Below are 55,947 nucleotides of genomic sequence, written 5' to 3' on the forward strand. Positions count from 1 at the left end.
TAGCCGGTGAGCGTTTTTTCATCGCGAGCTTCCAAAGCTTTTTTGATCTGTTGATCAAACTCTAACCCCCACGAATAAACGCCGTTAGGTTCTTTCCAATTGATGGCGCGTAGGTTGTGCACGATATTCCCAGAACCCAAAATCAAAACACCTTCTTCGCGCAAAGTGCGAAGCTTTCTGCCGGTTTCTAAATGTTCTTGCGGCGATTTTTTTGCATCTAGGCTGAGCTGATATACAGGGATGTCAGCCTTCGGATACATGTGAACTAAGACGGACCACGTGCCGTGGTCTAAGCCCCATTTTTCACTTAAAATCGCGTCGCCCAAAAGTTCTTGAGTGCGTTTCGCCAGAGCAGGCGCCCCGGCTGCGGGATATTCAATATCGAAAAGAGATTTTGGGAATCCATAAAAATCATGAATTGTCGGTGGTTGGGTATTTGCGAGCACTTGCGTGCCTTCGGTTTCCCAATGCGCAGACACGGCTAAAATAGCTTTTGGACGAGGAAGATCTTTTCCCAGTTTTTGGAAACTTTCCGTCACCGTATTTTGTTCTAAGGCATTCATCGGTGACCCATGGCCAACAAAAAGAGCAGGCATTTTAGACATAAAGACCCCTTCCACTGTCATAAGTATGCCGTGGTTTTGATCGTTGCGAAAGATAACAAAGACAGGATACACTGTTTTATATATGGAACAATTTGATCTTAACCAAATTCGCAATTATGTCCGATTAGTTCAAGCTGGCAGCTTTACTAAAGCCGCGGAAATTTTAAAGCAGCCCAAGTCGCGCGTCAGTCGGCATTTGGCCGCTTTAGAAAAAGAATTGGGATTGCAGCTGGTGTATCGCACCACCAGACAGTTTCAGCTCACAGAGGTGGGACGCGTTTTTTACGAAAGAGCCCGCGGTTTGGTCGAAGGCCTTGAAGCCCTGTCTTCGGAAGTGGTGGAAAACACCAGTGAGGTTTCAGGTTTGATTAAAATCACGGCGGCCGATGATGTGGGCGTTCGCCAATTGCCAGCGGTGTTGGATGAGTTTTCAAAACTTTATCCGCAAGTCCGCTTTGAACTTTTGCTTTCACAGAGCTATGTGGACTTGGTGAAAGAATCCGTGGACGTGGCTATTCGCATTGGCGCGCTTAAAGACAGCAGTTTGCGGGTTCGTCGCATTGGAACAGTGAAAAGCATTTTTGTGGCAACGCCCGGTTTGCTTGAGCGCTATCGACAGTGGGAAGATTTAAACAGTTTAGAATCTTTGCCATTTATAGGAATGACCAGTTATCCAAAGATTGAATTCTGGCGCAGCGGGGATTCCAAAAAATTTTCGATCAGACCTAAGATGGCCTTCATGGCGAACAACCCAAGTTTTCAGGTGCAGATGGCGCTTCTGGGAAAAGGTGTCGCGTTCGTACCTGAATTTTTATGTCAGGAACATATTCAGTCGGGTCGGTTGGTGCATATTCATAAGAACATGCGTGGCAATGAAGTTCCGATAAGTCTTGTGATGCCTGAACAAAAAGAAGTTTCTCTCAAGGTAAAAAAATTCACCGAATTTGCGAGTAAGAAATTAAAGGATCTGTATTCCTAATTATTTAAGTATGTCTAAAAGCATTTTGTAAATGCCGGAATAATCGTGGCGGAAGAGATTTGAAAGAGTCCATCCCCACATTGTTCCAAAGACGACCATGCCGAAAAGTTTCGGCCAGCCTTCAGCTGTCATGGGTTTAGATTTACGATTAAGTAGATCGTCGATGTGCCCGCGATCTTGCGCTTCTTTAAACTTGCGCGCTAAGCCTTGAGCGAGAACAATTCGTTGGGACATTTCCAGTTTATAAAAATGAACACCCACCAGCATTTCGCTGGAGGTGATGTTTTCTAAACGAGTCACGATTCCGTAACACGCCATCTGGCGCGAACCGGGAGGCGTGAATTGGATTTTAATGACTTCGCCTAAAAGCGGGCACAGATCTTCCGGAGCGGTGAAGGCTAGTCCAGTCAAAGAGACATTTTTAATCTCCGTGCCTTCCTCCCACGGTGTTTGTTTGGGCCCGGCAACACGCACTAAGCTGTCGTCTTCCGTATTCAGAATATATCGAGGTGATCTACCGTGATAGCGAGCTAGACTGGTCATGATATTCTTCTCGGATTTTTTACAAGTCACCTGAAGGTGGAAAAGACCTTGGTCTCACTTTGGGACACAAAAACCAGAGGTCAAGACAAGATTGCGTTATGCCAAGAACCAGGGCCAAAGTTTTTGCAATCCGCCGAGTTTAAGAAGGCTTTGCCATAGGAATGCGTTTATTGTGAAATAAAGACTCCTTAAGGAGGAGTCCTTGAATTCAGTCAAAGCGACCGCACCCAAACGCACTTCAAAAAAGAAGTCTACGCGGGCCCGTAAGGTCCAAGAACATCCTTTGTCTTCTGAAAGCCTTTTTACCAATCGGGAGATTGGGTGGCTTAATTTTAATCGCCGGGTTTTGGCGGAGGCTGAAGATGCGCGCAATCCGCTTTTGGAACGAGTTCGCTTTTTAAGCATTTCAGGTTCTAATCTAGACGAATTTTTTATGAAGCGCGTGGGGGGACTTAAGCGCCATGTGGCCTATGGAGTTTCCCCCAAATCCGCGGATGGGAAAACGCCATTATTTCAGTTAAACGAAATCCGTCAGCTGGTAAATCCCATGTTAAAAGACCAGGCGAATTGTTATCTTAAAAATTTAAAACCTTCTTTAGAAAAAGAAGGAGTTTTTTTACTTTCTTGGGCAGAATTGTCAGATAAAGAAAAAGACTCGGTAAAAAAATACTACAACCGCAATGTCTTTCCAGTGCTAACGCCCTTGTCCGTGGATCCGGGACATCCGTTCCCGTTTATTTCAAATCTTTCAATCTCTTTAGGGGTGACGCTAAAACACCCTAATAGTGAAGAAAAACTTTTTGCGCGCGTAAAAGTTCCTAAGGTTTTAGCTCCATGGATTTGTGTTGATCCTGAACAAACAGCCTTGCGCTTTATTAGTTTGTTAGAGGTGATTAAAGAAAATTTGTCGGATCTTTTTCCATCGATGCAAGTCTTAGGGGTGATGCCTTTCCGTTTGACCCGCAATGCAGATTCCGATCAAGACCAAGAAGATGCCGAAGATTTATTAGAGGCGATCGAAGAAGAGCTTCGGCAGCGTCGCTTTGCCGAAGTCGTGCGCTTAGAGCATGGCCCTAAGCCGGATCCTTGGATGCTTAAGTTCTTAATGGAAGAGCTTGAAATCACCGAAGAGGATGTTTACGAGCTTCCGGCGATGATGGATTTTACCGATCTTGGCTTTATCGCGGATGTGAATTTACCTAAACTCAAATTTGAACCGTACACGCCCGTGGTCTCACCGGCCTTTGCCGAAGATGGTGTCGGTATTTTTAATGCCATTAAGCTTGCGGATCAGTTGATCCATAATCCGTATGAAAGTTTTGCCGCCTCGGTTGAGAAATTTATTCGCACGGCCTCGGAAGATCCTAAAGTCTTAGCCATTAAAATGACTTTGTATCGCACGGGGGACAACAGTCCCTTTATTCGCTCTTTGATTCGGGCCGCGGAACAAGGGAAGCAAGTGGTTTGTTTGGTGGAGCTTAAGGCGCGCTTTGATGAAGAACGAAATATTTATTGGGCCAGTGAACTTGAAAATGCGGGCGTGCATGTGGTGTACGGGGTGGTGGGGTTAAAGACTCATGCCAAAACCGCCTTAGTTGTGCGTCAAGAGCAAGAAGGCTTGCGCTGTTACGCGCACATCGGAACCGGAAACTATAATGTCGCGACCTCAAGATTTTATACGGATTTAGGATTGCTTACGGCTAAAGAAGAAATCACGAGTGACGTGGTCGAGTTCTTTCATTACTTGACGGGAAGATCTTTAAAGACGAACTATCAAAACTTATTAGTGGCCCCCGTGAACATGATTTCTCGCTTTAAAACCATGGTTGAAAGAGAGGCCGAACATGCCCAGGCCGGTCGTCCTTCGCAAATTATAGCGAAATTTAATAACTTTGAAGAAAACGACATTGCCGTAGCTCTTTATGCTGCCTCACAAAAAGGGGTGGATGTTGATATGATCGTGCGTGGGTTTTGTTGTTTAAAGCCCGGTGTTCCGGGGATGAGTGACCGCATCCGTGTGCGTTCGATCATTGGTCGTTTCTTAGAGCATTCACGCCTTTTTTACTTTCGCAATGGTGCCAAAGACCCGGTGGACGGAGAGTTTTATATCGGCTCTGCGGATTGGATGTACCGCAATCTTCATGCACGCGTGGAAGCCATCGTTCCGATCTTGGATCGCAATTTAAAGGAAAAGTGCTGGGAAATCTTGCAACTGTTCTTAAAGGAAAAGCGCCAGGCTTGGATGATGAATTCCGACGGCAGTTACAATCGCGAAGAATCAAATGATATTGGTATTCATCAAACAATGATGCAAATGGCGAAATCTCGGGTTAGCCTTGTGGAAGAACCACATCAAGAAGGGGAACACTGATCCGTGGAACTGATCATCATTCGTCACGCCGTCGCGGAAGAACGTGAAGATTTCAAAAAAAAGGGCCTTGAAGACAATCTTCGCCCGTTGACCTTAAAAGGTCGTAAAAAAATGCAGAAGGTCTGTGTTTATTTGCGCGATTTTGTCGAAGAATTGGATGTGATCGTCACCAGTCCTTTGGTTAGAGCCCGGCAGACGGCCGAAATCATTTCGCAAATTTATTATGACACCAAGGTGATTGAGACACCGGAGCTTGTTCCCCAAAGCCCGCCGCAGGCTTTTCTAAAATGGTTGCGTGTGCAGGGGCGTAACTATCGCCGCGTGGCCGTGGTGGGGCATGAGCCGCATATCAGCAGTTTTGCTAGCTATATGCTTTCCGGAAAGTTAGAAAGCTTTATTGATTTCAAAAAAAGTGGTGTGATCGGTCTTGAGCTGGAATCTTTCGCGCAGGCCGAAGCAGGCAGTGCGCAGTTGATGTACTATCTTCCACCTAAATTTATCGTTGATTAGAAATCATTGAATACACCAAACCATCGCGCAATCCGACGCTAGGGATAAGAATCTTTTCCGTTTCTGACTGGCGCATGATGGTTTGTACTAAGACCGCCGCTGGCACGATCACGTCGGCGCGATCGGGGCGCATATTTAGTTTTTCAATACGATCTTTGATTTTAACGGGTCGGAGGCGATCGATGATTTCCGTTAACTCGGCCAAAGTTAAAAAAGTGTGCGGGCTTTTTTGTAAAAGCTGAACTTTTAATTTTCCTAAGGCCTCAAGATTTCCGCCGGTACCGATCGCAAAATCCACCGTGTCGTGATCACTGTTTTGATAAATATGAGGACCTAAATCTTTGAGGAACTCACCCATTAAAATATTCAGGTGGGATTCGTTGAGATTGCGTTTTGCCAAGGTTTCAAGCATTCGGACCGTTCCCATGGGGAAAGACTTGGTGGCGATCATCTTGTTGCCTTCCGAAAAAGTGACCTCCACACTGCCACCACCCACATCAATCAACATCGTTTTGCGATTGTCGAGTTCCAGCTCCCGAGTGACGGCCAGGTGAATCAAGCGTCCTTCCTCGGTGCCGTCAATAATTTCGATGTCGATGCCCGAGCTCTTTTTAATCTCTTTTACAAACTGATCGCGGTTTTTGGCCTCGCGGCAAGCACTGGTGGCTACCGCGCGGCAGACAGGCACATTGAACTCTTTGTTTGTTTGGGAGTAACGATGAAAGGTGGCTTTTGCGAATTCTATTGATTCCGCGGTGATCACGCCTTGCATGAAAACGTCGTGCCCCAGGCGGACGGCCGCTCGGTAGCGCTTGATGACTTCGATTTTTTTGGTCTCTGGATGGATATCGGCAATCATCATGCGGATGGCATTGGATCCGATATCAATCGCCGATACACGACGAGCCATTAAATCTCCCTTTGGCAACAGTATATAAAAATGGCAGCATGAGGGACATGAAAAAACACAGTCTGTTCATTTTATTTTGTATCTTAGTGGGATCTTCCGCTCACGCTTTGTCAGAAATTGAAATCGGTGGTGAGCTGGACGCAAATTTTACTTTATGGAATCTCCCGACGGGGCAGCGCGGGGACTCGGCCTTTGAAATGCCATCCCTGTTTTTGGATTTAGATGCGCCCTTGAAAGATGACAATCTTTTGGTTTTCCGTCTTGAGGGCTCTGAAGAACAAAAGACAACAAATGAGCGTTTCACGGTCAAAATGCGTGAGGCCTACTTGGATCTGGTCAGTATTTTTCAAGGAATGCATGCCCTTCGCCTGGGGTTGATCCCTCAAGTTTGGCAGGAAGCGCAGTATGAATCCTATTCGTATCGATTTTTGGGGCGTGAAGCTTGGTCCATCACGGAAAAATGGAATTACCTGAGTCCTTCAGATTTAGGGGTTTCTTTTATGTCGCAAATGCCGGCGGATTTAGGGGAATACGCGATCACTTTGGCCAATGGCGAAGGTGTTAAAGAAAAAGAACAAGGCCCCCATAAAGAGGTGTCCTTGTTTGGGCGATTTGTCTTTAATGAAAACTGGGGTTTGAACCTGGGGTATGTCCGTGGAAATTATGAAAAGTATGGCGAGGATGAAGGTTTAAAAGAGCGTGTTCAGGCTTTGATTTCGTATCAATCTGAAAATGCGGGTGCGGGTTTAGAGCTTTTGTATGCTCAAGATGCGGCCGATGCGTTTGCGGATTACAACCTGGCAGAAGGTGTCGATCTTTCGGGTCTGGCGGGAAGTTCTGTCCGCGGACAAGGTGCCAGTCTGTTCACCACATTTAAAACGGGACCCTTGGCGGAATTGATGTTGCGGTATGACTATTTAAATGCGGCGATAGGTGAATCTGGTAAAGATATGCAAACGGCTTTGATCTCTTTAAGCTACTTAGTTAGCTCAGATATCCGCATGGCCTTGATGACAGATTACACATGGTACGCGGCGGAGTATGGCCCTGGGGTCCGGGATCAATCTAAAATAGCCTTAGCGTCACAGGTTCTTTTTTAGCATTCCCTTTTAAACTGTTAGGATTCTGTTAGAATCCTAAGAGATGCCGTGTTAAGCGGTGTTTTTCTTTAATTAATAATTATAACAAGGCAAGCCCTGAGGATGAAACCATGGAAAGAGCGATCGATAACCGCATTGAAGACTTAAAGAAAATGATTCTTCTTATGGGTGGTCACGTGGAGAAATCTTTGGCTCAAGCCATTGCGGCTCTTTTATCACGGGATCTTTCCGCCTTTGAACAAGTTCACGCGATTGAAAAGCTGATCAATGAAGATCACATCCGCGTGGATAATGCTTGTATGAACATCCTGGCTAAACAGGGGCCTGTGGCTAAAGATCTTCGTTTGGTTTTGTCGGTGATTAAGATCAATAACGATCTTGAGCGCATGGGCGATCAGGCCGTGAATATATCTCACTCTGGTAAAGATTATTTGTCTCGTAAACCGATTCAAGCTCAGCTCAGCGACATTCAAAGAATGTCGGAAGTGGCGGGCAAGATGGTGAAGGGTTCTTTAGACTGCTTCGTGCGTGAAGAGTGCGAACAGGCTAAAAAAATACTTTCGATGGATGACGAGTTGGACGCTTTGAAAAATAAAGTTTTCAAAGACGCGATCGCTCACATGAAGGCGCATTCCGACGATGTCGAAGCTTGTATGGATTTGATTTTAATTGCAAGAAATCTTGAGCGCTTGGGGGATCACGCCACCAATATCGCGGAAGATGTGATCTTTGCCTTTACCGGCAAGGATGTTAGACACGGAGGAAAGTTTGGCTGACAATTCAGTTCACGTATTGGTGGTTGAAGACGAACAGGAAATTCGCGAACTCATGGCTTTGCATCTTTTAAGACAAGGCTATAAAGTGACGGAGTGTCCTTCGGCGGAAGAGGCTATCAATGAACTGAATCGCGACAGCGGTTACCAAGTCTTTGTCTTAGATTGGATGCTACCGGGAATGAGTGGCGTCGACATTATCGGAAAAATCAAAGCAAAAAATCCGGAAAGTTCTGTCTTGATGGTGACGGCCAAAACCGAGCCTCAAGACGTGGTCGAAGGTCTGGAGAAAGGGGCTGATGATTACATCGCGAAACCTTTTCATCCGTCGGTGTTTATTGCCCGAGTAAAGTCCCTTTTGCGTCGTGCGCAACATAAAAATTCGAAAGCTCCGGACGAATCAGAATACTCCATGGGCGGATTGCGTATGAACTTTAAAACATATGAAATCAGCTTTAAAAATGAACCTCTTCATTTAACCCCTTCGGAATTCAAACTTTTGGGCTCTTTGGTGCAAAACGAGGGTTGCGTTTTGACCCGTGAACAATTGATTGAAAATATCCAAGGTGAGGGGATCAATGTGGTCGGTCGGACGATTGACACGCATGTTTTTGGATTACGCAAGAAGTTAGGCGAGTGGGGAGATCGAATTGAGACTATCCGTGGAGTAGGATATCGGGTTAAAGTAGATCTCGCATGAAGCGATTTGTACGATTCCCATGGCGATTTTTCTGGAAGTTCTTCTTTTACCAGTTGGTGATTTTTAATCTTCTATTTATCGCCGTTATTTCGACGATCGACGTTCGTTATCGTGTTCGTCCGTGGGTTTATAACGAAGCTTTATTAAACTTCTTTGTTTTCAGTATCATGATGGCCGCGTTCACTTCGTACCGTTTTACGCGTCCGATTCAGCGTCTGACCTTAAAGGCTTTGCGTATTTCTTCAAAACGCATCTACGGAAGCTTGGTAGACCCTCAAGATGATGACCTTTTAGAAGACGAGCTGGGCGACGTGTCTGAATTGGATGTGGCGCTCAATCACATCCACCGCAAAATGAAAAAGCGCAAGTCGCAGTATCTGCAGGCCCAAGAAGAATCCCAAGCCTTTATGAGTGCCGTGGCGGAAGGCCTTATCAGCGTCAGCATGGATGAAAAGATTCTTTATTTTAACTCGCAGTTTGCCGCTCAGTTTTTAACAAGTGATCAACTGCAAGTGCCGGTTTTACGTTTAAGTGAAGCCATTCGCTCTTCGGATGTTTTAGAAGGCTTTAGTCGCGCGATCAATGACGGCAAAGGAAATCGTTTCACCGTGCGGTTAGCGACTTTGGTGGACAATGCTCCAAGGTATTTTGCGGTGTCGGTAAATCCGATTCGTAATGCCAAAACCAAAGAGATTTATGGCGTCGTAGGTATTTTCCATGACATCACGGATCTTAAAAAAGTGGAACAAGTGCGCATTGATTTTGTCGGCAATGCCTCTCATGAGTTACGCACGCCACTGACTTCGATCAAGGGTTACGTTGAAACTTTGAAAGAAGATGTTAAGACCGGGCACATGGATCAAGCCGGGAAGTTCTTAGATATTGTTTCCCGCAACATTGATCGTTTGATGGATTTAGTGAATGACCTACTGTCCTTGAGCACTTTGGAGTCTCACCCTGAGTTGCGTATGGAAATGATTCATCCGTTACAAATTTCTGAACATATTGTTTCTGAAATGGCTGTGTTGGCCGCAGAAAAAAATATCGCCATTCGGGTGATCGGGGAAGTGCCGCCGTTTATGGCTGATGCCGGTAAGGTGGAACAGGTTCTTCGTAATCTTGTTTCGAATGCGATCAAGTTTATTCCGGCAGGAAAAACTGTGCAAATTCGTTGGGAAAGCGATGGTCCCAAAGCTGTCTTGTTGAAGGTGATCGACAACGGCCAAGGGATTCCCGAAGAACACTTGGATCGTCTGTTTGAAAGATTTTACCGTATCGATAAAGGGCGCACTCGTGATGCGGGCGGTACGGGCCTGGGATTGGCTATTGTGAAGCATATTATGCAAAGCCATGGCGGTTCGGTAGCGGTTAAAAGCAAGCTAGAACAAGGCAGCGAATTCATCTGTACCTTCCCAATAAAATAGCGTAATGATGGGGTGCATGATTTCGGAATCGCACCCTTTCTATCTTTATTTTCAAAAAATTTATGGTGAGCGTTGGCCTGCTTTGTTTACGGCTTTATCTAAGCCAGAACAACAGGTGGCGCGCGAAAATATTTTAAGTCCGGTACCCGCGGGGGCTTTGCGAAAATGGCAAAGTCTACCAGTGAAACCAGAGCTTTCTGGCTGTTATTGGTTGTCACCGGGTTCGGGTTTTTCCCCAGAGCGCAATGAAGACGAATTATTAGATGTCTATGTCATGGATCCGGCTTCGGTGATGGTGGCTCGCGCTTTAGATGTCCAACCTGGTGATCGGATTTTAGATATGTGTGCGGCGCCCGGTGGAAAAAGCTTGGTGATGATTGAAGCTTTGCGAGAGGACGGAGAGATCTTTTGCAATGATCTTTCGCCAGAGCGCCGCGAGCGTTTAAAAAAAGTCATTCAACAATATGTTCCGCGAAATATCCGTGATCGCGTGTGGGTGACCGGAAAAGATGGCGTGCAGTTTGGATTAAAAGAACCAGGTTCTTTTGATCGTGTTTTGCTCGATGCGCCTTGTTCGGGGGAGCGACATATTTTAGAAAACACGACGGCTCAAGAAGAGTGGAGTCCCCGTCGCACGGAACACTTGGCATCGCGGCAGTATTCGTTGCTGGCTGGAGCGTTGCTGGCCACGAAAGTCGGCGGCAGAATTGTTTATTCGACGTGTTCCATCAGTCCGGCTGAAAATGATGATGTCATTCGCAAGCTTTTGAAAAAGAAAAAGTCTGCGGTGCGCTTGTTGGAAGCACCGTTAGGTGTAGGCGGTGAGCGCACGGAGTTTGGCGTTGCTTATATGCCAGACACTTGTGGATTTGGTCCGCTGTATTTTTCCGTGATTGAAAAAGTGGAAGAGTAGTGTCCGAAATTCGATAGTAGGGATAGTTCTGTAATTTCTGTATTCGTTCTAAGCTAAGAACCAACATTGCAAAAAGAAAAAGCGGCCTCAATGACCGCTTCTTATGGATAAGAGTCCCTTCTGACAAAGGAGACTCCTATGGATAGTAATCACAACCACAGTTGTGTTACTCTTCGGCTTTCTTGGGAATTTCTTAAGTTGGTTTTGTTAGTAATTTTATTATTGCTAACATCCTGCGGATAGAATCCTAAAAGACACCATGGGCTTAACAACTGAATTAATTTGATAAGTTTTGACGAGTGGGCGCGTCGGGCTGAAAACCCGGGATAAAACTCACGGAGGATAAAGCGGTTTTTGAGGCCACCTGTGGGTGGCTCATTGGTGACTAGTTGTCGTCTAATTGACGGAATTTGTGACGGCGGTATTCTTCTAAAGTCAAAAAGCCGTAGGTTTTTTTGCGATAAATCTCGATCGCTTCTTCTTCGATATCGGTTAAAACGTCGTCCAAAAATCCCAATGGAATTGTTCCGGTTTTTGTCAGTTGCAAGGCATAAAGATGCACAACCTTGCGGATAAAATCCGGTGTCTTTTCCTTAAGATTGGAAGTTTCACGTAGCTGGGTTTCGACGATTTTTATTAATATCTCTGTCATACCTAATTCATATCGGTGATTCTTCGGTCATTTTGAGGATCTTGATAGAAATTTGGACCCAAGGATGCCAGAATAGGACCCATGAAAGCCCTGACCCAGCAAGAGCTGCAACATTTTATAGCCTATTTTGCGCCGATTTTAGACGGCGCCCAGTTGCAGGATGTGCAAGCCAATGACCGAGGTCTGGCTTTAGGCTTTCAAGGGGACCGTCGCTATTGGATGATCCTGGACCTTCTGCCGAACACCCCGATGATGCTCGTTTTTGAAGAAGAATGTCCTTTTCAAAAAGGCCTTAAGGGAAAACCTGTCGGCTTATTTTTAAACTCCCACGCCAAAAATCTTTATCTGACCGAAATGACCGTGCTGGAAGAATATGGCCGCGTGGTGCGCCTGATGTTGCGTAATTCTTCGTTGGATTGTGAACTTGAGATCCGGCTGATTCCTAAACAGGCCAACTTTATTGTGCGTGCTAATGGAAAACAAATTTCTTGGGATAAAGTTTTAGAGTTAGGGGCGGCTCCGCCAGTGGAAAACCCACCAGCACCTCGCACGCTTGAAGAAATTCATGAAGAATGGTTGGGCGAACAAAAGGGCGGAAAAAAGCCAGCACAAGATCCCGTCGCGCAGTGGGAAAAACAAAAGGCTAAAGACTTAGAAAAAAAACGCAAAGCGCTTGCTGAAATTCAAAAGCAAATCGACAGTGATGAAGATCAGAAGTGGGCTTCTGCGGGAAATTATTTGAAAGAAAATGTGATGGAGGGAGCGGCTTTATTAAAGCGTCTTCCGCCCGAGCTTACAGCTTATGTAAATTTAAAAGAATCTTTAAGTTGGAATATCGAAACTGCTTTTGCGAAAGCTAAACAGTTAGCGGGAAAACGCGATGGCGCACGCGAGCGGTTGGTAGAATTGGCTGCTGAGATTTCTAAGTTGGAAAACAGCCGGTATTCCGCCAAAGCCGTGACGGCAAAGTCTTCATTGCCGGATTTGATGAAAAAAGCCGAAGCTCGGGGCCGAAAACTGCATTTAGATTCAGGGGCCCTCGCTTATTGTGGAAAATCTGCCGCTGACAACTTAGCTTTACTAAGACAGGCCAAAGCCTGGGACTATTGGCTGCATCTAAAAGATTATCCGGGGGCGCATGCGATTATTCATCGACAACGTGATCAATTGATCCCGGACCTAGAAATTCAAGAGGTCGCCGAATGGTTGGCTAAGGAATCTTTGTCGTCAAAATCCTTAAATCTTGGTCAAAAAGTTGCCGTGGTGATGGTGGAATGTCGTTTCGTGCGTCCGATCAAAGGCGATAAGCTGGGCCGGGTGAATTACCATTCGGAAAAGACTTTTAATTTTATTATGAAATAAAAGTCGTCCTTCATCCCGCCTGAGGCAACGCCGAAGAAAACGCATGTCATTACCCCTTGACTGGGGGACTCACCGGTCTAAAATTTTCCAATCGTTATCGAGGGAGTGAAGCGTGATTGTAGTTAAAGACCTCACCAAAGATTATGGTCCGCGTCGGGCCATTAATAAGCTTAATTTCACAGTCAATAAAGGCGATGTGGTTGGGTTCCTAGGACCGAACGGTGCTGGAAAATCCACAACCATGAAAATCATCACCGGATTTATGGCGCCAAGTCATGGGACGGCCTCCGTGGCGGGCTTTGATGTTTTCGAAGCTCCCTTGGAAGTGAAAAAACGCATCGGGTATCTGCCAGAGGTTCCGCCGGTCTACAGCGATATGTACGTTCGTGATTATTTAAAATATGTTGCGGCTCTTAAACAGGTACCGAAAGAGAAGATTGAAAAGTTTGTGGCCAACGCGATTGAAAAAACAAACCTGGGCGACGTGCAAAAACGTTTGATCCACGGATTGTCTAAAGGTTTCAAGCAGCGCGTGGGCATTGCTCAAGCCATCGTCTCGGACCCTGAGGTTTTGATCTTGGATGAGCCCACTGTGGGACTTGATCCCAAACAAATGGCCGAAATTCGTGAGCTGATAAAAAGTTTAAAAGGTCAGCATACCATTATTCTTTCCACCCATATTTTACCGGAGGTGGAAGCGACGTGTGAAAAGGTCATCATCATCAACAAAGGTGAGATCGTTGTTGAAGACAGCATTCATAATTTAGAAAACATGGAAAAAGGCCAAAGCCGCCTGCGCATTCGCGTTCGTAAAGACGTGGATGACATGAAAGCCCTTTTGCAAGACGTGCGCGCCGTTGTGGGTGTGCACTTGGGGGCTTCGCGCAAAGAGTGGAACTTAGATGTGCAAGGCGGGGATGAGGCCTTTGATGCCATTTCAGCAAAGATCGTTGGCCAAGGGTATGGCTTGGTCGAGCTAAGTCCGACGAAAACAGACCTTGAAGATGTCTTCTTGAAGATGACTTACGGAAAACAGCAGGGACGTGAAGTATGAGTGGCGTGATGACGATTTTTAAAAAAGAGCTTAAGGGTTTTTATTTCAACCCCACGTTTTGGGTGATCTGTTTTTTGATCAGTGTGATCTTTAGTTGGGTGTATCCGATTCAGCTCAATCTTTTTGCGCAGTTGTTGATGAACTTCGTGATGCAACAAGGCGTTCCGCAAAATCAATTAAATATCCATTATGGCGTTTTCTTAAGACAGCTTTCATATTTAAACTTACTGCTCATTTTTGTTGTTCCGGCGCTCACCATGAAGCTATTTGCGGAAGAAAAAAAGTTACGCACCTTTGATTTGCTTTTAACTTCACCGGTAACGTCATTTCAAATCGTGTTGGGTAAGTTCTTGGCGGCTTTGGGCGCCATAGGTGGAATTGTATTATTGGCTTTCTTATATCCGCTGGCGACTTCGGTGATGGCGACCGTGAATTGGGCGCCGCTGTTGATCGCCTTTATGGGGATTTTTCTTGTGGGGGCGGTTTACGCAGCAATGGATCTGTTTGCGTCTTCATTGACTGAAAACAGTATTGCCGCTTACGTGACTTCGGTGATGTTTAACGTTTCGATCTGGTTTATTGGTATTGGTTCAGAAGTCGTCGACGGCGAAAAAGCCCGTAAGGTTTTTGAACATGTTTCGTTAAGCAGCCATCTTTCAAGCCTGGTTGAGGGAACGGTTCGCACGAATGGTTTGATTTTCTTTTTAAGCATCATCGTCTTGTTCTGCTTTTTGGCAGAGCGAGTGGTTGAATCTTCACGTTGGAGATAGGCATGAGCAAATTAGGAAAAATTTCATTTTTATTTGCCGGAATTTCATTAGTTTGTATGTCCATCATCCGCTATATCTTGGGCGAGTGGGTTCCGTTTTGCTGGTTGGCTTTAGGGTTGACCGTGTTTTTTATCGCCGCCGGCATGGTGAAGGATCGTGCTTTCTTTAAAGAATTCTTTACGATGAAAACAACCAAGGAAGGCATGAGCATGGGCGTTTTGATCGTTTTGCTTATTGCGGTTTTGGGAATCGTGAATTATCTGGGTGTGAAGTATTATAAAACGTGGGATTTTTCTACTTCGCAAACCAACACGCTTTCACCACAATCCATTCAGATCGTGAAGTCCTTAGACAGCGACATGAAGGTTTTGTTTTTCTATAAAAAGGGTGTGGAAGGAAACGAAGAAAATCGTCGTTTGTTCCGCGAATTGATTAAAAAATATCAAGACGCGAGTTCTAAAATTCAATTGGACTTCGTGGAAGTCAATGAGCGCCCTGATCTTTCTAAGGAGTATGGTGTAGACAAGGGCAGCGGCGTCGTTTTCCTTGATTACAAAGGCCGTCGCAATCGCATCGAAAAAATTGACGAACAAGAGTTCACCAGTGCTTTAGTAAAAGTAACTCGAGAAAAGAATAAGACGATTTATTTTACGGTGGGGCATGGTGAAAAAGATCTTAACGAGGCCCGGGAGGGCTTGGGTTTAGGTTCTTTAAAGGTCATGCTTGAAAATAACCGTTACACAGTCAAAGAACTGGCATTAGCGCAAAATCCAAAAATTCCCGCGGATGCAGATGTGATTGTTGTCGCGGGCCCTTCACAAGGGTTTCAAGATTTTGAAATCGGGGCCTTAGAGCAATATCTAAAAACCGGTGGCAGTTTGTTTTTGGCGATGAAAACGCAGACCAATACGGGTTTAGAAAAACTTTTAGCCAAATTGGGATTGGTTTTAGAAAACAATAATGTCATGAATTTAGTCGACACCGTGATGGGCCGTGGTGTGAATCAAGGTCCAACGATGGGCGTGATATTTTCTGAAGAAAATAAGATCACTAAAAGTTTTGGTCGAAACGAGATCACTTTGTTCCGCAATCCTCAAGGGATTAAAACAGCGAACGTGGGGCAAGGTATGGTTGTTGAGGACCTGGTTAAAACCGGTCCTAATGCCGTGGCATTTAAAACTTTACAAATCACGGGCGAACCACCTGAGGGCACCTACACACTGGTCAGTGAAGTCACTGGTCATTTCCCGGGAGCGGCGGCGGATGCAAAACCGTTTTCGGTGATCGTGGCAGGTGATGTTGATTTCATGGCAAATCAAATGCTTTATCAAAACCTCAATCGTGACTTGATTTTAAATTCTGTGGCGGCGTTAGCCAAAGAGGAAAGCTTGATCAGTATTACACCTAAAGAGGCGCAAGCCACGCAGTTATTGCTGACAGAAACGAAGTTTGCGATTTTCCTTTTTGCTTTTATCATCCCGCTGCCATTGATCTTGTTAGGCACAAGCATAGGTATCTGGGTTCGTAGGAGAAACGCCTAATGAAACTAAAAGGACGCACAATACTTGTTTTATGTTTATTGGTTTTCGGTGGCTACGCGGCTTTTGATCATTTTCAAGGAAAGCTCCAAGAAGACAAAAAAATGCAAGACTCGCGATTGATGACCTTGAACTTTGAGCAAGTGAACGAAGTCCTTATTGAAAAAGGCGACCAGAAGACGGAGCTTAAGCGGGATGTTGACGGCTGGCGTATGGAAGTCCCTCTGAAAGACAGTGCTGACAGCGAAGCGGTGGATGATTTAGTTAAACAGGCCTTTACGGAATCCATCGTGGAAGTGGTTAAAGAGGGCGAAGGTATTGACTGGAAACTTTATGGTCTGGATGCGCCCTTAGGGACGATCACTTTTAAAACCACGGACGGAAAACAAAACCGTTACGAGGTTTCGTCGATCACCAATTTTGAAGACAACGCTTTTCTGCGTCGTGATGGCGAAAATCGCGTTTTACTGGTGAACTCAATTTGGCAGGCCCGCACCGGAAAGGCGGCGATGGAATTTCGGGATCGTCGTCTGCTTCGTCATAAGATTGCATCGGTGGATGAAATCAAGCTGCAAAATGCGAAAGGCCTGGTTCATTTGAAACGCCAAGAGGGTGTGTGGGTGATTCCGGGAAAATCAGATTTTAAGGTAGATCAAAATCAGGTTCGCTCGGTATTAACCGCTATCGCTGATGCCAAGGCGGCCGAAATTTTATCTGATCCTAAAAAAGGCCCTGCGGTAAAAGAGCTTTTCACATTGAACCTGGTTTTAGATGCCAAACCTTGGGCGGCCAAAGTAGGCCAAGCGGCAGATAAAAAAATATTTGCAAAGGTGACGGAGCCGGATTTCTTAATGAAGATGGAACCAGGTGCTGTCGATAATTTCATTGAAATGACAATAGAGCAGTTTAAGGAAAAACCGCCAGAAAAACCTCAGTTTGAAACTGAGAAAACGCAAAAGAAAGAAAATTAGAATGCAGAAGATCGTTGTAAAATCGCCGACACGTGTGGATTTAGCGGGCGGAACTTTGGATCTGTGGCCTTTGTATCTTTTTATCCAAGGAGCATCGACGGTGAATGTGGCTGTAAGTATTTATACGACAGCCGAAATCACTCCTCACGACGATACGACGATCGAACTTGAGTCGGTGGACCTTAAAATTAAAAAGAGCTATAAAAATCTTTCGGAAGCCTTGGCGGACAGCGATCCGAAAATGGCCTTGTTGCAAACGCAATTAAGATACTGGAAACCCCAAAAAGGCTTTTCTTTAAAAACATCTTCAGAAAGTCCGGTAGGTGGCGGCTTGGGCGGAAGCTCTAGTCTGACGATCAGCTTGATGAAGGCGTTTTCGCAGTTCTGTGGTCGTCCGTTTAAAGATGTTCATCATATGGTTCATGTCGCTCATAATATTGAGGCTGAGATGTTAAACACCCCGACGGGCACGCAAGACTATTATCCGGCGGCGTCGGGTGGGATCAACTTGCTTCATTATGATTATGACGGCATCGAACAAATGGTCCTGCCCATTCAACACACTTCATTAGCTGAAAAGTTTATGTTGGTTTACACCGGTAAAGCACATCATTCTGGATTGAATAACTTTGAAGTGATGAAGGACTCGGTCGCTAAAGACGCGGGCACCTTGCAAGCTCTTAAAGACCTCAAACTAATCGCCTTGGAAACTGAACTTGCCGTACGCAGTGGGAAATGGGACGACCTGGGAGAACTTTTCCGTCGAGAGTTCGATGCCCGTGTTCGTTTGGCGCCGGAATTTTCAAGCCCCGAGATCCGTAAGCTTGCCGAAGTCTCTTTGCAGAATGGGGCCGAGGCTGTTAAAATCTGTGGAGCGGGAGGCGGCGGCTGCGTCTTAGTTTGGTGTCCTCCCCACAAGCGCGAAGGAGTCGCTCTAGCATGCCAAAAAGCCGGCTTTCAGGTGATGGACGCAAAACCCGTCGATCCCCTATAAAGAAAACAACTACCAAGAAGAAGGTCGTTAATAAAGCGGCCTCATCCCATGCCGGTGAAGTTTATCGCTTTATCGGTATTTCTTTGGGCGGTGGTAAGACCGACAAGGCTTGCGTGGCGGTTATTGAGTATTATCCCAAGCACGGAAAAGTTTTTTTGTCGCGACTGGTGGAAAAAATCAAAAGCGACGAAGTTCACTCGGCCGATTTTAAGATTCAGGAAATCATTCGTCAGTATCCGGGTGAAATTCGAAGCATCGCTTTTGATGTGCCTTTCCATTTTCCGAATTGCCTTAACTGCGTGGAAGGTTGCGAGGGGATTGAATCGTGTCCTTCCGAACATGTGAAGTGGATGTGGGAGTACACCCGCAAATTGCACAAAAAGAAAAAGCCCCGAAAACTATTTACACCTTACACGCAACGTTGTGTAGAAATGTACGTGTCCACCGAACTGGAAGAGCCTTTTAATATGCAACATGCGATGGGCTCTAATACAGCGCCGCTGTTGGCGCGTGCGATGTATTTAAAGCAGCGTTGGGATATTCCGTGTATTGAGGTTTTTCCGAAGCTTTCTGTTTGGCGGGTGGGTCGATCTTTAAACGTTATGAAGAGTCATCTGCGTTTTCATAAGCACTCAATTGGCGGTGATGAAAGTCGGCGAGAAATTTTACATGCCTTGAGTTCTCACAATATCGCCTTTGTGTATGATCAGGACGTCAAACTGATGATTGATAATAGTCACGCTTTTGAATCGTTTATTTGTGCTTTGACGGCCTTTTTAGATTACAAAGGATTGACCGAACCCAGACCGGAAGGCTTTCCAGAAAACGAAGACTGGATTGCTTTTCCGAAGTCGTCTATAAAATGGAATGGGTTTTAGTAAATAAGGAGTTCGTATGTCGACGCCTGATTTTCCCTATCTTCATGGTTTTAGTCCCGTAGAACAAGCGCGCCTGCGTAAGCAAGCACGTTTTGGTGAATATACGGTCTATCAAAATATCAATTTCGCGAACGTCAAAGACATTTTAGAGGTGGGTTGTGGGGTCGGAGCGCAATCCGAAATTCTGTTGCGTCGTTTTCCGGATATTCATTTGACTGGAATTGACCTTAGTACCAAACAATTAAGTGCGGCTCGCGAGCGCCTGAGCAGTCTGCAGAATATGGCAGGACGGTTTAATCTTAAAGAAATGAATGCCGCCAAAATGGATTTTGAAGCCAACTCTTTTGAGGGGGCCTTTTTATGTTGGATATTAGAACACGTTCCAGATCCTATTCGTGTGCTTTCTGAGGTTCGTCGTGTGTTGCGTCCGGGGTCACAAGTTTACATCACCGAAGTCATGAATTCGTCTTTTTTCTTAGATCCGTATTCACCCAATGTATGGAAGTACTGGATGGCCTTTAACGAATACCAATTGCAACAAAAAGGTGATCCGTTTGTGGGCGCTAAGCTTGGAAATTTTTTAATGCAGCTGGGATATAAAGACATCCAAACCGAAATAAAAACTTGGTTCTTAGACAATCGCACACCACAAGCACGCAAAGATTGCATCGAATACTGGGAGGAGTTGCTTTTGAGTGCCAGTGACCAATTGGTCGCGGCCAACTATGTGTCGGAAGACGTGGTTGAAGGCATGAAAGAAGAGATGTCCCGGGTTGCTAACGATCCTAATGCCGTCTTTTTTTATTCTTTTGTTCAAGCCAGTGCCAAGACCTAGTCTTTTTCTTGAAGGACGTCTTTTTTCATCCATCCTTTGCGATAAATCCAATAGGTGATTGCTAGGACGACCAGGATCATAAAACCCAAGGTGATGTAGTAACCATGGGGTTGTTTTAGCTCCGGCATGTACTCAAAGTTCATGCCGTAAATCCCCGCGATAAAATTTAAAGGTAAAAAGAAAATCGAGAATACGGTCAGGACGCGCATCACTTCATTCGTCCGAAACGAAGCCTCATTGGTTTTTTGTGACATCAACGAAAGATGAAGATTCAAAAGCCCCGTGATTTGTTCGTAAATCTCTGAAGAATAGAAAATCAATTTATCTAAAGGTTCTTGAACCAGATAAATATCTCTTTGCGAGATGTCGATGACCTTGGGAATTTTTAAAAGTATATCTTGAGTGAATTTAAAGATCTTGCGATACGAAGAGGCTTTACGTTTAACGATGTATCCTTCGCGCAGAATATTTTTGCGCATCAATGAAAAAACACGGTCTTCGATGACATCTGATTTTTCATCAAGTTTATCTAATTCAGGTTCAAAGCTACGCAAGGTTTGCACGGCCAAGCCACGCACCAATTGTGTCAGTGTCATTTTATCGACTTGCGCGCGTTCTTTTTTGGCATTAATACAAGGCAGACTTAAGCGATGAATGGTCAATACAAAATCGTGCCCCACAAAAAAGACAAGCTTGGTAGAAAGTTCCTGCATGGTGACGGCATCTGGTTCTGCGCCCAGATCTTGATGTCTTAAGATAAAGAACATGCTTTTTTCAAAGAACTGACACTGCGGCAGATGTTCGGGGTCCAAGCAAGTTTGCACCGTGTTTACCGGTAAGGAAAACTCGGCCGCCAGGTTCGTTAAATCCTCGGCAGAAGGCGCTTCCACATCGATCCATTTAAAATCAGCAAACTCTTGTTCAAATCTCTTCATCCTTTAAATTATTCAATAGCGGGCTCTTGAACGCACGCCGTTTTGCGGCACCTGTGTGCAGTTCTTTGACATAATTGCGACGGCAGTCTCAATTAAGGACGTTTGCACGAAGCATGGATCCTGCATTGAGCCTGGCCAGGATGAAAGATTTTTTGGTTCGTACCCTCATTATTATCCCTCTGCTCTCTGGTGGCTGTGCCCCGGAGGCCCGTCGTAATGCGACGAAAGCATCCGAGCCTGTCGAAGTCGAGACGACTTATGAGCCACCACGCCCCACAATTGTTAAAGAAGAGGGCTATAAGATCGCTCGCGGCGCCACCAAGCTTAAAGATATCCAGGCGAAATTTGATGAAGAAACTCGATCTATGCGTTTAAGCGGGGCCATTGAATATCTTCCGGCCCAAGGCGGAGCATATCGAAATATTAAAGTGGATCTAGTGGGTCTTTTGAAAGATGGTTTTATTGTTCTTAAGCCTGAACCAGGATCTGACATCGATGAAAAGGTCACGGTGGCTGCTAAAGCGACATGCTTAAGTGAGGAAGGCACTTGTTCGTCCTCGTTTATTGATATTTATCTTTACACCGACGGCATTGTTTACCATCACCAAGTGGAAACCAAAAAACCGAAAAAAGAAGCCCCTCCCGAAAAGGAAAAAAAACCAGAAGTAAAAAAGGAAAATTCTCCTAAAAAAGATCAAGAAGTGACTCCGGCAACACAAACCGGTGAAAGAATGCGTCGTCCAGAAAAGGACGATATCATCCTCCAAGAAGATGACTATGATCGATATGGCGACCAGTCCGCTGAAGATGACGGGGAAGAAGAACACGAAGACCATGAAGAGTCTGAAGAGGATGGTCAATACGTCGGAACGGTCAGTGAGGATATCGAAAAGATCTTAAAAGTGAAGCCCGAGCTAGAGCGTCCGCAAACCAAGGAAGAGCGGGACGAACGCGCCGAGAAAAATAAAGAAGAACCGGAAATAGAAAATGTTCCGGTGCCATTGCCTCGTCCAAAGAATCCAGAAAAAAACGAGGACTCCAAGAAGGTGGATCCTAAAAAAGAGGATTCGAAGAAAGAAGAACCTAAGAAAGAAGAACCGAAAAAAACTGAACCCAAAAAAGAAGAGCCGAAGAAGGAAGAGCCTAAAAAGGAACCAGCGGAAACCGTAGAAAAACCGAAAATGGTCGCGACTCAATCTATTGGTGCGGTGAATTCGGGTCGCTTAGAAAATGCGGTCAATATCCTTAATTGGCAAAAAGAACATGCGCCCGCAGGTTTCAATGTGATTCGCCCTTTTAGAAAAACTCATTTTGCCACCAATGAAATGGCTTACATTCTTCGAATTATCGGAAAAACAACTTTGAACACGGTTCCGAGCTATGTTGTTCCGGTGGGCGATATTTCTTTAGAAAAAGGTGGCACCATTTACAACGACCAGGGGAAGGCGCGACATAAATCTCATAAAACGGGTCGTGATGCCGATGTGGGGTATTATTACGAAAACAAAACTTTGATGACGAACTTGTTTTCGGCCGTCAAAAATAAAAAATCTTGGATGCCCGAGCAGCAATGGGCACTTTTTAAAACGATCGTCCGCACTCAGTATATCGACCGCATCTTTGTTCATCCGGCGCTGAAGCGTGAACTGTGTGATGTGGCCATAAAAAAAGGCGAGATCGATAAAAATGCAAAATCTGGTGTGGCGTTTGAAACTTTACGTCGCTTGATCCCGGACTCAGGTCATGACACCCACTTCCATGTCCGTGTTAAGTGCTCCAAGGCTCAATACGCCTGTAAGCAGATGGTAGATCCCGAAGCAAAAACCGGATGTTTTTGACGAATCCCCGAAGCTTTGCCACACTCATCTTATGGCAGATTGGCGTGATCGCAGTGAAATGAATGGGGATGTGGTTTTCTTTCGTTACGTGTCCGAAGGCATGGAGCGAAGCCACGACGAGGTCTTTGTTTGGGACCTCGACAAAACTTATCTTGATACCACCATCGATTCTTTATCTGGTCTTTTAACCACCGTCTTAGAACGTGCTTTGAACAAAAAAAATGTTCCGGGCACGAACGTTCTTTTGCAGTCGTTGTCTAGTTATCGAAAAAGTCAAAAAGGTTATATGTATTTTCCGATTTATTTTATCACGGCCTCACCGCCGCAGATGGAAGAACGGATCTCAGAAAAGTTTTCTTTAGATAACATCCGTCCCTTTGGCTGTTTTTATAAAGACAATTTAGCCAATCTTCGCCCGGGTCGCTTTTGGCGTTTGACCAAACAAGTCGGGTACAAGCTGCAAGCCTTAATGCAATTACGCACGCGGTTGGGTGATAATGTGCGCCAGATTTTCTGGGGCGATGACAGTGAAACAGATGCCATCATCTATAATCTGTATTCAGATATTTGTTCGCGTCGCTTGGGGCCTCACGAAATTCGCAACACCTTAGAACGCTTAAACGTCACGGGCGAACAAGTGGGAACGATTTTAGATCTGCAAGCGCAAATCCCCGAAAATGATCCCGTGGAAAAGATCTATATCAACTTAGCGACCGACACCGATCCCGACTATTATTTGAAATTTGGCCGTCGCACGCTAGCGACCTATAACACCTTTCAAGTCGCCTTAGATCTGTTTCAAGATCATCGCTTGGACCTTGAAGGCATTTACGGCGTCATTCAAGACATGGTGTATAACTATGGGTATACTCCAGAAGAGTTGATGAAAAGCCTGGATGAATTCATCCGTCGCGGCGTGATCGGGGAAAGAGCTTTCCAAGAAGTGCGCCCTTTCTTTATCGAAAAAGGATTGATGCATCACTCGTATGAGCCGTCCGTGGCCCCATTAAAAGAAAAGACCGTTCAAGAAGGACGTGTTTTTGAAATGGAAGGCGTCCACGAGCCCTGGATTCCTGATCGCATCGATTACTTGCATGACTATAGATAGTTTCTAATTATTCAAAACGCAGTGGGAAAACTGTTGAGATCGGATCGCCCGAGAAGGACTTAAATTCCACGCGGCGTATGGCCTCAAGCAAGCATTTTTTGAAGTCGGGATCATTGATGCTTGAGGAAGCAACCTCGGCTTGATTTACGCGACCCGTTCTTTCAATCGTAAAGCTTAATGAGGCTTGGCCCACAACACCGGGGGTTTTTTGTAAAAGCTGGGTGTAGCATTTAAAAAATGAAGGACGATACGTTTTTAAAGTATCTTGAATATGTTCTGCGGTGAGCCCTTCCACTTTGGGGGCTTCGGTCGTTGCGGTGTCTTGGGGAGCCAGCTCCGGCAGAGACGTCGGAGGCGCCTGTTTTTTATAATTCATTTCGTAATCCGTCGCGTTCCAACGAACACCCTCGCGCGAAACAAAAACACTGCCTTCGCGGCCATAGTTTTCAACCTGCACATCACCTCGTTTGATAATCAAAACAATCCGATCGCTCTCGGCGTCCAGGGTGATCATCGAATTTTCTTGGATACGGATCCGATAGGCCGAATCAAACTCCATGGTGGCATCTCCGTCGGGACCGGTTTCGACAGAGTCTAAGGCAAATAACGTCGATCTTCGGGTCAGGATTTCTTTTTGGGTGAGGTTTTTACGTAAAACAAAAACTTTTCCTAAATTCAATTCAAGACGCGCCAAAGGACGATCGCCCGGTTTTTGTTTTTCTGTTTGGGAGGCGATAAAGAGAGAAAGCAGCAGACTTAGAACACCCGCTGCGATGAGTGCGGGAATAAGCCAATTGGTTTTTTTGGGTGGGGTGTCGTTCGTCTTCGCCATAGAAAAACTATAGCGAAGAACTTAATGAAGATGTACTAAAATTACTTAGTTGCAGGAGCGGCTGTTGCTGCCGGAGTTGTTTCGGTAGCAGCGGGTGCCGTTGCTGATTGACCTTGAGTCACACCGCTTGCTTCCGCTGCAGGATTTTCCTGAGTTACTGGAGCTGCTGGAAGCGGAAGTCCGTCGACGACTGATTTAGTATGAGATGAAGTCAATACCGCCAAAGTTAAGCATGTGCAGGCAAAAATGATTGCTGCCCATACTGTCATTTTACCGGCCAAAGTCTGCGCACCTGTAGCACCTAAAAGAGAATTTGAGCCGCTGGCACCGCCAATACCCAAAGCGCCATCGCTTTTAGAGTCTTGGATCAAGACCAAAACGATCAAAATAAGGGCCGCCAAGATATGCAGAATTCCGATGAAATTTGTCATTTTCTAATTACTCCCGAAGACCCCTGACTATAGGGATAAACCCCGCATTTCGTCCACCCCAAAGTGACTTACCTGGCTCTTGACGCAATAAGTTATTGCGCCTTAAAGTAGAAGAATGAAAAAAATCAGTCTTCTTATCGTATTTTGCTTAAGTATTGTGGCCTGCTCTGAAGAAAGCACGCTGAAGAAAAAAGGTCTTGAGATGGCCGAGAGCAAGTTCACCGAAAACACAAAAGCCGAGGCTCAAGAGGCTCTTTCTAACTCGGAGGTCTTGCAACAAGCTTATTTAGATTTCATGCGTGGTAAATCAGAAATTGAAGTGAGTGACGTCAAAATTCAATCCCCGACATCGGCCGTGGTCTCAACATCCGTAACGACTTATCCGGCAAAATTGCGCAAAACTTTGCTGACCGTAGCCGCAACGGTGGGACGAGATAAAACGCGTCGTTTTAATTTCGGGGATGCCGTGCCTATGGTGGCGGCCCAAATTGGCGTGAAAGCAGAAACAGAAAAACAGCCGTTTGAAGTTTACAAGTTTCAAAAGCAATCCGATAAGTGGATTCCACAAGACTAAGTTTTAAAAAACATTTTTGCAGGATGGAACGATTTGGGTGAGGTCGTTAAATTTTTTAAAGTACCTTAGCCCCAGCAAAGCTTGCGAAGGCCCATCAAAGTGAATTTTGTCTTTAGGATTTCCGGCAAGTCCTGCAGAATCGACAAACCCGGTTTTTTCAAGATTTTTTAAAGACCGATGCATCCCATTTACATAATGGTCTTTGATCAGGGAGTGATCCATCCATTCACGGGACATTTCCCCGGCGATAAACACCGGTGTTTCGGCGTTGCGGTTGGTTAAATCTTTTTGAAAAGCGTGAACAACTTCTTGTAATTGACTTTGGTAAAGGACGCTGCGCGCTTTCCACTGAGGATCTGTGGCGGCAAGTTTAATGTCGGCCTCGCCCTGATGCCAAAGGATGCCAACGACTTTGTTTTCTAAACCAGGTTGCTGCAAAACTTTTTGCGCGGCTGAAATTAGCTGCTGGTAATAAGCTTTTTCTGAGTGCCATTCGGTGATGTTACTGCCACCCACCGCGCCGTTAATAATTAACAAGGCCCGACCTGGAGCCAGTGCTTTTTCAGAATAAATTTTTGCAAAAGGGAGAACGAATCCGCGAATTTTTCGAGGGTTGGTTTGCGCCGGGCTCTTAATGGGTTCTTGGGCGGGTTGATCAGCGATTTTTGAATTTTGCCAGTCCCATTGAAAAATCTTGTGATCTAAAGAGGGGGAGTCTGCGGCTTGTTCGCCAATGCCCCAGCCCGCCGCATTGGATTGGCCGCCAAGAACGAGGATATCATAGCCTTTAAATCCTTCTTCTGCCGACAGGGCAGGAAGGGTCAAGCAAAAATGAATGAGGATAACCAAGAGCCATCGCATTCGGAATTACCAAGCAGTTTTCGTGCTAGCGTGAGCCTAAAACAGGTTGCAGTAAGGGGTTTTTAGGGTGCACCAAAACTGACCAGAGTGCCTTTTTTTGGAGCGATGAGTAGGGCGTAGACAGATCTTCCTCGTGATTTCCAGCACTTAGGGCTGTTAAGTAGGGGCCTTTTCTTTGCAGACTTAGGTGGCATATGAAAAGCACGTTACGCAATACTATTTTATCCCTTATGTTTGTCTTGGCTTGGGTTCCGGCATGGGCTCAGACCCTTGATGAATCTCTCACGGTCACGGAGGTTGAAGAAAAAGTCTTGGAGGTCCCGAAGCTTTCCGAGGAAGCAAAGGCCGATAAGATTTTGATTCGCGTTTCAGACGATCGCGTGTTTGAAGTCGACACTGTTCCCAATGTCGAAGAGATGAAAGCCGCTTTAGGTTTAATTCTTCCCGATAAAGTAAAAGCTGAAATCCTGGCTCGCGGGGGCGTGATTGAAGACGTCAACCCGATGGAAGCCTACGATCAAATGTCTGCTGAAGATAAAGCAAAATTCAAAGAAGCGCGTATGCATTTCTTAAGCAATGCCGCTCGGATTTTAACAAGTTCTCGCATGGTTTTAGGTGCGGGAAGCTTGGTGGGCGATGCGTTTAGTTTTGTAACCGTAAAAGTAAAAAAAGCTTTCGGTAAAGAAGTCGATCAAGGCGAAAAAGTACGTCGCACATTTTCGGAGCGCAGCTATCAGGCGGTTCAATCCGCTCTTAAGGGTATTGACTATAAATTATGGAATCAAGCGCCGATGGTTATTGATTCTAACGAATTCGGATTAAGCCTTTCATTGGGAATCGTTGCGGAAACCGGCGTGCTCAAAAAAGGTGGCGGCGGTGCTGAAGAAATTGGTATCAGCTTAGCCGTGAATAAGTCTAAGCGTGCTTTTGTATTTGAAATTTTCCATAACTCAGAGAGTTTTGATAACACTAAAGCCGCCATTTCTGTTTTGGGAGTGGTTGGTAAAGCGGGCATGACGATGGGTCACCGTGAGGACGCCAGAACTTTAAAGGGCAGCTCTTTTTATCCGCCAGCGGTCCCTGGATTTAGCACCACCTCGTCAGAGTTTTTCGCCGCCGGATTTAGCTCAAGCTTAGGTCTGCCGCCCCCTCCATTAGCGGATCTTATGACGTTTACGAACAAATTTGAGCGTCATGTCTGGATCCGCGTCACCGTGTCACCAATGGTCAAAGGCTTTGTCCGAGTCCAATTTGGTGATGTTCGCGGTTCAATGAAGCTTGTTGCAATGCGATTTGTTGACGTCTTCCACGCAATATCTGACAAAGTCGTTAAGTTGGCGGGAAAGAATCGTCGCTGCTCTGCAGTGTTCCAATAATCCGCTGACCTTCAGTCAGGTCCTAAACAGGGCCTAAATAAGGTGGCGGAATGCGATTTATTGTATTTGAGGGCTTAGACGGCTCTGGCAAAAGTTCACTGATGAAAGCTTTAGAGCAAGAGCTTGAAAAGCGTTCGGTGAAATTTATCCGCACTCGCGAGCCTGGTGGAACCCCGCTGGGTGATGAAATCAGAAATATGATCCTAAGAAAAGAAGGTCCGGCTCCGGTGTCTCGTGCGGAATTGCTTTTGTACGAAGCCAGTCGCGCCCAACTTGTAGAACAAGTGATTCGTCCGGCATTGCAAAACAAAACCTGGGTTCTTTGTGATCGTTTTGCTGCCAGCTCTGTCGCCTTTCAAGGGGGCGGTCGCGGTATTTCTGAAAATGATGTTCATACTTTAAATAGTTTTGCGACCGGCGATTTGAAAGCAGATCTGACGGTTCTTTTAGATCTTTCCGTGGAAGAATCACGCCGTCGTCGTCAAGGGCGAGGTGAGGCTAACGGCGAATCTGAAGATCGCATTGAATCGGAAGCCGATAGCTTTCATGAAAAAGTTCGACAGAGCTTTTTAAAACAAGCGGCGGCCGAACCGAAAACCTGGTTGGTGCTGAATGCGCAGGAAACTCCAGCGCAGCTTTTTGAAAAGTTATTAGCCGCTGTTCAGCAAAGAGGACTTCTGTAAGTGGCACGGCTGCTAGATTTTATTTTAGGTCATCAAGAGATCATCACGAAGCTTGTCAGTTCGTTTGAACAAGGCAAGCCCGGGCAGACCTATTTATTCGTCGGTCCTTCAGGGATCGGTAAAAAGATGACCGCGATGGGTTTAGCGCAAGCTTTGATGTGTCCGCAAAGTCGTCGCGGCTGTGGCAAGTGTCCATCGTGTTTTCGCGTGGCTCAAGGCACTCATGAAGGCTTAAAAATAGTTTCGCCTAGTGGGACGAACATCAAAATGGAGCAAGCTAAAGAAGTTTTAGACTTCTTAAGTTTGCGAAGTCTGAGTGGCAACCGTGTGATCATCATTGATCAAGCTCAATCTTTAAATCCCCAGGCGGCCAATGCCCTTTTAAAAACTTTGGAAGAACCACCGGAAGGTACTTTCTTCTTTTTGATTTCCCCGAGTGTGGCGGGGTTGTTACCGACCATCCGGTCGCGCTCTCGCGTCGTGCAGTTTAAGCCTTTAAAGGCCGAGGATCTTTCTAAAAAGTCCAAAGCTCCGGCGTGGGCCCTGAATGCGGCGGGAGGCAGTTTTGAAAAACTAGCGCAATTGCAAGAGGGTCCGGAGCAAGAGGTGCGTCAAAAAGCGATTGAGCTTTTGACGGTGTTTTTAAATGACCAAGATTTCTTGTTAAGTGAACTGTGGCGTTCCGAATTCAAAGACCGTGCACAAGGAGCTCGCATTGTTAGTTATTGGGCAGGATTCATGAAAGATGCCGTTTATCTGCAAGAAGGTCAAAAGACACAAATCGTGAACTTGGATCAGCCCAGCCTTATTAAGACTTTGGCCGAAAACAGTCGTGAGTTTTTATTAAATCTGATTCAAAAGACCCTGCAAGTCGAGCAATCCTTGTTAGCCCATCGTGATGCCCAGCTGGTGATGGAGGAATTTTACATCACCTCTCGACCTCAATAAAAGTTCCGTGTAAGCTGTCTTACATGGAATGGATCGATATACACGCACATTTAAATATGCTCGAAGAGGGCGTTGAAGCCGCAATTCATAACGCTCAATCGGTGGGGGTTAAAAAAATCATCACCATTGGGACGGATCCTGGCGATCATCCTTTGGTTTTAGATATTGCCCGCAAATATTATCCCGACGTGTATTGCACGTTGGGTGTCCATCCCCATGACGGAAAAGTTTATACCGAAGACGTCGGAAAATTTATCGAGATGCACGCCACAGATCGCGAGGTCGTCGCCGTCGGTGAAATCGGTTTAGATTATTACTACAATCAGTCTCCGGTCGAGGATCAAAAACATGCCTTCCGTGCCCAGCTCGAAATTGCCAAGCTCACCGGTTTGCCAGTCGAAATTCACACTCGTGATGCCGAAGCGGATACGATTGAAATTCTTAAGGAATTCAAAGGCGATGTGCGCGGGGTGATTCACTGTTTCACCGGTACGGAATGGTTAGCCAAAGAAGCTTTAGACGTTGGGTTTAATATTTCCATCAGCGGTGTTGTGACCTTTAAGAATGCCGACAGTCTGCGAGATACAGTGAAAATGTTGCCGGTGGATCGCATTCATGTCGAAACGGACGCGCCATTCTTAGCCCCCATACCCATGCGCGGTAAAAAAAATACGCCCGCTTATGTGTTGCATACGGCAGAGTTTGTGGCGAATTTAAAAGGACTTTCCATTGAGACTCTGTGTGAGCAAACCAAGAAAAATGCTTTAGATATGTTTCCGAAAGTTCAGTGGAACTAAGCAAGTGATTAAACTTCTGTAATAGTGGTCAACTTTACTTACGGGTTGTGTACATGAGGCCCCTTAAGTAGTATCCCTGCGGCATGTCAGTTTTGAGTTTAGGGAAATCAGTTAAACATTATTTTAACTACCGGCGGCGCTTTGAGAGCATCCCGGGATTTACCGAGTTTTACAATACGGAAAATCAAAAATTTTCGATCAATGCTGTCCGCACCCTTTGCAGTTTAGGGGTGGTTCTTTACTCTGCGGTCGGTATCTTAGACTACACGGTCTTTACTGAACACTTCCCACTTTTTATATCCTTGCGAATCGTTTTTGCGCTGGTGACCGGAACCTCACTTCTTTTGACTTTTACAAAATGGGGGAAAGCTCACGCCCTGCATTTGGTTTTCGTTAGCGCGTTGTTTGGCGAACTGTTAATTTCTTTTATGATATCGCAGTTAAGTGGTTGGAGCAGTTTGTATTTCGTGGGGAATATTTTAATCACCAACGCCGTGACAATGTTTATTCCGTGGCGGCCCCGGGTCAACGCGCTTTACTGTGCACTTTCTTTATTGGGATACATTTGCATTGTAGGTTTTTATCATCCATTCGCCATCGAAATGGCGATCCCGGTGACTTTTATGTTCGCCAATAATATCAATTCTTTTTTTTCAAGTCTTGCCAGTGAAAGTGGCCGAATGTCGCAATGGGCTTCTGTTTTAAAAATTGAGCGCCAGCATGAAGAGCTCATCCGCCTTAATGAAACTAAAGAAAGATTTTTTGCTAATATCAGCCACGAACTGCGCACGCCGTTGACGTTAGTCATCAGCCCGCTGGGGGCTTTGGCAAAAAGGGGTGGGGGCTGGGTGTCCCAAGAACTAGTGGCTTCGATGGTGTCAAATGCGCAAAGACTTTTGCGTCAAGTGAACTCACTTTTAGATTTAGGTAAAATTGACTCTCAGGAAATGAAAATCCATCTTGAGGTGGGAAACCTTAAAGATCTTTTGGTGGATCTTCATCGCGCGAGCGTCCCCGGGGCGTATGAACGTGGGATTAATATTGAAATTCAAACGCCCCCAGCGATTGCGAACTCAAAATTCGATTTTGAAAAAGTTGAAACCATTTTGGCCAACTTGATTTCCAATGCGATTAAATTTACGCCCCCGCGAGGGCACATTGTTTTATCTTGTGAACTAAAAAACAATGGTTACGCCCGACTTTCGGTGCGCGACACTGGGCCAGGTATTCCGTTAGAAGAACAGGAAAAAGTGTTTGAGCGCTTCCACCAAGTGGAAGGCGCAAATAAAGAGGCTAGCAAGGGAACGGGGCTGGGTCTTTCTGTCGCGAAAGAACTTATCGAACTTCATAACGGGAAAATTTGGTTTGAAAGCGTGCCTAAGCAAGGAACGACATTTTTCGTGGAAATTCCTTTCTTAGAAACGAAAGAGCCGGTGGCTGATGCCTTTAGTCGCGAGGAATTGCGTGTCACCTTGTTAAGCGATATTGCCCGCGGTGAAGCCGCCTCTGAAATAATTCTGACAGAAGAAAACAAGCGTCGCATGCAACAACGTCGTAAAGATAAGCCGGTGGTTTTATATGTCGATGACAGTGGTGATTTACGTCGTTATGTCGATAGTATCTTAAGCGGATATTACACGGTCCTATTGGCCGAAGATGGAGAGCGTGGGCTGGCAGAGGCGGTGACTTATCATCCGGATCTAATTCTTTGTGATGTGATGATGCCGAAAATGGACGGCTTTGAAATGTGCAAAAGAGTTCGTGAAGACGCGACTCTGAAGTCGACACCGTTGGTGTTATTAACAGCGAACTCTTCACTGGATGCAAAAATCGAGGGCCTAGAAGGTGGCGCGGATGATTATTTAAACAAACCATTTTCTGAGCGAGAGCTTTTGGTGCGTCTTAAGAACTTGATTTCTTTACAAGAAAAAAGTCGCGAACTAAAACAGCAAATGGAAGCCGCAAAACGCTTGCAGATGATGCTCTTACCGCCGTTAACGCAAACTCTTCAGGGTGTTAAAATCGAAGCGATTTATCGGGCGAGCAATAACTTATCGGCCAACTTTTTTGATACCGTAGCGATAGGAAAGTGGATCTATGTTTACTTAGCGGAAGTCGCCGGACGCGGCCTGGCCGCCGCGCAAGTGACTTATTTGGTTCGCGAGATATTTAAAAATACTTTGATCGAAGAAATGGACCTCGATGTTTTGTTTGATCGTGTTCGCCGTGCCTATGTCGCTCGTTTCCCCGAGTTTGATTTGAATTTGCAGATGATGCGAATGAACTCTCTCAATGGCGAGGTAGAATATTTAAGAACAAATGCGGCGAAACCGGCATTATTAAATGAAAAATGTGAAATTCAAGAGGTCGAAGTGCCCCAGACGCCGGCGATTTCTCCGTTGTCCAGTCCAAGCAAATATAAGACCGGTGAGGTGATTCGCTTTAAACTGGCTCGCAACACGAAGCTTTATTCTTACTCAGAGGGGGCGTATCACTTTAAACTTTCGTCGCAACGGGAATTTGGCCATGGTCGGCTTTTAAGAACTTTTGCGGGCACGCATATTTTAGAATGGCCAGAAGGTCTGACCGAAACTTTGCAATCTGAAAATGATGGCCAAGACAGCTTCAGTGAGGACATCACGATCTTGCGTATTAGTTTTCAGGACAGCACCTGGAGTGCTGCCGCCAGCGTTCCCTTTCGTTAGGCTCAAAAATGGGGGACTGTCTAAGTTTGAGACAGCTCTGATGATCTGTAATCCCGTATAGACGTTATGGGCCTTTAGATTTCGGGCACGAAGTTTGGAAGTATTCTGGCGGATTAAAACCCCAGGAGATTTTATGAAGCGTTCCTTACTCGCGGGTAGTTTATTTGTCATCACTTTGGCGCAAAGCCTGGCACTCGCCCAATTGGTGGATCTTCCGGATCCAGGTGGCGATACCGGCGGTCAGACCCAAGTGACTCCTCACAATCAGGCAACACCGCAAACGCAAACTCAGTATGCGGGTATTTTGCGGGTGGGGTCGATTTCGCGTAAAACCGGCGGGACCTTATATAAGGTTGATTTTGCGACGGCCGTTCGCTTGCAGCGCTTGGATGTTCGCGTTTCTTCAAATCGGGTTAAGATTTACTCTGCAACCCTTGTGACCACTTCAGGTAATAAAATTTCTGTTCGTCAGTTAAGCACGTCGGCGGTGTTAGAAACCAATGCCGTGGTGAATTCAGAAAATATCACGCTGAATGAAAACGTGGCTTCGATTGAGATTCTGATGGAAGCCTATGGTGGCGAAGCTGACGTGATTTTGACGGCGCTGGCCTCTTCAGATGTGCCCAAGATGTCTTTGCGCCAGGAAGTGAAGCCCCAAACTCCCGTCGTGGTTACGCCGACGATGCCAGAAGATTCCTATAATCCCGACACCTATGAGCCTGAAGATCCGACCGTGAATGATTCCTACAGTCCTGGTAACGGCAGCGTTATCTATTACGGAAGTGCGAAATTCAGACCGGGCATGAGAGTTTTACTGGCTTGTGACCGCAAATGTTCTTACATCCAGTGGGTGACGACGGTGGTGCAAAATTTAGGGCGCGGTTATATTTTGATCGAGGGCGGACGTACCGTGTCTGCGAATGATTTGTCGGCCGCGACTCAATGTTACGGATCTTTCTGTGTGAATGATCGTGTTTCCTCTGACGGTTATGAGGGCGTGATCTCGATGATATTTGAAAATGGAACGGCGGCGGTTCGCCGAGTTGTGGACGGCTATGAGTTCTTGGAAGAGGTGGGATATTTAACAAAGCTTAGTAGATATGAGCCCGCGCCGATCCCACAAGTGCAATTTCAACAATGCACCAGCAATAATGAATTTTGTACTGGGGATACGGTCCGCTATCGTGGTATCACGGTGAAAATTACGGATATCTATCGCAATGGCCAAGCACGCGTGCGCAATCCGTTGAACGGGCAGACCGCACTTGTTTTCATCCGCGAACTTATTTTCGTAAGATAATTTGGAGATAGCGGTTCATGAAGCGCAGTTTGATTTTAATTTTAACGGTGTCATTGTTATTGCAGTCCACAGGCCATGCGGACTTTGCAGATCTTCCTGATCCAGGGGGCGACAGCTCATCGCAATCCGGATCCCCAGGCTCCGGTCAGCAGCCCGCCGCCGGAGAATATGCCGGATCGTTGACGATTGGCGGTCTTTCTCGCCGTACGGGTGGAACTGTTTATACAGCTCGTTTGCATAAACCACTGCCTTTGTCGCGCCTTGATGTGCGGGTCACCTTAAGCAAAGTGAAATTCTATTCGGTGACTTTGATCACGGAACAAGGCGAACGCTTTTTAGTTTCTGAGTTTAACAACACATCCGTTTTTGAGACAGGCACTTTGGTTTCTTCTAAAAATCTGGGAACTCAAAATGCCATTGCGTCTATTGAACTAGTGACCGAATCTTATTCTGGTGAAGCCGATATTATTTTGACCGCACTTTCTAAATCAGAAGTTCCAAAGCTTTTATTGAAGGTGGAGGCGCCTAAGCCGGCGCCATCACCGGTTCCGGCACCTACGGCCACACCAGAGCCATCGCCAAGTCCCACCGCAACGCCGGCTCCAAATCCGACGCCAGCGCCGACGGTAACGCCGTCGCCATCGCCGGCTCCGGAACCTGACGACTCTTATAACATCCGGGTGGGCGATACCGTCCTTTACAACAGCAACATCGTGGGCAAGGTGCTAAAAGTTTTAGCCGATGACTATGCGACCGTGGTTTTTGCCGATGGCAAACGCGAAGACGTGGATAGGGCCTTCTTAGAAAAATCCACGCGCTGTGTGGGAACTTTGTGTGAAGGTAAAAAAGTTTATTATAATGGCACTAAGGCACAGATTATTAATATTTTCTCTTCGGGCTGGGTGTACTTATCTTTGCGCAACGGGCAGAAGATTGTGGTGGATATGTACTTCGTTTCTGAGCAGAACCAGGGATGCAGCAAAGATGGCATCTGTGTTGGCGACGGTATTTTATATAAAAATCGTTATGACGGCACCGTGGTTGAGGTTTTATCTGAAGAACGAATTTTGATTCGCTTGGAAGGGTCAACGGCGACTCTCACTGTGGGTTCAAATCAATTAGCCAAGTCGCTGCAATGTACGGAAGGTTCCGCGCGCAGCTGTGTGGGTGAAAAAGTTTTGATCCAAGGAAATGGCGCGACCATTTTAGGTATTTATTCTAACGGCACGGCTAAGGTGCGTATGGATAATCAAAATCGCGTCTTGTGGGTGAATCATAACAGTCTGACCAAGAATATCCGCTGCATGAAAAACATCTGCGTCGGGCAACGTGTGAGGTACGGAGTGTCCTCGGCGTTGGTGTTAGAAATTTACTCTAACGGAACGGCTCGTGTTGAAATCGGAATTTTGGGTAAGCAATATCTAGTGCGAGTGGATTCACTTCGTCCCTAAAAAATTTCACGACTTTTCAATAAACGACAAAGCCGACGGATGATTCTGTCGGCTTTGCGCTTTTATAAAGCATTTTAATTCTCTTTGGACCCCTTTTGACACCAAAACGATGGCATAAGAATTGGAATAGGGATTTTTCGTCGTAAAAGATTGTTGAAGAACTAAGGAGTTTCCAATGAAAAAACAAATCGTCTTGTCGGTCCTTTTGATGGCCTCAGTAAGTTACTTAACGGCACCTGCATATGGTCAGCTTCGCCCGCGCCCTCCAGGAGAGGGACGTCCCGGAGATGGACGCCCAGGCGATGGCCGTCCTGGAGACGGTAGACCTGGCGACGGCAGACCTGGTGAAAGACCCGGTCGTCCCGGTGATGGCAGACCCGGTGGCCCTGGTCATGGTCGTCCCGGCGATGGTGGTCGCCCAGGACATGGTAGACCAAGTCCTGGGTACCCTTTCCCAGGCCGCCCAGGTGAAGGTCGTCCTTGGCCTGCGCCAGCTCCAGATTACAGAGACTCCGTTTTCGTTTCTTCTGTGACGCGTGCAACCGGTGGAGAGTGGTTCCGTGTATCTTTCAGAAACCCAGTTGTTCTTCGTTATTTCGATGTCACGGTGGTGGCTGCGGGTGTGCGTCTTCATGAAGTGAAAGTTCATACTTGGTCAGGTCGCACATTCTATGTGCCACAGATGAGCCCCTCTCCAGTATTTTACTCTCCAAGCTCGGTCGGAGCTTCGTACTTTAACGGTGAGGCGATTCGAGCGATCGACATCCGTGCTGAAGCCATGGGAGGCTATGCAGATCTAGTGATTCAAGCCACCGGAGATTACGACACTCCTCGAATGGATGTCAGCCGCTTCTAGACACGAAAAGCGTATCTTAAAAGCGACAGAATTTAGCCCTCTTAAAGCCAGTCTGACCACGAGCGTCTAGGCTGGCTTTTTTTTTCCCAAAGGCCGATAGTGAGGCGGTTTAAAACAGAGGAGCTAAGTCATGGCAAAATTGCGTGTTGGTATCAATGGTTTTGGTCGTATTGGTCGCGTTCTTTATCGCGCGGGTTTTGAAAATATGGAGATCGTGGCGATCAATTCTTTGGACAGTTTAGAGGGCAATGCCCACTTGTTGAAATATGACTCGGCTCACGGCGTTTTCAACGCCGATGTTTCAACTGAAGGCGAAGCGCTTGTTGTTAACGGAAAAAAAATTGCCGTAACTAAATACCGCAATCCCGCAGAAATCCCTTGGAAACAATGGGGCGTGGACATGGTCCTTGAATGTACGGGTGCATTTAAAGAGAAAAAAGATTTCATGACCCACATCGAAGCGGGCGCGAAGCGTGTTTTGGTTTCAGGTCCTGCTGAAAAAGGCGCGGATCTTACACTTGTGTATGGTATCAATCACGAGGCTTACAATCCTGCTCAGCATCATGTTGTTTCAAACGCCTCTTGCACTACGAACTGCTTAGCTCCTTTGGCAAAAGTATTGAACGATACTTTTGGTATCGAACACGGCACCATGATGACGATCCACTCTTACACGAATGATCAAAAAATCTTGGATGCTCCTCACAGCGACATGAGACGTGCGCGTGCTGCGGCGGTAAGTATGATCCCGACAACGACGGGGGCCGCAAAAAACGTGGGCTTGGTATTGCCAGAACTGAAAGGTCGTATCGACGGTATTTCGGTTCGTGTTCCAACGCCGAACGTATCTTTGGTGGATTTCACTTTTCAAGCTAAAAAAGATGTCACTGTTCAAGCGGTGAATGAAGCTTTGATTGCGGCTTCTCAAGGGGCATTGAAAGGCATCTTGGCGGTAGAGAAAAAGGAACTTGTCAGCGTTGATTACAACGGCAATAAGCACTCAAGCATCGTGGATCTGGCTTCAACGATGGTTGTGGGTCCGCGCATGGTGAAAGTTCTTTCTTGGTACGACAACGAAACAGGTTTTTCTAACCGCATGGTTGATGTTGCTAATTACATGGCAAGCAAAGGTCTCTAATGGCTAACGGTCTTAAAGGAATTAAAACGGTTCGTGATTTTGAACTCGAAGGCAAAGTGGTGTTCTTACGTTTGGACTTAAATGTGCCCATGGAAGACGGTAAGATCACCGATGAAAACCGTATCACGGCCTCTTTGCCGACGATCAAGTATTGCATGGAAAAAGGTGCGAAGATTGTCATGGCTTCGCACTTGGGGCGCCCAAAAAACAAAGACGATAAAGAGTTTTCTTTAGAACCTGTGGCGAAGCGTCTGCAAGAACACCTCAATGCCGAGGTGATTTTGGTGGAAGAACCAGATTCAGATGCGCCTAAAGCCTTGCTTCAGTCTTTGAAAAAAAATCAGCTGATTCTTTTAGAAAATGTGCGCTTTGAACCAGGTGAAACTAAAGACTCCGTCGAGTTTGCGCAAAAAATTGCGAACTATGCCGACATCTATATCAACGATGCTTTTGGGGCCTCACACCGTGCGCATGCGACCATTCATGCGTTGCCTTCGGTGATGACTCAAAAAGGTATTGGCTTCTTGATTGAAAAAGAAATCAATATGCTAGATTCACTTTTGCAAAATCCAAAACGTCCGTACATTGCGGTGATGGGTGGCGCGAAAGTGTCTGATAAGATTGCTGTCATTGAACGTTTGATGGATATCGTGGACGGTTTCATCATTGGTGGCGCGATGGCTTACACATTCTTAAAAGCTCAAGGTCTTCCGGTTGGAAAATCCTTAGTAGAGTCAGATAAATTAAAATATGCCAAAGAAATGATTGAGCGTATCGAAGCTCGTGACAAGACGATCTTGTTGCCGGTGGATCATGTGGTTTCTAAAGGCTTCAACGACACAAACACTCTGCGTACAACGAAAGACGTCGCTATTGGTGAAGATGAAATGGGTTTAGACATCGGACCTCAATCTTTAAAGAACTTCTCAAGTGCTTTACGTGAAGCAGGAACTATTTTCTGGAACGGGCCGATGGGTGTTTTTGAAACAGAAGCCTTTTCTAAAGGAACTTTTGGCGTAGCTAAAGCGATTGCTGAAAGTGATGCGACAAAAATCGTAGGTGGTGGTGACTCTGCGGCAGCGGCAGAAATGTCGGGCTTTGCGGATAAGATGACCCATATTTCTACGGGGGGTGGTGCTTCTTTGGAATATCTCCAAGGGGACAAACTGCCTGGATTAGAAATTCTTAGAAATAAGAGAGCCTAATGCCCGCATCCCAATTAACGATTTCAATTGCGCTTCCTTATTTATTTGTTTTGGGATTGATGTACGCGTTATTAACGGTCAACGTGATTTTGAAACGAAATAAACTGCGCATTGGAATCGGCAGTGGCAAAGACACCTCAATGGCACTGGCGGTGCGGGTGCACGGCAATTTTGCCGAGTATGTGCCGTTGATCGCCTTGATGTTGATCGTCTTAGAGTTGAACTTAACTCCGTGGTGGCTTCTGCACACTTTTTGGGGATGTTTAGTTTTAGGGCGAGCGATTCATGCCCAAGGACTTTCAAAAAGTGCGGGCAAAAGCAACGGACGGGTGCTCGGCACGACTTTGACCGGCCTTACCTTGTTAGGGGCCAGCTTTACATTGTTATTTAAATTCTTTGTTATTTAAAATCTTTTAGGAGACTTGGGATGAAAAAGATTTTCGCGGCGAATTGGAAGTTGTTTAAAACCCCTCAAGAAACGCGTCAGTTTTTTAAAGCGTTTAAAGAGGTGTCTTCTCAAAGCACGGGCGAACTGGTTTTCTTTCCTTCGGCGATTTCTTTAGAGGCTGCGAGCCAAGAACTTGTGGGTTCCAAAATCAAATGGGGCGCGCAAAACTGTTATCATCAAGCTTCTGGGGCTTTCACCGGAGAAAACTCAGCCCAAGTGGTGAAAGACCTAGGTGGCAGTTATATTTTAATCGGCCACAGTGAACGTCGCAGTATTTTTGGAGAAACCGACACGCAAGTCGCTGATAAGGTGGCTTTTGTGCAAGGCCTTGGGTTAACGCCGATGTTGTGCATTGGTGAAACTTTGCAAGAACGTGAAAGCAAAAAAACCTTCCGCGTTCTGGAAACTCAACTGCAATTGGGTTTGCAAAAAGCGGATAAATCAAAACCGCTTGTTATTGCTTATGAGCCGGTCTGGGCCATTGGCACGGGTAAAGTGGCAACGCCGGAACAAGTTGCTGAAACTCACACGGACGTCTTTAATATTCTTAAAACTTTGGGCTTTGAAACCACGCCGATTTTATATGGCGGCAGTGTGAAACCCGACAATGCGGGAGAGTTGATTAAACAACCTCACGTCAGTGGTTTTTTGGTGGGTGGGGCCTCCTTAGAACCCGCGTCTTTTGCTAAAATCGCATCGGTTTAGAAACTTTAAAAATTTATTAAGTCCAAAATTTGTCTAGCTCTCTAGCGCATTTCGATTTAAGTTCGGCGCACTTAAATCGAGGTGACCATGTTACGTGTTCTTTTATTTGCTGCTTCTTTAGTTCTTTCTTCTTATTCATTGGCGGCAACGGTTGTTTGCTCAAATCCGGATTTTGGAATTTTGGCTATCGAAGGAAGTCTGAATAAATGCCAAGTAACTTTGATGCCTAACGAAGGAACCCCTTGGATTTCGGCGACGAATTCTTGCGCTGAAATTTATGATGGTGCGACTTACAAACTGTCGGCAGAAATGTATGCGGGTGCTTCACTAGATACTGCCACCGTGGTTATCGTTCGTGGAACAACATCTGATATTCAAAGTGTTAAATGGATTCAAGGCGAGACGGTATTTCAAATGGGTCGTCACCAGCTTGAATGTAAATTACAATAAGATTTAAGAACTTGCCCTTAACATTGAGGCGCGTGCACGTACACCAGCGTTTGATTGTCTAAACCATAGCGCACAAGTTTTTTAAGGCGTCCGGTTGGAAATGCCGGGCAGCCTTGCCCCATCACCTTGATGGAATCATTTTGCTTCATTTCTTTGAGTTCATGCAAGACGACGCCGGCGTTAAAGGCATCGGCATTTGATTTTTCTAAGCCCCACAGTTTGATACCTTCACAGTCCCCATAAACCTTAGACCAATTTTTACCGCTTTGGTGGCAGCCGCGAGTCACATAAAGTCCGGGGCGGGTCATGTACTTACTTGATCCTTTGCGGTTTTTACAGCTATCAAGTTTGCCGTCGCCATTGCGATCCCCATCGATAAAGGTTTTGCCTTTAAGTATGTAAGCTCCGCCATGGGCGACATAGTCTTCACTTAAAACGTCGCACGCTTTAAAGTCGACGATGAAAGCACGCTTTTCTTTCGAGCTGCGGCTGTAATCCACCAGTAACGCCACCGGGTCTTCTTGCAAGGACATGTTTTTATCGGCAAAGGCTTTCGCCAATCTTTTTAAGGCCACGGCAGGTAATGAAACCTTCATACGATTTTCACCCTGAACCAATCTCTTAAGGCAGTCAGATGAAACGGTGAAGCCACCTGCAGATGCAGACACTGATAAGAAAATCCCAAAGATAAGGGGGACCAAAGCTTTAAGCATGAAATCTCCAAAAAATTGAATAACTTCAACAAAGCAAAGGCTGTGCCCTTAAAAGTGGGCTAGCAGGGGTTTATAATGCATTTAAAGGCGAAAAATAAGGACTCATTTTGCCGGTCCTTTTGACAGGGCTGAACTTTTTACGGGCACCTTCAGCTCTTAATAAAACGCCGGGTTTCACCGGCGTTTTAAATGAACTAAAACAAGGCATTTTTTGGAGTTCGTGGGAACGGAATCACGTCACGAATATTCGTCATACCGGTGATGTACATCAGCATACGTTCAAAGCCCAAGCCAAAGCCCGCGTGCGGAAAACTGCCGTAACGGCGAAGATCCGTATAGAAAGAATATTCTTCGGGATGAAGTCCGATTTCACGCATGCGTGATTCAAGGATTTCCAAATTATCTTCACGCTGAGATCCACCGATGATTTCCCCGATTCCTGGCGCGAGTAAATCCATCGCACGCACGGTTTTTCCGTCCTCATTCATTTTCATATAAAAGGCCTTAATGCCTTTTGGATAATCAGTAACAAAGACCGGCTTTTTGAAATGTTCTTCGGCCAAATATCTTTCGTGCTCGGATTGCAGGTCCATGCCCCATTCCACGGCGTATTCGAATTTTTTCGACGTCTTTTTCAAGATGTCGATGGCTTCGGTGTAAGTCACTCGGCCAAATTCGCTGTTTAAAACGTTGTTCAATTTATCAAACAAACCTTTTTCCACGAACTGATTAAAGAATTCCATTTCTTCGGGGCATTCAGCCATTACATATTTGATGATAGATTTAATCATGGCTTCACCCAATTCCATATCGGCTGAAAGATCGGCAAACGCGATCTCGGGCTCAATCATCCAGAATTCCGCCGCGTGACGAGAGGTGTTTGAGTTTTCTGCACGGAATGTGGGGCCGAAAGTATAGATGTTACGGAAAGCCGCACAGAAAGTTTCACCATTAAGCTGACCACTCACAGTGAGGTTTGTTTCCTTACCAAAGAAATCTTGAGAGTTGTCGATCTTGCCATCGGCACTGCGAGGCGGTTTATCTAATTTCAGAGTGGTTACACGGAACATTTCACCTGCGCCTTCGGCATCGGACCCCGTGATGATGGGCGTGGTGACGTAAACGAAGCCTTGATCTTGGAAGAACTTATGAATGGCATAAGCCAAAACCGAACGCACGCGGAAGACGGCTGAAAAGGTGTTCGTGCGGGGACGCAGATGGGCGATTTCACGCAAGAACTCAAAACTGTGACGTTTGTTTTGCAAAGGATATTCAAGGTCTGCTTTTTGTACGATGTCGACTTTAGAGGCCATCACTTCAAAACTTTGACCTGCACCTTGTGATTTCACGACTTTACCCACGACTTGGATAGAGCTTGAAATGGACAGGGCGGCAACGTCGGCAAAGTTCGGCAAATTCTGATCAAAAACAACCTGAACGCCTTTAAAGAAAGTACCGTCATTTAATTCGATGAAACCAAAATTCTTTTGATCGCGGATCTTGCGGACCCAGCCGTTTAAAACGACTTCTTTATCGATGAATTTATCAGTTTCGCGGAAGAGTGACTTTACCAGGGTTGTTTTCATGAACTTGCCTTTCCTGTGACCCCCTAAACTAGCGGATTTTGGCAGACTTGGCAAAGGAAGCATTGCATCAACTCTCTTGCTCCGGGTGCGTTTTTGGAAGAGAGTAGGGCCTTAGAAAAATAGAACTTTTACTTAAAAGGTTGTCCCTATGAAAGTGACTTTTGCCGATATTCAAAAAGCGCGCGAGCATCTGAAAGGCGTTATTTCGCCAACCGAGATGACCCATTCTATCAGCGCCAGCAAACTGATCAATCAGGACGCCGCCAACGCGGAAACGGAAATTTATTTTAAGTATGAAAACACCCAGCGCACGGGCAGTTTCAAGTTCCGCGGTGCTTATAATAAGATTTCAAATCTGACACCTGAAGAAAAAGCGCGCGGAGTGGTAGCAAGCTCGGCCGGAAACCATGCCCAAGGTGTAGCCTTGTCAGCGACAATTGCTGGGGTTCAAGCCACGATCGTCATGCCAGAAAATGCTTCGATCAATAAGGCGGCCGCAACCCGTTCCTACGGAGCAAATGTTGTTTTACATGGCGAAATCTATGACGAAGCTTTCGAGCACGCACAAAAATTAGAAAAAGAAAAAGGTTTTACGTTTGTTCATCCATACCAAGATCCTTACGTGATTGCGGGTCAGGGAACGATCGGTATTGAGATCTTAGAAAAGGTTCCGGATTTAGACACGGTGATTGTACCCATCGGTGGTGGGGGATTGATCAGTGGTATTGCCTTAGCAGTAAAAACCATTCGTCCTAACATTCGCGTGATTGGTGTACAAAGTGATCGTTCCCCCGGTATGGCTTATATGTTCCGCAAGGAAACTTTGGCGCATATTAAACGCACGCCGACGATTGCTGACGGTATTGCGATTAAAAATCCGTCACCAACGATGTATGAAAACTTTATTTCAAAATATGTCGATGAAGTCGTGACCGTCAGTGATGACGAAATTGCGGAAGCGATTGTGTTTTTGATGGAAAGAACCAAAGCTGTTTCTGAAGGTTCGGGGGCGGCGGCGATGGCGGCGATCATGAATCGTCCGTTAAAGCTGGGAAAAAAATGTTGTGTCATTATTAGTGGTGGCAATATTGATCTGAACATCGTTTCAAAGATCATTGATCGCGGTCAGATTTTGCGTGGACGCTTGTGTGAGTTGTCGGTGATCGTGGATGACTTGCCAGGGAATTTAAATCGTTTGACGGAAGCAATAGCGAGCCAAAAGGCAAACATATTGGAGGTCCGTCATGATCGTGTTTCCCAAGGTCTTTCCTTGCGGGAAACGCGGATTGATTTTGTCCTTGAAACCACAAGCATTGAGCATGTGGAAAGAATCAAGAAGGCCCTTGAATCCACCGGGGCAAAAATCTGCCTTAAGGAAACTTAAGGCAGACTGTAAATTTATTATTTAGCTTGAGAGCGAACAACAACCCATTTGTTATTTTGGCATTTGCGTACGACGCGAACCTCTTTGCCAATAGCATAATCGTATTCATCCGCCGTAAAGTAACTACCCTCGGTGCAAGAAGGCGTGGGGTTGTAGATATATGATTCACGTTCTTCCGGCGTCATGAAAGATCCGTCACGACAGATACGCGGAACGCTGCGAACTTCGCCACGGACATAAAGACTCATCCAGCCGGTGCTTCCTTCGATACAACCCATTTTGAAAGTGCGAATTTTTACGCCGCCTCCAGTATTGCCGCCACCCCCCACGCCCTGGGTCCAAGCAAGCATCGGAAAAAGCAAAGTCATAAGTGCTAAGCCGAGTTTCATATATAGTCTTCCTCTTTTTTTTCGTTTTTAACTTCAAGATTAATCACACCGGTATGGGTCCATGAGAATAAGACGTTTCTCGCGGCTTCTTTTTCAGATTTTTCCGTCAATTCCCGCAAGGCTTGATTCACCTTACCGATAAAGGTTCGAGCCAAAGGGCGGGTCGTCGCCAAGGACACAGTTTCATAAGTACCGGGTTTATCGTCGGACAACTGGGCGATAATACTGACAGTCATTGAAAGATATTCTTTTACGGAAATGTCACCTAAATCTAAAAATTGAAACTTTGTAACGACGCGACCATCTTCAACGGTCCACAGTCCGCTTCTTAAAAGGCGTGAAGAAAAATAACGGGCCAAGTCCTCGGATATGCCAAGTTTGGCTGACGTTCTTTTAAGCGCCATCAGTTCGGTGGTAATAAACGGGATGACGCAGAATAAGGTGAACTTGTGATTCTTGCGAATTTCAGACTTTACTAAGTCCAATAGATCTTCATCGCTCAGGTTTTCATCAGAAAACTGGGAGCTATCTTCTTTGGCATATTTCCAAAGTGATAAGAGCTTTAGCTCATTTTGATCCCAAGATCTTAACGATCTTGAAGATGGATTCCCGGTTATCTGCATCAAGTCTTCCGATTTTTGCTAGGACATTTTCTTTATTACTAGATTCAAAGGAAGCCTTAGAGGCTTCGATAATTTTTTGTTCTAAGAGTTTTTCAACATCAATGCCCATGAGTTCTAAAACACAAAGTAAGCGGTCGGTTTTCATTTCGACTTTTCCTTGCATGTAAACATTCATTTGACTGGGCTTAAGATTTAAAGAGGCCGCAAGATCTTTCTGTCGAACACCCAAGGTTTGGGAAAGGGTTCGAATCTGGGACATGACCTTATCTCGTTTAGATTCGGTAAGTTCTTGAGGTTCACCCATCATCATCGTCCTAGAGAATTAGTTTGCTGATCTGTGGTTTACTTGCTTTAACGGGGCTTTTCAATGGGTAAAGATTACAGAGGAAAGGCAGGGGCCTCTCCTCTGTAATAGGTCTATTATAGACCGCGTACTGGAACCCATTTATTGCTTTTGCAAACAACAGTGATGGATTTGTCAGCTTGCTCTTCAGACAGGTTACGGAAATAGCTGTCAGCGCGAGCCACCGAGTAAGCCCCTTCTACGCAAGTAGATTTAGGGTTACGAACGTAAGCTGCTTTTTCAGCGGCCGTCATGAAAGTACCATTTTTGCAAACGCGAACTTCAGAAGTTTCTCTGTCTTGACCTGGAAGCTGTTTTACGAAGATGGCTTTTGAGCCTTCAGTACAAGTAGTGCGTGGGTTGTAGATGTAGGCTGCTTTTTCAGCAGGAGTCATAAACGTACCGTTTTTGCAAACGCGCACTTCGGTGATGTCTTTGTCCGTAGTTACATTGTGCTTAACGATAAGGGCGATGTTCCCTTCAGTACAAGCAGCAGATGCAGAACCAGCGATCAATAAACCAGCGATAAATACAAGAGCTTTCATTTTTAATCCCTCCTAATGGGTTTGTTTGTCTCTTCTTGTGGGACAGGGTATATCCCCGCCCAATACTTTTCCTCAAAGCCAGACGCAGCGCTGTAAAGTAAAGAGTTCTGTTAACTGAATGGAATAATCCGTTATCGTTCCGTCGTCCTTAGAACTTTTCGGTTATCGCGAAAAAAAAAGGGATCTTTCAAGATCCCTTTTTTTTGGTCGAAACAGAGATGGGAGTAGAGTGAATCGAAACTTGGAGCAATTGGTCAGCGTCCGTGGTCGGACGGGCCGCTAGCTCATTTAAGCGCCGTTCAAAGAGTTCTATTTCTTGGCTTAAAGCGGTCCATTCCTCTTGGTTCACCGAAAGTAAAACCGTCAAATTTTTTCGTTGAGAAGAAGGGTGCGTATCAATCCCACGTTTTGCGATATCAAGCGCGCGCTGGTGAAAGCGCTCCACGATGAATGAAGAAGTTGCTTGATCATGAGATCGCAAAGAGGGGTCCAAGGTCACTTGACCATTCAAAGATTTTTTCCAAAACCCTTCCGTAAATAGAAAATCGATGGATTTTTCAATGCTGTTTTTATTTAAAAGTCCCCCCAACATGCGTTCGATCGTGGGGCTGTCGGCAGAAAAACCGCGCACTTCAGCTAAAGCCATGACGTAAGGATTGAACCAGTTTTTTAAAAGGTGAAGCGACTTACCCCCCCCCCTGGGGCGGGAGGAAATATGTTCGGCGATGCGCTCTTTTTCTTGAGGAGTAAGAAAAAATAATTCGGCAAAAAAGGGCAGGTTTTTTGGAGTGATGTTGCGCTGACGATTTAAAACTTGAGAAACAAAAGCTTGAGAAAAGGAATCGACTTCGCGACAACGCTTTCTTAGGCTGAAACCGCCATTTTTTTTCAGATGCATGTACATCTCGAATAAAAAATCACTGGCAGAATCAAAGTCTGCGATATCCGGTCGCCGCGTTTTTGTGTTGTTTGAGTCCATTTTGTCCCCTCGTCGGCAAACTAAGAGAAAAAATGGATTTCAAACAAGCCCTATTGCAGATTAGAAAAGTTAAGGCTTGTCGCAATTTTTTAAAAATTAATATTACGTTCGTAATGGCAAGTATAGCCGTTGGGATTTTTGACCAAATAATCCTGATGGTAGTCTTCAGCTTTCCAAAACTCAGTCGCCTTCACGACTTGAGTGACCACGGGTTTTTTCCAAGCTCCGGATTTATCCACTCGGACAATCATTCTTTCTGCGGCATCTTTTTGTTCGTTGGAGGTGTAAAAAATAGCGCTGCGATATTGGGTTCCAATATCATTGCCTTGGCGATTCGTGGTTGTCGGATCGTGAATCTTAAAAAAGTGAACAAGCAGCTCTTCAAATGGAAGCTTTGTCGGGTCAAAGGTGATCTTCACGGTTTCGGCATGACCTGTGGTCCCTGTCTTTACGATATTATAATTGGCATTTTTAGTTTCGCCCCCCATGTAACCGACTTCAACATCCGTGACACCAGGAATTTTGCGCAATAAATCTTCCATGCCCCAAAAGCATCCACCCGCGAGATAACTTACTTCCGTCTTAGTCATAGGGGTTCCTTTCTTCACAGCTTTAGCTTGTGCAAAACCACTAATACAAAATATGAGTATGAAAAAGTATTTGGCAATATTCATGTTAGAACTATACCACAAAACAAAGGCCTGGCGATACCGGCCTAGCACTAGGCCAGGCTATTCTTTGCCGTAACCGCCGCCAGACCCTGAACACAAGGTTACGATATCACCGGGTGCAAACTGTTGAGTTCCCAAAACGGGAAGATTCTTAGTTTCACCCTGACGTTCGATCAGGATTTCGCCAGCGTCACCGTGTGTACAGTTTTTAGAAATACGCGGACGATGCAAGGTAAGGTCTGTCATCCAGACACCTTCCACGGCTTCTTTGATTTCAAATTTCATGATCAAACCGCGGCCGCCAGGGTTTTTGCCTTTGCCGCCGGTGGATTGACGATGATCAATGCGTTGAACTTTAACGGGGAAATCCCGTTCGAGCTGTTCAATCGAAAAAGCTTTGGTGTGGGCGGAAGCGCCGGCTTCAGAAGGTGTTGCACCGCTGCCCCCGTGAAGAGTCAGAACTTTGTTTTTAGAATCATTTTTTAAATCAAAGCGCAAAGAACAGCGACTGTCCAAAGCTCTTTCACCTTTTTGATGAATCTGCGAAAGCGCCATATCCAAAGCTGTTTCGATAGCCGCGACTCCGCAAGTCATGCCTTTGTAAGTAGGGGCTGGATATTTTCCGACAAGCCAGCAGCCGGAGGGTTTGGTCAGTTGCAGCACCGAAAAAGAACCTGAATTTGCGATCTGCTCAAAACCATAAAAGCGCGCTAAAGTATAAAAGCAGGCGCCTAAAGTTGCCGACTCGGTCAAAGACACTGTTTTTGCGCTGCTTGTGCCCCCGAAATCCAAGGTGATTTTACCATCGTGGATATCCATCGAAACGCGCAAAAGCTCGCCGCTGTCTAAAACGACATCCACGCGAGTCTCCCCCGAAGAGCGTTCATTGATTTTTTGCCAAGCGGCGTTTTTAGAAAGTTCTAAATAGTCTTCAATCAACTCACCCGTAATGGTGAACCCCGAAAGCTCAATCGCCTCAATCAGTTTTTGGGCTTTTTCGGTAAGATCTTGGCATTGTGTTTTTAACCATTCTTTAAAATAAGGCGGGCAGGCAGGATGTGCTTGAATCGCATCAAGTATGAGTTCATTCAGCTGATTTTTTTGTCGCAACGGTGTTGGCGGAATACGAATTCCTTCTTCTTCCACAGACTTTGAGATCTTGACCTTGGTTTCCATCGGGCGACGGGTGACCCAAATAAGGTCTTCAGAAACGGCCATCACGAAAGTCATTTCACCTAAAAGACTGCCGCCGCTGTAAGGGTCATTTAAAATGGCGATATCGCCTTCTTGAAGCTGTAAATATTTGGTCGCCGTCGATGCCGCCGTTGGCAACGTGCCGTAGGTCACCGGATTAGTCCCACGAATAGCAAGGATATCGCCTTCTAATGTTAAAAGAGCAGACTCCCCTTGAAGAAAGTCATTCAGCAAAGATTGAAACAATTCAACGTGATAATTCATAACTGTCCTTGCAAAGAGCGAACGCCGCAAAGTGCGGTGGCCGTAGACTCGGTGAAATCAAGGGGCTCAATGGTTGTTGCCGCATCTTTTTTAAAGGCGTTGGCGAAAACACTTGCCAGAGGGCCCGTCACGCGCATTTTTTTAGAACGGCGATGCAAGATGGACTCTAAAGCCAAACGTTGCAAAGTAAGGCTTTGCAGTTCTTTTGTTAGTTGACCCAAGTCCGTGTTGCGCACACGACTGTTTTTAGCCAAAGCGAATAAAGAATTTTTAGCGCGTTGAATACCTTGGGCTGAAAAACGATCTGACAGGCCCGGCAGGGCGGTCAGCTTGGCATTTTCTGCCCACATATCTAATAAACCCAGTTTTTGTCCACGTCCTAAGAACATCGGACCTGGCTCCCAGCCGTCTTGGGAGGTGGCAAAGTCAAAGTGTCCAAAAATATTGAGGCTTAAACCCAACGTCGGCTGAATGCCCAAAGTGTGGGTGCGTAAGTGGGACATCGCTACCGGGCCCCAGTCACTGTCCCAACGTGTACTTTCGCCATCTGGAGAAATCAAGGTGAAGGCTTCAAATCCCAAATGCAAAACATCGGCTTTGTGAGGTTCGCCATAGACTTTACCTAAAGCCGTCAATGAAGAAAAATAACCGTCTAAAGCTTGCGCCTCTTTCGCCGCGCCGGCGTGGCCTTGAGAGTTTAAGAAATAAACATTCTCTTCAGTAAGTGTTTCACTGAGTGCGCCTAGGATTTCATTTTTACGATCTGCAAAAACGGAACTGATAGTGGCGTTAAGAGCATTTTTATTCCAACGTTCCACTTCCGTGTTTGCCGCATCAGCCTTCGGAAGAAAAACCTCGAGGCCTTGGGAGCTTAAAATCTCGACGGCCGCGTTTAAATTTGTGGGATTGGCTTGGGCGTGCAAGAAGTGCAGACACACGCGTTTGCAATCCATCAATAAAATTTTGGCGGCGATGGCTTCAACGTCCGCGGGTGTTAAAGGAATCTCTAAGGTGCCATTAGCCAAAACGCGCTCACGGACTGAAAAGATCAAATCTTTTTGAGTCAATTCGCGATGAGACCCGGTCAGCTCCAGCCAGTGCTCAAATCCTTCGGTGGTGATGTGCGCGACCGCGCCGCTTAAGTTGTGGTCTAAAAGTTTTTTGGGAATCTTAAGGCTGACAAATGCCTTTTCAGGTTTGCTTGCCGCATTTTCACTTAAAAATGATAGAAGAGTTTGTTTAATACTCTCGCGGGCTAAATACACCCTTTTTTGCGCTAGGGGATTAGCGCCGGTCAGGAGGGAGTATTCTGCGAAAGACTCACCCACATTGATTCCCAATACACAGCTATTCTGCATTTTTAAACGCTCTCTATCATTGTCTTTAGGAAGGAATATTGTTAAATCAAAGGCATCGATATAGCAAAAAAAATATTGTAAGAAAAGGATTCTGACGAAGGGTCTGTCGAAAGGAATTTTAAAGTGAAGATTTCTCCTGAAATTTTAAACCTTGTGCCCTATAAACCCGGCAAACCCATCTCTGAAACTCAACGTGAATATGGTTTAACGACCGTTTATAAGCTGGCAAGTAACGAAAATCCTTTAGGTCCTAGCCCGAAAGCCATGGCCGCAGTTCGACACGCGCTTGATCATCAGCATCTTTATCCGGATCCTTCGCATTATGAACTACTCCATACTCTTTCTAAAGAATGGGGAGTTCCGACTCAGCAATTGGGAATTGGCAATGGCAGTGATGAACTGATTGATCTTCTAACTCGCATTTACTGTGAACCGCATGACGGGGTTTTGACGTCGGTTGCAGCTTTTAATGCTTATGAGGTCAGCGCACCAGCCAACCGAGCTATTATTCATAAAATCCCGATGAAAGAAGGCTATCGTTTCGATTTGCCGGCTATTGCGGATTACTTCATGGCTCATCATGAAAGTAAAAAAATCCGTTTGATCTTCGTGTCTAATCCCAACAATCCAACGGGGACGTACGCTCCGAAGATGGAATTAGAGGCGTTTTTGGAAAAAGTCGGAAATCGCGATGATGTCATGGTTATTTTCGACGAAGCTTATAATGAATTTGTGCGCGCGACCGATTATGCCTCGGCACAAAACTATATTAAGAAATACAAAAACCTGATTGTTTTAAGGACTTTCTCTAAAATCTATGGTTTGGCGGGCTTCCGCATCGGCGCCATGGTTGCGCCTCCTGAGGTTATCGAGGTCTTTAACCGTGTGCGCAAACCGTTTAATGTCAACGATTTAGCGCAAGTGGCCGCGAATGCAGCTGTGCAGGATAAAGAATTTATTGAGCGTTCGCAGCAGACTTGTTGGAAAGGGCTTGATTACTTCTATAAGAAGTTAGAAGAATTAGGCCTGCCATACATCCCCTCTCAGGGTAATTTTGTCATGTTTGACACTCTTCGCGATGCTGCCAAGGTCAATGAGGCCCTTTTGCGTCGCGGGATTATTATGAGACCGCTTTTTAACTACGGTTTTAAAACGCATTTACGTCTCAGTGTTGGTAAAGAACACGAAAACCAAGCGGCAATTCAAGCTTTGGCCGAAGTGTTAAAAGAAATCCCGACGTTGTCATAGCGTTAGGAAAGAAAAAGGCTGATCAAAAATAACCAGCCGTCGTACGGAGAAATATGGGAATGGTAATCACGATCGATGGCCCCGCGGCCTCTGGAAAATCATCAGTAAGTAGAGAACTTGCTCGTCGCTTGGGCTGGCAATGGGTTTCTACGGGTGCTTTCTATCGTGGTTTGGCCTATGCGGCCCTGCAAATGGATATCGATCTTGATGACGTGAAGGGTTTAGCAGACCTGACTCACAATCCGGTATGGAGTGTGAAAATGGAGCAAGATCGCACGCGCGTTTACTTCAAAGAACAAGACGTCACCGATCAAATTGCTCACGAAGATGTGGGAAATTTCGCTAGCAAAGTCAGTCACTATCCCGATGTTCGTAAAGCCTTGTTAGACGCACAAAGAAACTGCAGCAACGGTCCGCAAGGACTTGTGGCGGAAGGCCGTGATTGTGGCACCGTGGTCTTCCCGAAAGCAGAAGCCAAAGTTTACCTCACAGCTAACAGCGAACACCGTGCCGCACGTCGGGCTGCGGAACTGGGTTTAGATCAAGGGGACATGGTAAAGGCGCAACAGCAACGTGATCTTCAAGACTCTACTCGCAAAGTAGCACCCATGGCGGTTCCTGAAGACGCTTTAGTGGTCGACACAACAGCTTTGAACTTAGACCAAGTGGTCGATGAAGTTGTTAAATACGTTAAAAACAAAATCTAAAAAATGATGCGACCAAAAAATCTATGAGCCTCGAAGCTCTAAAGAGGGTTGGTCTATGTCTTTTAAGATCTGATCGATCACCCGGCGCTTTAGAGGGGACGTCGCGGGCGTTTCCCGGTGCAGCTGACGAATTTGCTCTGCCACCTTCTTTTTTGCGTCCCCATGAAAAGTCACAAACGCACTTTTTAAAAGTAACATCGAAGTCGCGCCTAAGAGTTCATTCTGTGATTTGATGCGATCATTGGTCGGCAAAAAATCACTGCATAAGGAGTCTTTGATCCCTTTGCAAAAAACAACGTAGTCACTCCATTTACCGGAAGCCAAATCCGCGATCTCGGATTTTTGTAAAAGATTTGATGAAAGAAGCTGTTGGTTGATAATAGCTTCTTTGACGATTTTATAGCCGCGGTTCACTTTAAAACCCTTGATTTCGGGCGCACCCATCAGGCGTTGTAAACAAGCTCCGGCCACATATTTAGTCAGCAGGTCTTCAGAATTTGCATAAGCTTCGGTCAGACAATGCAGCGGCGCACGCATTTTTTCGATCAACTCGTCAGCTGAAGAAACCTTTTTGGGCAGGGCTAGTATTTCATCTTGGAATTTATAGAGCTCGACAGGTTCTTCGACGTGGCAGGATATTTTAGCTTGCGCCACTGAACCGAAAGCCAGAAGAAGACCTAAAAAAGCGATCTGTATTTTCATAAAACCTCCTAGGCCCTAAAAGTCGGGCGACGATAGCGTTGGGGGTTGTTGGCCTCATCGGCTTTGCGGATAAAACTTAATTGTAATTCTACCATCGAATCAAAAACAGTTAATAGGCGATCATGGGCGCGTGATTCTACCGCAAACCCTTGGCTTTCACCCACAAGCTCGATGGTGTGGTGGATCGCTTCCAAAGTGGAATAGCAGGCCGCATGGGGCTGCTTTCGCACGCGAAAGTTAGAGGGCTTTTCAGGGTTAAAACAAATGCGCGGCAGCTCGGTTAGGTTTTTACTTTGTCGCATCATCTTTTTAGCCGTCAGCCATGTGCCATCAATCACAAAGATGGTTAACTTTTTAGTTGGATCAAAAAGCTGCGCGCGGGATTCTGGCGTCATTTCGGTCAGGTTTTTCGAGTTTCGTCCGGGATATAAAATCACGCACTGGCGATTTTTATCATTCAGGATCTGATTCACTTGTTCGTCTTCGCTATAGTCTTGGCCACGAATTAAAAATGAATTTTCCATACATAAAAAGGACATGCGGCCGGTGGCAATACGGCGGCGCACTTCAATCGGGTGAATCAGGATGACAAAATCAATCTGGGGGTCAAAGCGCTGGATGCGGTGGCAGTAACAAGAAAATCGAGGCTGAATGCAAGCGGTGCAAAGTTCGCGATAGACGGGCGCGGATTCGGAGTGTTTCTTTCTTTGCTCTAAATATTCTTGCACGTTCAAAGGCGACCTCGTTGGCTGTAGAGCCTTTAGGGTCTCACAAGTGCGATTAGAGGGGAATTCCTGCCTTTAAAAAGGTCTAGGTGTCTTTTTTATCGGGCGCTTTTTGTCGGTTGCCTTTGGGGTGTAGAGTCTATAAAAAGGGCGTTCCCGTTTTTAAAGAAAGAAGAGCTTAAATGGAAGACTTTATCCCCCCAAAACCACCCAAATCATTCCGCATCGTTTTGGACTTACTTCGTTCTGAAAAACGCTTGGACACGGTTCTTTTAGAAGCTATCAAGGCACAAAATGAAGATTTGAATTTGCGTGAGATCTCTCGCACGAAATACAAAGAACTTTTTAAAGAAGGCAAAATTCAAATCAAAGGTCAAAACGCAACACCCTCGTCTTCTGTGGCTAAAGGTATCACTTACGTAGATATCTTCGGTTATAAAAACAAATAGTCATCGACATGGATTTACCTGTTTCTGAAGCTGCCGAAAGAAATAAAGAGCCGATTTTAAAAGTTTTAAAACAAGTGATTCGTGCTAGCGATCGCCGTCTTTTGGAGATCGGCGCGGGAACGGGGCAACATGCGGTATTCTTTGCTCCGCAATTTCCTCAATTAGAATGGACGGCCACTGAAACCGCGGCTCCGTTGCCTTTATTAAATCGTCGTATTCAGGAAAGTCAGGTTCCGAATCTGACACCACCTCGCAAGCTGACGGTGGGCGAAGACAGTATTCCCAATCGCACGTATGACGTCGTTTTTACCGCGAACACCTTTCATATTATGTCGTGGAAAGAGTGTAAGACCCTGATCAAAGAGCTGAGTGGGGCGTTGCAAGAGGGCGGCCGGGTTGTGATCTATGGGCCTTTTAACTATGGTGGCACTTACACATCGGACAGCAATGCGGAATTTGATGAATATATCAAAGAAAAGTTCCCAGGCGGTGGCCTTCGCGCTTTTGAAGATGTCAGCAATGCCATGGCCAAGCATGGTTTTGAGTTGGTGCGAGATTTTGAAATGCCTGCGAACAATCGCACTCTTGTTTTCCGTCGCTTAAAATATATCGGGAAGAAATAGCCAAAAAGGTTTTGACGCTGAACTCGTTGCCTTTCTACACTTTAATGGCAGGGCAGAGGGGGCTTTTGTGAAGTGGATCGTTTTGGCAGTTTCCGTTCTTTTTTCTATTCCATCTTGGGCGTCAATTTATTTGGTGGCACCAAGAACCGTCGTCGTACAAAATCAAGCAGGTGTGAGCTGTTTCGCTGAAAAAAACGCGGCCGCCGCAGATCTTGCGGCCCCGCACTTTCGTATTCCGGTGACTTTGGCAAATCCGCAGCGCGCCAGCTTTACGCCGACATCCTTTCGCATTTTTGTTTTTAACAAAGGCCAAATTCATACCTGTGAATTCAGCGGTGAAGTGATGCATGCTTCGGGAATGGGGTTGCCCATTCCGTATGGCTATCAAATGACCAGCTCTTGTGATTTGGGATGTGGGGGGATCGACGTTCCTGCGGGTAAAAAACTAACCGCGACTTTAGAGGTTATTGGTGAATGGGTTTTTGCCGACGGGACAAAAAAAGCCGGTTTTCAAGAAACCAGCTTTGAAGTGACCAACTAAAAATCTTCGGTGATTGTGGGCGGACGAGTTTCGTAAATCTTTTGATACTCTTTGCGGCGTTCTGGCGGCAAATGAGCCATCAAATATTCGTGAGAGAGTTCTTTGAAATTCTTCTCGCGAATCAGTTTAGAGATCTCCTTCACCGCGCGTTTCCCCCAGGGAGTTCTTTCGCAGGAGGCGCGCAAAGCGGTGAATTCGGGTGCTTCTTTGATACGAAAAAACTGCATTTTTTCACCCGGATGATTTTTTTCAAACTCCGCCATTTCCAGGTACACGCCTAAGACACCGTCGATGCGTTTTGCTTGTAACATCGAAAAAAGTTTGTCGATGGATCCATCACCATGAAAGCCATAAGATTTCGTACTTTTTTCCAAAAGCGG

59 protein-coding genes (2 of these 59 cut by a window edge) are annotated in these 55,947 nt (G+C 45.8%); 38 read left to right on the forward strand and 21 right to left on the reverse strand.

Annotation, left to right across the window (positions count from 1 at the left end; translation table 11 throughout):
* A protein-coding gene (gene ygiD / locus AZI86_RS17410; RefSeq protein WP_081111984.1) for a 4,5-DOPA dioxygenase extradiol crosses the window boundary here: on the reverse strand, positions 1-605 show its 5' portion. It extends 163 nt beyond the left edge of the window; only the first 605 of its 768 coding nucleotides appear in the window; its start codon is at positions 603-605; its stop codon lies beyond the left edge, outside the window.
* 82 nt (positions 606-687) lie between these two features.
* Here ygiD and AZI86_RS17415 point away from each other — a divergent pair, with 82 nt between their 5' ends.
* Complete coding sequence (locus tag AZI86_RS17415; RefSeq protein ID WP_061836573.1) at positions 688-1,584, forward strand: LysR family transcriptional regulator; 897 nt, start codon at positions 688-690, stop codon at positions 1,582-1,584.
* Here the strand turns inward: AZI86_RS17415 and AZI86_RS17420 are convergent, their stop codons facing one another.
* Positions 1,585-2,127 (reverse strand): PilZ domain-containing protein, encoded by a 543-nt coding sequence (locus AZI86_RS17420; RefSeq protein WP_061836574.1) that lies wholly within the window; start codon positions 2,125-2,127, stop codon positions 1,585-1,587.
* A gap of 202 nt (positions 2,128-2,329) precedes the next feature.
* Here AZI86_RS17420 and ppk1 point away from each other — a divergent pair, with 202 nt between their 5' ends.
* A complete protein-coding gene (gene ppk1 / locus AZI86_RS17425) occupies positions 2,330-4,498 on the forward strand; it encodes a polyphosphate kinase 1 (RefSeq protein ID WP_061836575.1) in 2,169 nt (722 codons plus the stop codon).
* 3 nt (positions 4,499-4,501) lie between these two features.
* Positions 4,502-5,008 (forward strand): phosphohistidine phosphatase SixA, encoded by a 507-nt coding sequence (sixA, locus tag AZI86_RS17430; protein ID WP_061836576.1) that lies wholly within the window; start codon positions 4,502-4,504, stop codon positions 5,006-5,008.
* On the opposite strand, the gene AZI86_RS17435 is transcribed toward sixA, so the two are convergent.
* A complete protein-coding gene (locus AZI86_RS17435) occupies positions 4,995-5,918 on the reverse strand; it encodes a Ppx/GppA phosphatase family protein (protein ID WP_061836577.1) in 924 nt (307 codons plus the stop codon). The two genes, sixA and AZI86_RS17435, sit on opposite strands and share 14 nt — an antisense overlap.
* A gap of 38 nt (positions 5,919-5,956) precedes the next feature.
* Between AZI86_RS17435 and AZI86_RS17440 the strand changes: the two genes are divergently transcribed.
* From AZI86_RS17440 to AZI86_RS17460, 5 genes are all read left to right on the forward strand, one after another.
* Positions 5,957-7,018, forward strand: coding sequence for a hypothetical protein (locus tag AZI86_RS17440; RefSeq protein ID WP_061836578.1), 1,062 nt, complete (start codon positions 5,957-5,959; stop codon positions 7,016-7,018).
* 110 nt (positions 7,019-7,128) lie between these two features.
* Complete coding sequence (gene phoU, locus AZI86_RS17445; protein WP_061836579.1) at positions 7,129-7,794, forward strand: phosphate signaling complex protein PhoU; 666 nt, start codon at positions 7,129-7,131, stop codon at positions 7,792-7,794.
* Positions 7,787-8,491: a response regulator transcription factor gene (locus AZI86_RS17450; protein ID WP_253716006.1), complete on the forward strand. Its 705-nt coding sequence runs from the start codon at positions 7,787-7,789 to the stop codon at positions 8,489-8,491. The genes phoU and AZI86_RS17450 overlap by 8 nt, the downstream gene beginning before the upstream one ends.
* Complete coding sequence (locus AZI86_RS17455) at positions 8,488-9,915, forward strand: sensor histidine kinase (protein WP_061836580.1); 1,428 nt, start codon at positions 8,488-8,490, stop codon at positions 9,913-9,915. Before AZI86_RS17450 ends, AZI86_RS17455 begins: the two co-directional genes overlap by 4 nt.
* A 16-nt stretch (positions 9,916-9,931) precedes the next feature.
* The gene (locus tag AZI86_RS17460; RefSeq protein ID WP_253716007.1) at positions 9,932-10,828 is read left to right on the forward strand and encodes an RsmB/NOP family class I SAM-dependent RNA methyltransferase; all 897 of its coding nucleotides are present in this window, start codon (positions 9,932-9,934) and stop codon (positions 10,826-10,828) included.
* Between the two features lie 385 nt (positions 10,829-11,213).
* On the opposite strand, the gene AZI86_RS17465 is transcribed toward AZI86_RS17460, so the two are convergent.
* Positions 11,214-11,480 carry a DNA-dependent DNA polymerase gene (locus tag AZI86_RS17465; protein ID WP_253716008.1) on the reverse strand — a complete coding sequence of 89 codons (267 nt, stop codon included), beginning with the start codon at positions 11,478-11,480 and terminating at the stop codon, positions 11,214-11,216.
* Positions 11,481-11,561: 81 nt separating this feature from the next.
* Between AZI86_RS17465 and AZI86_RS17470 the strand changes: the two genes are divergently transcribed.
* The 8 genes from AZI86_RS17470 (at position 11,562) to AZI86_RS17505 (ending at position 19,882) form a co-directional block, all read left to right on the forward strand.
* On the forward strand, positions 11,562-12,842 hold the full coding sequence (locus AZI86_RS17470; protein ID WP_061836581.1) for a DUF814 domain-containing protein: 1,281 nt from the start codon (positions 11,562-11,564) through the stop codon (positions 12,840-12,842).
* Between the two features lie 112 nt (positions 12,843-12,954).
* Complete coding sequence (locus AZI86_RS17475) at positions 12,955-13,896, forward strand: ABC transporter ATP-binding protein (protein WP_061836582.1); 942 nt, start codon at positions 12,955-12,957, stop codon at positions 13,894-13,896.
* A complete protein-coding gene (locus AZI86_RS17480) occupies positions 13,893-14,666 on the forward strand; it encodes an ABC transporter permease (RefSeq protein WP_061836583.1) in 774 nt (257 codons plus the stop codon). Before AZI86_RS17475 ends, AZI86_RS17480 begins: the two co-directional genes overlap by 4 nt.
* Positions 14,667-14,668: 2 nt before the next feature.
* The gene (locus AZI86_RS17485; RefSeq protein ID WP_061836584.1) at positions 14,669-16,207 is read left to right on the forward strand and encodes a GldG family protein; all 1,539 of its coding nucleotides are present in this window, start codon (positions 14,669-14,671) and stop codon (positions 16,205-16,207) included.
* Positions 16,207-17,175, forward strand: coding sequence for a DUF4340 domain-containing protein (locus AZI86_RS17490; RefSeq protein WP_061836585.1), 969 nt, complete (start codon positions 16,207-16,209; stop codon positions 17,173-17,175). The genes AZI86_RS17485 and AZI86_RS17490 overlap by 1 nt, the downstream gene beginning before the upstream one ends.
* A 1-nt stretch (position 17,176) precedes the next feature.
* A complete protein-coding gene (locus AZI86_RS17495) occupies positions 17,177-18,169 on the forward strand; it encodes a GHMP family kinase ATP-binding protein (RefSeq protein WP_061836586.1) in 993 nt (330 codons plus the stop codon).
* Complete coding sequence (locus AZI86_RS17500; protein ID WP_157684758.1) at positions 18,115-19,047, forward strand: DUF429 domain-containing protein; 933 nt, start codon at positions 18,115-18,117, stop codon at positions 19,045-19,047. The genes AZI86_RS17495 and AZI86_RS17500 overlap by 55 nt, the downstream gene beginning before the upstream one ends.
* 16 nt (positions 19,048-19,063) lie before the next feature.
* Positions 19,064-19,882 carry a class I SAM-dependent methyltransferase gene (locus AZI86_RS17505; RefSeq protein ID WP_061836587.1) on the forward strand — a complete coding sequence of 273 codons (819 nt, stop codon included), beginning with the start codon at positions 19,064-19,066 and terminating at the stop codon, positions 19,880-19,882.
* Here the strand turns inward: AZI86_RS17505 and AZI86_RS17510 are convergent.
* Positions 19,879-20,817 (reverse strand): CorA family divalent cation transporter, encoded by a 939-nt coding sequence (locus AZI86_RS17510; protein ID WP_061836588.1) that lies wholly within the window; start codon positions 20,815-20,817, stop codon positions 19,879-19,881. The genes AZI86_RS17505 and AZI86_RS17510 overlap by 4 nt on opposite strands.
* A 1,181-nt stretch (positions 20,818-21,998) precedes the next feature.
* Between AZI86_RS17510 and AZI86_RS19530 the strand changes: the two genes are divergently transcribed.
* Both AZI86_RS19530 and AZI86_RS17520 read left to right on the forward strand, forming a co-directional pair.
* Entirely contained in the window at positions 21,999-22,655 is a 657-nt protein-coding gene (locus tag AZI86_RS19530) for a penicillin-insensitive murein endopeptidase (RefSeq protein WP_437340148.1), read from the forward strand.
* A 31-nt stretch (positions 22,656-22,686) separates the two neighbouring features.
* On the forward strand, positions 22,687-23,763 hold the full coding sequence (locus AZI86_RS17520) for a phosphatase domain-containing protein (protein WP_061836590.1): 1,077 nt from the start codon (positions 22,687-22,689) through the stop codon (positions 23,761-23,763).
* Between the two features lie 7 nt (positions 23,764-23,770).
* Here AZI86_RS17520 and AZI86_RS17525 read toward each other — a convergent pair whose 3' ends face one another.
* Together AZI86_RS17525 and secG are read right to left on the reverse strand one after the other, a co-directional pair.
* The gene (locus tag AZI86_RS17525) at positions 23,771-24,595 is read right to left on the reverse strand and encodes a TonB family protein (protein ID WP_061836591.1); all 825 of its coding nucleotides are present in this window, start codon (positions 24,593-24,595) and stop codon (positions 23,771-23,773) included.
* Positions 24,596-24,636: 41 nt separating this feature from the next.
* Entirely contained in the window at positions 24,637-25,026 is a 390-nt protein-coding gene (gene secG, locus AZI86_RS17530) for a preprotein translocase subunit SecG (protein WP_061836592.1), read from the reverse strand.
* A 115-nt stretch (positions 25,027-25,141) separates the two neighbouring features.
* Here secG and AZI86_RS17535 point away from each other — a divergent pair, with 115 nt between their 5' ends.
* Positions 25,142-25,600, forward strand: coding sequence for a hypothetical protein (locus AZI86_RS17535; protein ID WP_061836593.1), 459 nt, complete (start codon positions 25,142-25,144; stop codon positions 25,598-25,600).
* A 3-nt stretch (positions 25,601-25,603) separates the two neighbouring features.
* On the opposite strand, the gene AZI86_RS17540 is transcribed toward AZI86_RS17535, so the two are convergent.
* Complete coding sequence (locus AZI86_RS17540) at positions 25,604-26,425, reverse strand: sialate O-acetylesterase (RefSeq protein ID WP_157684759.1); 822 nt, start codon at positions 26,423-26,425, stop codon at positions 25,604-25,606.
* 230 nt (positions 26,426-26,655) lie between these two features.
* On the opposite strand from AZI86_RS17540, the gene AZI86_RS17545 reads away from it, so the two are divergent.
* The 13 genes from AZI86_RS17545 to AZI86_RS17605 all read left to right on the forward strand — a co-directional run bounded on the left by AZI86_RS17545 (position 26,656) and on the right by AZI86_RS17605 (position 40,523).
* The gene (locus AZI86_RS17545) at positions 26,656-27,837 is read left to right on the forward strand and encodes a hypothetical protein (protein WP_061836595.1); all 1,182 of its coding nucleotides are present in this window, start codon (positions 26,656-26,658) and stop codon (positions 27,835-27,837) included.
* A 50-nt stretch (positions 27,838-27,887) separates the two neighbouring features.
* Positions 27,888-28,520, forward strand: coding sequence for a dTMP kinase (tmk, locus tag AZI86_RS17550; protein ID WP_061836596.1), 633 nt, complete (start codon positions 27,888-27,890; stop codon positions 28,518-28,520).
* Entirely contained in the window at positions 28,521-29,468 is a 948-nt protein-coding gene (holB, locus tag AZI86_RS17555) for a DNA polymerase III subunit delta' (protein ID WP_061836597.1), read from the forward strand.
* Positions 29,469-29,491: 23 nt separating this feature from the next.
* The gene (locus AZI86_RS17560) at positions 29,492-30,265 is read left to right on the forward strand and encodes a TatD family hydrolase (protein WP_061836598.1); all 774 of its coding nucleotides are present in this window, start codon (positions 29,492-29,494) and stop codon (positions 30,263-30,265) included.
* Between the two features lie 83 nt (positions 30,266-30,348).
* The gene (locus AZI86_RS17565) at positions 30,349-32,970 is read left to right on the forward strand and encodes an ATP-binding protein (protein WP_061836599.1); all 2,622 of its coding nucleotides are present in this window, start codon (positions 30,349-30,351) and stop codon (positions 32,968-32,970) included.
* Positions 32,971-33,103: 133 nt separating this feature from the next.
* Positions 33,104-34,270, forward strand: coding sequence for a beta-sandwich domain-containing protein (locus AZI86_RS17570; RefSeq protein ID WP_061836600.1), 1,167 nt, complete (start codon positions 33,104-33,106; stop codon positions 34,268-34,270).
* A 17-nt stretch (positions 34,271-34,287) separates the two neighbouring features.
* Positions 34,288-35,721 carry a beta-sandwich domain-containing protein gene (locus AZI86_RS19470; RefSeq protein ID WP_061836601.1) on the forward strand — a complete coding sequence of 478 codons (1,434 nt, stop codon included), beginning with the start codon at positions 34,288-34,290 and terminating at the stop codon, positions 35,719-35,721.
* Between the two features lie 175 nt (positions 35,722-35,896).
* A complete protein-coding gene (locus AZI86_RS19350; protein ID WP_061836602.1) occupies positions 35,897-36,577 on the forward strand; it encodes a beta-sandwich domain-containing protein in 681 nt (226 codons plus the stop codon).
* Between the two features lie 130 nt (positions 36,578-36,707).
* Positions 36,708-37,715, forward strand: a complete 1,008-nt coding sequence (gene gap, locus AZI86_RS17585; protein ID WP_061836603.1) for a type I glyceraldehyde-3-phosphate dehydrogenase — start codon at positions 36,708-36,710, stop codon at positions 37,713-37,715.
* Positions 37,715-38,920 carry a phosphoglycerate kinase gene (locus tag AZI86_RS17590; protein WP_061836604.1) on the forward strand — a complete coding sequence of 402 codons (1,206 nt, stop codon included), beginning with the start codon at positions 37,715-37,717 and terminating at the stop codon, positions 38,918-38,920. Before gap ends, AZI86_RS17590 begins: the two co-directional genes overlap by 1 nt.
* Entirely contained in the window at positions 38,920-39,327 is a 408-nt protein-coding gene (locus tag AZI86_RS17595; protein ID WP_061836605.1) for an MAPEG family protein, read from the forward strand. The genes AZI86_RS17590 and AZI86_RS17595 overlap by 1 nt, the downstream gene beginning before the upstream one ends.
* 20 nt (positions 39,328-39,347) lie before the next feature.
* Positions 39,348-40,073, forward strand: coding sequence for a triose-phosphate isomerase (gene tpiA, locus AZI86_RS17600; RefSeq protein WP_061836606.1), 726 nt, complete (start codon positions 39,348-39,350; stop codon positions 40,071-40,073).
* Positions 40,074-40,160: 87 nt separating this feature from the next.
* Positions 40,161-40,523, forward strand: a complete 363-nt coding sequence (locus tag AZI86_RS17605) for a hypothetical protein (protein WP_061836607.1) — start codon at positions 40,161-40,163, stop codon at positions 40,521-40,523.
* A gap of 17 nt (positions 40,524-40,540) precedes the next feature.
* On the opposite strand, the gene AZI86_RS17610 is transcribed toward AZI86_RS17605, so the two are convergent.
* Together AZI86_RS17610 and asnS are read right to left on the reverse strand one after the other, a co-directional pair.
* Positions 40,541-41,236, reverse strand: a complete 696-nt coding sequence (locus AZI86_RS17610; protein ID WP_061836608.1) for a murein L,D-transpeptidase catalytic domain-containing protein — start codon at positions 41,234-41,236, stop codon at positions 40,541-40,543.
* Between the two features lie 194 nt (positions 41,237-41,430).
* Positions 41,431-42,822 (reverse strand): asparagine--tRNA ligase, encoded by a 1,392-nt coding sequence (gene asnS, locus AZI86_RS17615; RefSeq protein WP_061836802.1) that lies wholly within the window; start codon positions 42,820-42,822, stop codon positions 41,431-41,433.
* A gap of 148 nt (positions 42,823-42,970) precedes the next feature.
* Here asnS and ilvA point away from each other — a divergent pair, with 148 nt between their 5' ends.
* Positions 42,971-44,206, forward strand: coding sequence for a threonine ammonia-lyase (gene ilvA, locus AZI86_RS17620; protein WP_061836609.1), 1,236 nt, complete (start codon positions 42,971-42,973; stop codon positions 44,204-44,206).
* A 17-nt stretch (positions 44,207-44,223) separates the two neighbouring features.
* Here the strand turns inward: ilvA and AZI86_RS17625 are convergent, their stop codons facing one another.
* From AZI86_RS17625 to AZI86_RS17660, 8 genes are all read right to left on the reverse strand, one after another.
* Positions 44,224-44,595 carry a hypothetical protein gene (locus tag AZI86_RS17625; RefSeq protein ID WP_061836610.1) on the reverse strand — a complete coding sequence of 124 codons (372 nt, stop codon included), beginning with the start codon at positions 44,593-44,595 and terminating at the stop codon, positions 44,224-44,226.
* Positions 44,592-45,218 carry a hypothetical protein gene (locus AZI86_RS17630; protein ID WP_061836611.1) on the reverse strand — a complete coding sequence of 209 codons (627 nt, stop codon included), beginning with the start codon at positions 45,216-45,218 and terminating at the stop codon, positions 44,592-44,594. The genes AZI86_RS17625 and AZI86_RS17630 overlap by 4 nt, the downstream gene beginning before the upstream one ends.
* Positions 45,163-45,528 (reverse strand): helix-turn-helix domain-containing protein, encoded by a 366-nt coding sequence (locus AZI86_RS17635; RefSeq protein WP_172798023.1) that lies wholly within the window; start codon positions 45,526-45,528, stop codon positions 45,163-45,165. Before AZI86_RS17635 ends, AZI86_RS17630 begins: the two co-directional genes overlap by 56 nt.
* A 110-nt stretch (positions 45,529-45,638) precedes the next feature.
* Positions 45,639-46,106: a hypothetical protein gene (locus AZI86_RS17640; protein ID WP_061836613.1), complete on the reverse strand. Its 468-nt coding sequence runs from the start codon at positions 46,104-46,106 to the stop codon at positions 45,639-45,641.
* Between the two features lie 187 nt (positions 46,107-46,293).
* Entirely contained in the window at positions 46,294-47,085 is a 792-nt protein-coding gene (locus AZI86_RS17645) for a TIGR02147 family protein (protein ID WP_061836614.1), read from the reverse strand.
* An 89-nt stretch (positions 47,086-47,174) separates the two neighbouring features.
* A complete protein-coding gene (msrA, locus tag AZI86_RS17650) occupies positions 47,175-47,675 on the reverse strand; it encodes a peptide-methionine (S)-S-oxide reductase MsrA (protein ID WP_061836615.1) in 501 nt (166 codons plus the stop codon).
* A 141-nt stretch (positions 47,676-47,816) separates the two neighbouring features.
* Positions 47,817-49,214: a hydantoinase B/oxoprolinase family protein gene (locus AZI86_RS17655; RefSeq protein WP_061836616.1), complete on the reverse strand. Its 1,398-nt coding sequence runs from the start codon at positions 49,212-49,214 to the stop codon at positions 47,817-47,819.
* Positions 49,211-50,572 (reverse strand): hydantoin utilization protein, encoded by a 1,362-nt coding sequence (locus tag AZI86_RS17660; protein ID WP_061836617.1) that lies wholly within the window; start codon positions 50,570-50,572, stop codon positions 49,211-49,213. The genes AZI86_RS17655 and AZI86_RS17660 overlap by 4 nt, the downstream gene beginning before the upstream one ends.
* Before the next feature lie 123 nt (positions 50,573-50,695).
* Here AZI86_RS17660 and hisC point away from each other — a divergent pair, with 123 nt between their 5' ends.
* Complete coding sequence (gene hisC / locus AZI86_RS17665; RefSeq protein ID WP_061836618.1) at positions 50,696-51,820, forward strand: histidinol-phosphate transaminase; 1,125 nt, start codon at positions 50,696-50,698, stop codon at positions 51,818-51,820.
* 53 nt (positions 51,821-51,873) lie between these two features.
* Positions 51,874-52,527 (forward strand): (d)CMP kinase, encoded by a 654-nt coding sequence (gene cmk / locus AZI86_RS17670; protein ID WP_061836619.1) that lies wholly within the window; start codon positions 51,874-51,876, stop codon positions 52,525-52,527.
* A 21-nt stretch (positions 52,528-52,548) separates the two neighbouring features.
* Here the strand turns inward: cmk and AZI86_RS17675 are convergent, their stop codons facing one another.
* Positions 52,549-53,229 (reverse strand): hypothetical protein, encoded by a 681-nt coding sequence (locus AZI86_RS17675; protein ID WP_061836620.1) that lies wholly within the window; start codon positions 53,227-53,229, stop codon positions 52,549-52,551.
* Positions 53,230-53,237: 8 nt separating this feature from the next.
* Positions 53,238-53,957 carry a tRNA-uridine aminocarboxypropyltransferase gene (locus tag AZI86_RS17680; protein ID WP_253716027.1) on the reverse strand — a complete coding sequence of 240 codons (720 nt, stop codon included), beginning with the start codon at positions 53,955-53,957 and terminating at the stop codon, positions 53,238-53,240.
* Positions 53,958-54,136: 179 nt separating this feature from the next.
* Here AZI86_RS17680 and AZI86_RS17685 point away from each other — a divergent pair, with 179 nt between their 5' ends.
* The 3 genes from AZI86_RS17685 (at position 54,137) to AZI86_RS17695 (ending at position 55,567) form a co-directional block, all read left to right on the forward strand.
* Complete coding sequence (locus AZI86_RS17685; RefSeq protein WP_061836622.1) at positions 54,137-54,403, forward strand: hypothetical protein; 267 nt, start codon at positions 54,137-54,139, stop codon at positions 54,401-54,403.
* 8 nt (positions 54,404-54,411) lie between these two features.
* Entirely contained in the window at positions 54,412-55,026 is a 615-nt protein-coding gene (locus AZI86_RS17690; protein WP_061836623.1) for a DUF938 domain-containing protein, read from the forward strand.
* A gap of 67 nt (positions 55,027-55,093) precedes the next feature.
* On the forward strand, positions 55,094-55,567 hold the full coding sequence (locus AZI86_RS17695) for a hypothetical protein (protein ID WP_061836624.1): 474 nt from the start codon (positions 55,094-55,096) through the stop codon (positions 55,565-55,567).
* Here the strand turns inward: AZI86_RS17695 and AZI86_RS17700 are convergent.
* A protein-coding gene (locus tag AZI86_RS17700) for a TIGR02285 family protein (protein WP_061836625.1) crosses the window boundary here: on the reverse strand, positions 55,564-55,947 show its 3' portion. Its footprint extends 525 nt past the window's final position; the window shows 384 of its 909 coding nt (coding positions 526-909); its start codon lies beyond the right edge, outside the window — the gene reads right to left on this strand; its stop codon occupies positions 55,564-55,566. The genes AZI86_RS17695 and AZI86_RS17700 overlap by 4 nt on opposite strands.

This window comes from Bdellovibrio bacteriovorus, from assembly GCF_001592735.1.
Taxonomy (GTDB): domain Bacteria; phylum Bdellovibrionota; class Bdellovibrionia; order Bdellovibrionales; family Bdellovibrionaceae; genus Bdellovibrio; species Bdellovibrio bacteriovorus_D.

What these genes read in the sequence shown, in the direction of transcription:
- AZI86_RS17415 (WP_061836573.1), top strand. Translation starts at nt 688, where the DNA reads ATGGAACAATTTGATCTTAACCAAATTCGCAATTATGTCCGATTAGTT.
- AZI86_RS17420 (WP_061836574.1), bottom strand. Translation starts at nt 2,127, where the DNA reads ATGACCAGTCTAGCTCGCTATCACGGTAGATCACCTCGATATATTCTG.
- AZI86_RS17435 (WP_061836577.1), bottom strand. Translation starts at nt 5,918, where the DNA reads ATGGCTCGTCGTGTATCGGCGATTGATATCGGATCCAATGCCATCCGC.
- AZI86_RS17440 (WP_061836578.1), top strand. Translation starts at nt 5,957, where the DNA reads ATGAGGGACATGAAAAAACACAGTCTGTTCATTTTATTTTGTATCTTA.
- phoU (WP_061836579.1), top strand. Translation starts at nt 7,129, where the DNA reads ATGGAAAGAGCGATCGATAACCGCATTGAAGACTTAAAGAAAATGATT.
- AZI86_RS17455 (WP_061836580.1), top strand. Translation starts at nt 8,488, where the DNA reads ATGAAGCGATTTGTACGATTCCCATGGCGATTTTTCTGGAAGTTCTTC.
- AZI86_RS17460 (WP_253716007.1), top strand. Translation starts at nt 9,932, where the DNA reads ATGATTTCGGAATCGCACCCTTTCTATCTTTATTTTCAAAAAATTTAT.
- AZI86_RS17465 (WP_253716008.1), bottom strand. Translation starts at nt 11,480, where the DNA reads ATGACAGAGATATTAATAAAAATCGTCGAAACCCAGCTACGTGAAACT.
- AZI86_RS17470 (WP_061836581.1), top strand. Translation starts at nt 11,562, where the DNA reads ATGAAAGCCCTGACCCAGCAAGAGCTGCAACATTTTATAGCCTATTTT.
- AZI86_RS17480 (WP_061836583.1), top strand. Translation starts at nt 13,893, where the DNA reads ATGAGTGGCGTGATGACGATTTTTAAAAAAGAGCTTAAGGGTTTTTAT.
- AZI86_RS17485 (WP_061836584.1), top strand. Translation starts at nt 14,669, where the DNA reads ATGAGCAAATTAGGAAAAATTTCATTTTTATTTGCCGGAATTTCATTA.
- AZI86_RS17490 (WP_061836585.1), top strand. Translation starts at nt 16,207, where the DNA reads ATGAAACTAAAAGGACGCACAATACTTGTTTTATGTTTATTGGTTTTC.
- AZI86_RS17495 (WP_061836586.1), top strand. Translation starts at nt 17,177, where the DNA reads ATGCAGAAGATCGTTGTAAAATCGCCGACACGTGTGGATTTAGCGGGC.
- AZI86_RS17500 (WP_157684758.1), top strand. Translation starts at nt 18,115, where the DNA reads ATGCCAAAAAGCCGGCTTTCAGGTGATGGACGCAAAACCCGTCGATCC.
- AZI86_RS17505 (WP_061836587.1), top strand. Translation starts at nt 19,064, where the DNA reads ATGTCGACGCCTGATTTTCCCTATCTTCATGGTTTTAGTCCCGTAGAA.
- AZI86_RS17510 (WP_061836588.1), bottom strand. Translation starts at nt 20,817, where the DNA reads ATGAAGAGATTTGAACAAGAGTTTGCTGATTTTAAATGGATCGATGTG.
- AZI86_RS19530 (WP_437340148.1), top strand. Translation starts at nt 21,999, where the DNA reads ATGGTCGCGACTCAATCTATTGGTGCGGTGAATTCGGGTCGCTTAGAA.
- AZI86_RS17520 (WP_061836590.1), top strand. Translation starts at nt 22,687, where the DNA reads ATGGCAGATTGGCGTGATCGCAGTGAAATGAATGGGGATGTGGTTTTC.
- AZI86_RS17525 (WP_061836591.1), bottom strand. Translation starts at nt 24,595, where the DNA reads ATGGCGAAGACGAACGACACCCCACCCAAAAAAACCAATTGGCTTATT.
- secG (WP_061836592.1), bottom strand. Translation starts at nt 25,026, where the DNA reads ATGACAAATTTCATCGGAATTCTGCATATCTTGGCGGCCCTTATTTTG.
- AZI86_RS17535 (WP_061836593.1), top strand. Translation starts at nt 25,142, where the DNA reads ATGAAAAAAATCAGTCTTCTTATCGTATTTTGCTTAAGTATTGTGGCC.
- AZI86_RS17545 (WP_061836595.1), top strand. Translation starts at nt 26,656, where the DNA reads ATGAAAAGCACGTTACGCAATACTATTTTATCCCTTATGTTTGTCTTG.
- tmk (WP_061836596.1), top strand. Translation starts at nt 27,888, where the DNA reads ATGCGATTTATTGTATTTGAGGGCTTAGACGGCTCTGGCAAAAGTTCA.
- AZI86_RS17560 (WP_061836598.1), top strand. Translation starts at nt 29,492, where the DNA reads ATGGAATGGATCGATATACACGCACATTTAAATATGCTCGAAGAGGGC.
- AZI86_RS17565 (WP_061836599.1), top strand. Translation starts at nt 30,349, where the DNA reads ATGTCAGTTTTGAGTTTAGGGAAATCAGTTAAACATTATTTTAACTAC.
- AZI86_RS17570 (WP_061836600.1), top strand. Translation starts at nt 33,104, where the DNA reads ATGAAGCGTTCCTTACTCGCGGGTAGTTTATTTGTCATCACTTTGGCG.
- AZI86_RS19470 (WP_061836601.1), top strand. Translation starts at nt 34,288, where the DNA reads ATGAAGCGCAGTTTGATTTTAATTTTAACGGTGTCATTGTTATTGCAG.
- AZI86_RS19350 (WP_061836602.1), top strand. Translation starts at nt 35,897, where the DNA reads ATGAAAAAACAAATCGTCTTGTCGGTCCTTTTGATGGCCTCAGTAAGT.
- gap (WP_061836603.1), top strand. Translation starts at nt 36,708, where the DNA reads ATGGCAAAATTGCGTGTTGGTATCAATGGTTTTGGTCGTATTGGTCGC.
- AZI86_RS17590 (WP_061836604.1), top strand. Translation starts at nt 37,715, where the DNA reads ATGGCTAACGGTCTTAAAGGAATTAAAACGGTTCGTGATTTTGAACTC.
- AZI86_RS17595 (WP_061836605.1), top strand. Translation starts at nt 38,920, where the DNA reads ATGCCCGCATCCCAATTAACGATTTCAATTGCGCTTCCTTATTTATTT.
- tpiA (WP_061836606.1), top strand. Translation starts at nt 39,348, where the DNA reads ATGAAAAAGATTTTCGCGGCGAATTGGAAGTTGTTTAAAACCCCTCAA.
- AZI86_RS17605 (WP_061836607.1), top strand. Translation starts at nt 40,161, where the DNA reads ATGTTACGTGTTCTTTTATTTGCTGCTTCTTTAGTTCTTTCTTCTTAT.
- AZI86_RS17610 (WP_061836608.1), bottom strand. Translation starts at nt 41,236, where the DNA reads ATGCTTAAAGCTTTGGTCCCCCTTATCTTTGGGATTTTCTTATCAGTG.
- asnS (WP_061836802.1), bottom strand. Translation starts at nt 42,822, where the DNA reads ATGAAAACAACCCTGGTAAAGTCACTCTTCCGCGAAACTGATAAATTC.
- ilvA (WP_061836609.1), top strand. Translation starts at nt 42,971, where the DNA reads ATGAAAGTGACTTTTGCCGATATTCAAAAAGCGCGCGAGCATCTGAAA.
- AZI86_RS17625 (WP_061836610.1), bottom strand. Translation starts at nt 44,595, where the DNA reads ATGAAACTCGGCTTAGCACTTATGACTTTGCTTTTTCCGATGCTTGCT.
- AZI86_RS17630 (WP_061836611.1), bottom strand. Translation starts at nt 45,218, where the DNA reads ATGCAGATAACCGGGAATCCATCTTCAAGATCGTTAAGATCTTGGGAT.
- AZI86_RS17635 (WP_172798023.1), bottom strand. Translation starts at nt 45,528, where the DNA reads ATGATGATGGGTGAACCTCAAGAACTTACCGAATCTAAACGAGATAAG.
- AZI86_RS17640 (WP_061836613.1), bottom strand. Translation starts at nt 46,106, where the DNA reads ATGAAAGCTCTTGTATTTATCGCTGGTTTATTGATCGCTGGTTCTGCA.
- AZI86_RS17645 (WP_061836614.1), bottom strand. Translation starts at nt 47,085, where the DNA reads ATGGACTCAAACAACACAAAAACGCGGCGACCGGATATCGCAGACTTT.
- msrA (WP_061836615.1), bottom strand. Translation starts at nt 47,675, where the DNA reads ATGACTAAGACGGAAGTAAGTTATCTCGCGGGTGGATGCTTTTGGGGC.
- AZI86_RS17655 (WP_061836616.1), bottom strand. Translation starts at nt 49,214, where the DNA reads ATGAATTATCACGTTGAATTGTTTCAATCTTTGCTGAATGACTTTCTT.
- AZI86_RS17660 (WP_061836617.1), bottom strand. Translation starts at nt 50,572, where the DNA reads ATGCAGAATAGCTGTGTATTGGGAATCAATGTGGGTGAGTCTTTCGCA.
- cmk (WP_061836619.1), top strand. Translation starts at nt 51,874, where the DNA reads ATGGGAATGGTAATCACGATCGATGGCCCCGCGGCCTCTGGAAAATCA.
- AZI86_RS17675 (WP_061836620.1), bottom strand. Translation starts at nt 53,229, where the DNA reads ATGAAAATACAGATCGCTTTTTTAGGTCTTCTTCTGGCTTTCGGTTCA.
- AZI86_RS17685 (WP_061836622.1), top strand. Translation starts at nt 54,137, where the DNA reads ATGGAAGACTTTATCCCCCCAAAACCACCCAAATCATTCCGCATCGTT.
- AZI86_RS17690 (WP_061836623.1), top strand. Translation starts at nt 54,412, where the DNA reads ATGGATTTACCTGTTTCTGAAGCTGCCGAAAGAAATAAAGAGCCGATT.